At 54.5% G+C, this 57,671-nt stretch carries 50 protein-coding genes (2 of these 50 cut by a window edge); 26 read left to right on the forward strand and 24 right to left on the reverse strand.

Annotated elements, in window-relative coordinates:
• From feoB to greB, 4 genes are all read right to left on the reverse strand, one after another.
• Nucleotides 1-1,422, reverse strand: partial view of a Fe(2+) transporter permease subunit FeoB gene (gene feoB, locus J4617_RS16860; protein WP_000736983.1) — the 5' portion only. It extends 897 nt beyond the left edge of the window; the window shows 1,422 of its 2,319 coding nt (coding positions 1-1,422); its start codon is at nt 1,420-1,422; its stop codon lies beyond the left edge, outside the window.
• A gap of 18 nt (nt 1,423-1,440) precedes the next feature.
• Nucleotides 1,441-1,668, reverse strand: a complete 228-nt coding sequence (feoA, locus tag J4617_RS16865) for a ferrous iron transporter A (protein WP_001160955.1) — start codon at nt 1,666-1,668, stop codon at nt 1,441-1,443.
• Between the two features lie 436 nt (nt 1,669-2,104).
• Nucleotides 2,105-4,435, reverse strand: coding sequence for a Tex family protein (locus tag J4617_RS16870; protein ID WP_000980662.1), 2,331 nt, complete (start codon nt 4,433-4,435; stop codon nt 2,105-2,107).
• Between the two features lie 98 nt (nt 4,436-4,533).
• Nucleotides 4,534-5,007 carry a transcription elongation factor GreB gene (gene greB / locus J4617_RS16875; protein WP_000856695.1) on the reverse strand — a complete coding sequence of 158 codons (474 nt, stop codon included), beginning with the start codon at nt 5,005-5,007 and terminating at the stop codon, nt 4,534-4,536.
• Between the two features lie 225 nt (nt 5,008-5,232).
• Here greB and ompR point away from each other — a divergent pair, with 225 nt between their 5' ends.
• Together ompR and envZ are read left to right on the forward strand one after the other, a co-directional pair.
• Nucleotides 5,233-5,952, forward strand: a complete 720-nt coding sequence (gene ompR / locus J4617_RS16880; RefSeq protein WP_001157751.1) for a two-component system response regulator OmpR — start codon at nt 5,233-5,235, stop codon at nt 5,950-5,952.
• On the forward strand, nt 5,949-7,301 hold the full coding sequence (envZ, locus tag J4617_RS16885) for a two-component system sensor histidine kinase EnvZ (RefSeq protein ID WP_001253818.1): 1,353 nt from the start codon (nt 5,949-5,951) through the stop codon (nt 7,299-7,301). Before ompR ends, envZ begins: the two co-directional genes overlap by 4 nt.
• Nucleotides 7,302-7,375: 74 nt before the next feature.
• Here the strand turns inward: envZ and pckA are convergent, their stop codons facing one another.
• On the reverse strand, nt 7,376-8,995 hold the full coding sequence (gene pckA / locus J4617_RS16890) for a phosphoenolpyruvate carboxykinase (ATP) (protein WP_017465345.1): 1,620 nt from the start codon (nt 8,993-8,995) through the stop codon (nt 7,376-7,378).
• 379 nt (nt 8,996-9,374) lie between these two features.
• On the opposite strand from pckA, the gene J4617_RS16895 reads away from it, so the two are divergent.
• A complete protein-coding gene (locus J4617_RS16895; protein ID WP_017465346.1) occupies nt 9,375-11,084 on the forward strand; it encodes a DUF4153 domain-containing protein in 1,710 nt (569 codons plus the stop codon).
• Nucleotides 11,085-11,194: 110 nt separating this feature from the next.
• Here the strand turns inward: J4617_RS16895 and hslO are convergent, their stop codons facing one another.
• The 4 genes from hslO to igaA all read right to left on the reverse strand — a co-directional run bounded on the left by hslO (nt 11,195) and on the right by igaA (nt 15,375).
• Nucleotides 11,195-12,073, reverse strand: a complete 879-nt coding sequence (hslO, locus tag J4617_RS16900; protein WP_001673738.1) for an Hsp33 family molecular chaperone HslO — start codon at nt 12,071-12,073, stop codon at nt 11,195-11,197.
• A 24-nt stretch (nt 12,074-12,097) separates the two neighbouring features.
• Nucleotides 12,098-12,499: a ribosome-associated heat shock protein Hsp15 gene (gene hslR, locus J4617_RS16905; protein ID WP_000660721.1), complete on the reverse strand. Its 402-nt coding sequence runs from the start codon at nt 12,497-12,499 to the stop codon at nt 12,098-12,100.
• Nucleotides 12,500-12,509: 10 nt separating this feature from the next.
• The gene (gene yrfG, locus J4617_RS16910; protein ID WP_001520508.1) at nt 12,510-13,178 is read right to left on the reverse strand and encodes a GMP/IMP nucleotidase; all 669 of its coding nucleotides are present in this window, start codon (nt 13,176-13,178) and stop codon (nt 12,510-12,512) included.
• A 64-nt stretch (nt 13,179-13,242) separates the two neighbouring features.
• Nucleotides 13,243-15,375: an intracellular growth attenuator protein IgaA gene (gene igaA / locus J4617_RS16915; RefSeq protein ID WP_000104092.1), complete on the reverse strand. Its 2,133-nt coding sequence runs from the start codon at nt 15,373-15,375 to the stop codon at nt 13,243-13,245.
• Nucleotides 15,376-15,697: 322 nt separating this feature from the next.
• On the opposite strand from igaA, the gene nudE reads away from it, so the two are divergent.
• Entirely contained in the window at nt 15,698-16,261 is a 564-nt protein-coding gene (gene nudE, locus J4617_RS16920; protein ID WP_000045725.1) for an ADP compounds hydrolase NudE, read from the forward strand.
• A 95-nt stretch (nt 16,262-16,356) separates the two neighbouring features.
• Here nudE and mrcA read toward each other — a convergent pair whose 3' ends face one another.
• Nucleotides 16,357-18,909: a peptidoglycan glycosyltransferase/peptidoglycan DD-transpeptidase MrcA gene (mrcA, locus tag J4617_RS16925; protein WP_000673808.1), complete on the reverse strand. Its 2,553-nt coding sequence runs from the start codon at nt 18,907-18,909 to the stop codon at nt 16,357-16,359.
• 120 nt (nt 18,910-19,029) lie between these two features.
• Between mrcA and J4617_RS16930 the strand changes: the two genes are divergently transcribed.
• The 12 genes from J4617_RS16930 (at nt 19,030) to trpS (ending at nt 29,315) form a co-directional block, all read left to right on the forward strand.
• Nucleotides 19,030-19,809, forward strand: a complete 780-nt coding sequence (locus tag J4617_RS16930) for a hypothetical protein (protein WP_017465347.1) — start codon at nt 19,030-19,032, stop codon at nt 19,807-19,809.
• Nucleotides 19,809-20,348, forward strand: a complete 540-nt coding sequence (locus J4617_RS16935) for a PilN domain-containing protein (protein WP_000951390.1) — start codon at nt 19,809-19,811, stop codon at nt 20,346-20,348. Before J4617_RS16930 ends, J4617_RS16935 begins: the two co-directional genes overlap by 1 nt.
• Nucleotides 20,332-20,805 (forward strand): hypothetical protein, encoded by a 474-nt coding sequence (locus J4617_RS16940; RefSeq protein ID WP_001748864.1) that lies wholly within the window; start codon nt 20,332-20,334, stop codon nt 20,803-20,805. The genes J4617_RS16935 and J4617_RS16940 overlap by 17 nt, the downstream gene beginning before the upstream one ends.
• The gene (locus J4617_RS16945; protein WP_001748863.1) at nt 20,795-21,196 is read left to right on the forward strand and encodes a HofP DNA utilization family protein; all 402 of its coding nucleotides are present in this window, start codon (nt 20,795-20,797) and stop codon (nt 21,194-21,196) included. The genes J4617_RS16940 and J4617_RS16945 overlap by 11 nt, the downstream gene beginning before the upstream one ends.
• The gene (gene hofQ, locus J4617_RS16950) at nt 21,111-22,349 is read left to right on the forward strand and encodes a DNA uptake porin HofQ (RefSeq protein WP_001748862.1); all 1,239 of its coding nucleotides are present in this window, start codon (nt 21,111-21,113) and stop codon (nt 22,347-22,349) included. Before J4617_RS16945 ends, hofQ begins: the two co-directional genes overlap by 86 nt.
• A gap of 464 nt (nt 22,350-22,813) precedes the next feature.
• The gene (gene aroK / locus J4617_RS16955; protein ID WP_000818621.1) at nt 22,814-23,335 is read left to right on the forward strand and encodes a shikimate kinase AroK; all 522 of its coding nucleotides are present in this window, start codon (nt 22,814-22,816) and stop codon (nt 23,333-23,335) included.
• A 56-nt stretch (nt 23,336-23,391) separates the two neighbouring features.
• Nucleotides 23,392-24,480, forward strand: coding sequence for a 3-dehydroquinate synthase (gene aroB / locus J4617_RS16960; RefSeq protein ID WP_000439820.1), 1,089 nt, complete (start codon nt 23,392-23,394; stop codon nt 24,478-24,480).
• 97 nt (nt 24,481-24,577) lie between these two features.
• Nucleotides 24,578-25,855: a cell division protein DamX gene (gene damX / locus J4617_RS16965; RefSeq protein ID WP_017465348.1), complete on the forward strand. Its 1,278-nt coding sequence runs from the start codon at nt 24,578-24,580 to the stop codon at nt 25,853-25,855.
• Between the two features lie 180 nt (nt 25,856-26,035).
• Nucleotides 26,036-26,872 (forward strand): adenine-specific DNA-methyltransferase, encoded by an 837-nt coding sequence (gene dam, locus J4617_RS16970; RefSeq protein WP_000742132.1) that lies wholly within the window; start codon nt 26,036-26,038, stop codon nt 26,870-26,872.
• 17 nt (nt 26,873-26,889) lie between these two features.
• Nucleotides 26,890-27,567 (forward strand): ribulose-phosphate 3-epimerase, encoded by a 678-nt coding sequence (rpe, locus tag J4617_RS16975; RefSeq protein WP_000816285.1) that lies wholly within the window; start codon nt 26,890-26,892, stop codon nt 27,565-27,567.
• Nucleotides 27,560-28,318 carry a phosphoglycolate phosphatase gene (gene gph / locus J4617_RS16980; protein ID WP_017465349.1) on the forward strand — a complete coding sequence of 253 codons (759 nt, stop codon included), beginning with the start codon at nt 27,560-27,562 and terminating at the stop codon, nt 28,316-28,318. The genes rpe and gph overlap by 8 nt, the downstream gene beginning before the upstream one ends.
• Nucleotides 28,311-29,315, forward strand: coding sequence for a tryptophan--tRNA ligase (trpS, locus tag J4617_RS16985; protein ID WP_000165562.1), 1,005 nt, complete (start codon nt 28,311-28,313; stop codon nt 29,313-29,315). Before gph ends, trpS begins: the two co-directional genes overlap by 8 nt.
• A gap of 144 nt (nt 29,316-29,459) precedes the next feature.
• Here trpS and J4617_RS16990 read toward each other — a convergent pair whose 3' ends face one another.
• The 7 genes from J4617_RS16990 to tsgA all read right to left on the reverse strand — a co-directional run bounded on the left by J4617_RS16990 (nt 29,460) and on the right by tsgA (nt 42,657).
• Nucleotides 29,460-29,630 (reverse strand): YhfL family protein, encoded by a 171-nt coding sequence (locus J4617_RS16990; protein WP_000472323.1) that lies wholly within the window; start codon nt 29,628-29,630, stop codon nt 29,460-29,462.
• 192 nt (nt 29,631-29,822) lie between these two features.
• Entirely contained in the window at nt 29,823-35,549 is a 5,727-nt protein-coding gene (gene bigA / locus J4617_RS16995; RefSeq protein WP_208290704.1) for an autotransporter adhesin BigA, read from the reverse strand.
• Nucleotides 35,550-35,886: 337 nt separating this feature from the next.
• Nucleotides 35,887-37,260: a siroheme synthase CysG gene (gene cysG / locus J4617_RS17000; RefSeq protein ID WP_000349896.1), complete on the reverse strand. Its 1,374-nt coding sequence runs from the start codon at nt 37,258-37,260 to the stop codon at nt 35,887-35,889.
• 11 nt (nt 37,261-37,271) lie between these two features.
• Nucleotides 37,272-38,081, reverse strand: coding sequence for a nitrite transporter NirC (gene nirC, locus J4617_RS17005; RefSeq protein WP_000493569.1), 810 nt, complete (start codon nt 38,079-38,081; stop codon nt 37,272-37,274).
• A gap of 265 nt (nt 38,082-38,346) precedes the next feature.
• Nucleotides 38,347-38,673 (reverse strand): nitrite reductase small subunit NirD, encoded by a 327-nt coding sequence (gene nirD, locus J4617_RS17010; RefSeq protein ID WP_000084814.1) that lies wholly within the window; start codon nt 38,671-38,673, stop codon nt 38,347-38,349.
• Nucleotides 38,670-41,213 (reverse strand): NADPH-nitrite reductase large subunit, encoded by a 2,544-nt coding sequence (nirB, locus tag J4617_RS17015; protein WP_017465350.1) that lies wholly within the window; start codon nt 41,211-41,213, stop codon nt 38,670-38,672. The genes nirD and nirB overlap by 4 nt, the downstream gene beginning before the upstream one ends.
• 262 nt (nt 41,214-41,475) lie before the next feature.
• Nucleotides 41,476-42,657, reverse strand: a complete 1,182-nt coding sequence (gene tsgA / locus J4617_RS17020; protein ID WP_000185212.1) for an MFS transporter TsgA — start codon at nt 42,655-42,657, stop codon at nt 41,476-41,478.
• 276 nt (nt 42,658-42,933) lie between these two features.
• Between tsgA and ppiA the strand changes: the two genes are divergently transcribed.
• The 5 genes from ppiA (at nt 42,934) to J4617_RS17045 (ending at nt 46,272) form a co-directional block, all read left to right on the forward strand.
• Nucleotides 42,934-43,506 (forward strand): peptidylprolyl isomerase A, encoded by a 573-nt coding sequence (gene ppiA / locus J4617_RS17025; RefSeq protein WP_000920482.1) that lies wholly within the window; start codon nt 42,934-42,936, stop codon nt 43,504-43,506.
• A 108-nt stretch (nt 43,507-43,614) separates the two neighbouring features.
• Nucleotides 43,615-43,782, forward strand: a complete 168-nt coding sequence (locus J4617_RS17030) for a YhfG family protein (protein WP_001521109.1) — start codon at nt 43,615-43,617, stop codon at nt 43,780-43,782.
• Nucleotides 43,772-44,374 (forward strand): putative adenosine monophosphate-protein transferase Fic, encoded by a 603-nt coding sequence (locus J4617_RS17035; protein WP_001280675.1) that lies wholly within the window; start codon nt 43,772-43,774, stop codon nt 44,372-44,374. The genes J4617_RS17030 and J4617_RS17035 overlap by 11 nt, the downstream gene beginning before the upstream one ends.
• A 31-nt stretch (nt 44,375-44,405) precedes the next feature.
• Nucleotides 44,406-44,969 carry an aminodeoxychorismate synthase component 2 gene (gene pabA, locus J4617_RS17040; RefSeq protein WP_017465351.1) on the forward strand — a complete coding sequence of 188 codons (564 nt, stop codon included), beginning with the start codon at nt 44,406-44,408 and terminating at the stop codon, nt 44,967-44,969.
• An 85-nt stretch (nt 44,970-45,054) separates the two neighbouring features.
• Nucleotides 45,055-46,272 carry an aspartate aminotransferase family protein gene (locus tag J4617_RS17045; RefSeq protein ID WP_000190024.1) on the forward strand — a complete coding sequence of 406 codons (1,218 nt, stop codon included), beginning with the start codon at nt 45,055-45,057 and terminating at the stop codon, nt 46,270-46,272.
• Nucleotides 46,273-46,314: 42 nt separating this feature from the next.
• Here J4617_RS17045 and J4617_RS17050 read toward each other — a convergent pair whose 3' ends face one another.
• Entirely contained in the window at nt 46,315-48,402 is a 2,088-nt protein-coding gene (locus J4617_RS17050) for a YccS/YhfK family putative transporter (protein WP_000269312.1), read from the reverse strand.
• Nucleotides 48,403-48,450: 48 nt separating this feature from the next.
• Nucleotides 48,451-49,083: a cAMP-activated global transcriptional regulator CRP gene (crp, locus tag J4617_RS17055; protein ID WP_000242758.1), complete on the reverse strand. Its 633-nt coding sequence runs from the start codon at nt 49,081-49,083 to the stop codon at nt 48,451-48,453.
• Between the two features lie 307 nt (nt 49,084-49,390).
• Between crp and J4617_RS17060 the strand changes: the two genes are divergently transcribed.
• Nucleotides 49,391-49,795, forward strand: a complete 405-nt coding sequence (locus tag J4617_RS17060; protein ID WP_001148919.1) for an OsmC family protein — start codon at nt 49,391-49,393, stop codon at nt 49,793-49,795.
• Nucleotides 49,796-49,890: 95 nt separating this feature from the next.
• On the opposite strand, the gene J4617_RS17065 is transcribed toward J4617_RS17060, so the two are convergent.
• From J4617_RS17065 to J4617_RS17075, 3 genes are read right to left on the reverse strand one after another with little or no spacing between them, the layout of a single operon-like run.
• The gene (locus tag J4617_RS17065; protein WP_001274690.1) at nt 49,891-50,760 is read right to left on the reverse strand and encodes a phosphoribulokinase; all 870 of its coding nucleotides are present in this window, start codon (nt 50,758-50,760) and stop codon (nt 49,891-49,893) included.
• Between the two features lie 51 nt (nt 50,761-50,811).
• Nucleotides 50,812-51,030: a YheU family protein gene (locus tag J4617_RS17070; protein WP_000586568.1), complete on the reverse strand. Its 219-nt coding sequence runs from the start codon at nt 51,028-51,030 to the stop codon at nt 50,812-50,814.
• Nucleotides 51,027-52,094 (reverse strand): hydrolase, encoded by a 1,068-nt coding sequence (locus J4617_RS17075; protein ID WP_001214109.1) that lies wholly within the window; start codon nt 52,092-52,094, stop codon nt 51,027-51,029. Before J4617_RS17075 ends, J4617_RS17070 begins: the two co-directional genes overlap by 4 nt.
• Nucleotides 52,095-52,291: 197 nt before the next feature.
• Here J4617_RS17075 and J4617_RS17080 point away from each other — a divergent pair, with 197 nt between their 5' ends.
• A complete protein-coding gene (locus J4617_RS17080; RefSeq protein ID WP_000047690.1) occupies nt 52,292-52,603 on the forward strand; it encodes a monooxygenase in 312 nt (103 codons plus the stop codon).
• Nucleotide 52,604: 1 nt separating this feature from the next.
• Here the strand turns inward: J4617_RS17080 and J4617_RS17085 are convergent, their stop codons facing one another.
• Nucleotides 52,605-52,826 (reverse strand): LysR family transcriptional regulator, encoded by a 222-nt coding sequence (locus J4617_RS17085; RefSeq protein WP_001054032.1) that lies wholly within the window; start codon nt 52,824-52,826, stop codon nt 52,605-52,607.
• A 162-nt stretch (nt 52,827-52,988) separates the two neighbouring features.
• Entirely contained in the window at nt 52,989-54,896 is a 1,908-nt protein-coding gene (locus J4617_RS17090; RefSeq protein WP_000634767.1) for an ABC transporter ATP-binding protein, read from the reverse strand.
• A gap of 265 nt (nt 54,897-55,161) precedes the next feature.
• On the opposite strand from J4617_RS17090, the gene kefG reads away from it, so the two are divergent.
• The 3 genes in view from kefG to J4617_RS17105 are tightly spaced (at most 9 nt apart) and all read left to right on the forward strand, a layout consistent with a single transcriptional unit that may run on beyond the window.
• A complete protein-coding gene (gene kefG / locus J4617_RS17095) occupies nt 55,162-55,713 on the forward strand; it encodes a glutathione-regulated potassium-efflux system ancillary protein KefG (RefSeq protein ID WP_000081820.1) in 552 nt (183 codons plus the stop codon).
• On the forward strand, nt 55,713-57,518 hold the full coding sequence (gene kefB, locus J4617_RS17100; RefSeq protein WP_017465352.1) for a glutathione-regulated potassium-efflux system protein KefB: 1,806 nt from the start codon (nt 55,713-55,715) through the stop codon (nt 57,516-57,518). Before kefG ends, kefB begins: the two co-directional genes overlap by 1 nt.
• A 9-nt stretch (nt 57,519-57,527) precedes the next feature.
• Nucleotides 57,528-57,671, forward strand: partial view of a YheV family putative zinc ribbon protein gene (locus tag J4617_RS17105; RefSeq protein WP_001007735.1) — the 5' portion only. It continues 57 nt past the right edge of the window; only the first 144 of its 201 coding nucleotides appear in the window; its start codon is at nt 57,528-57,530; the stop codon falls past the right edge of the window.

A 57,671-nucleotide genomic window follows, 5' to 3' on the forward strand; every position in this document is an offset into this window, starting at 1 on the left:
CTTCAGCATCAGGCCGGTTAATACCGCCATGACAATACCCAGCACGTACAGCGAGAAGACCGCCAGCGCGCCGTTTTGCCCGAAGAAGGCGGCGGCAAAGACGGCGAAAATCGCCAGGCGCGCGCCACAGGACATAAACGGCGCCATCATGATGGTCATCAGGCGTTCGCGCGGAGCGTCAAGCGTGCGGGCGCCCATCACGGAAGGTACGTTACAGCCGAAGCCGACAATCAGCGGCACGAAGGATTTACCCGGTAGTCCCAGCGCCTGCATCAGGCGATCCATGACGAAGGCCGCGCGCGCCATATAACCGGAGTCTTCAAGGAAGGAGAGGAACAGGTACATCATCCCGATTTGCGGCACCAGCGGCAGGACGGTATTGATCCCGCCGCCAAGACCTTGCGCCAGGAAGATGGTTAACCAATCCGGGAAGTGCAGCGTGTAGCCAATCCATTGAATGCCATGAATAAAGATGGCGACGGAACCGGCATCAAACAGGGGTTGCAACGCGCCGCCGATGTTAATGGCGAGCAGGAACATCAGGTACATCACGAACAAAAAAATCGGTAAGCCGAGGAAGCGGTTCAGGATAATTTTATCGACCGCCCTGGTGAAGCGGCTGGGTTCGGCTGTCAGGGTATTGCTGACCACGTCGCAAATAGCGGCGATACACTGGTAACGGGCGTCGGCGATATGCAGCGCCGGGTCGTCCATTTCGTCCTTCAGACGGGCCAGGGAGGTGTCCAGGTTTTGCGCCGCCTCGCCTGCGTAAGCCCGGCTGTAGATATCGCCCTCCAGCATTTGCAGACCCAGCCAGCGGCGCTGTTGTAAAGGCATCTCCTGGGCCATCGCGTCGGCCAGGAAACCTGCTTCGCGCAGCAGCGGCTGGGCATAATGCACCAGTTCGACGTTGTCGTTAGCGTTGTGACGGTCAATGGCCAGTTTCAGCGCCTCGATACCGCGACCGCGAGTCGATACCAGCGGTACGACAGGGCAACCCAGACGCGTGGACAGAGCGTCGACATCAATACGAACCTGCTGTTTTTCGGCGATATCCAGCATGTTGAGCGCGACAATACAGGGAATACCCAGCTCCAGCAGTTGCAGCGTCAAATAGAGGTTGCGCTCCAGATTGGAGGCGTCCACAACGTTTATCAACAGGTCGGCGTCGCCGCTCAGGATGTAGTGGCAGGCGATCTGTTCGTCGAGAGAGGTTTGTGACGAGATGGTCGTCAGAGAATAGGTGCCGGGTAAATCTACCAGCGTGACCTGGTGGTCAGTTGTCGCGAACTGGCCCTCTTTACGCTCGACGGTGACGCCCGCCCAGTTCCCCACGCGCTGACGCGCGCCGGTGAGTTGGTTAAATAAGGTGGTCTTGCCGGAATTAGGATTACCAATTAAACCAATGGTTAATTTTTTCATTTTTATAGACTCACTGTATTAACAGGAAACCGCTTCCACTTCTATTAACGCCAAATCCTTTTTACGTAAAACCAGACTCACGCGTCGTGTTTCGATATGGATCGGATCGCCTAAGGGCGCGACGCGGACAACATTAAATGAAGAGCCGGGCAACATGCCGAGCGAAAGCAGTTTTTGACGATACGCCGGGCTGATTTCACGCGCAAAGCCGGTGATTTTCCACGCAGTGTCAGGAGTGAATTGCATACGACCTACTTGTTTCTTACTAACTGGATGTATACCTCATGCGGCGCTCAGGGGGGCGGCAGGAGACCCGATGTTTAGCCAACGAAGGAAAGAGTAAATAATCAACAACACAATGATAATGAGAATGGTTTCTATCTTCAACGATTAAAATGTGACGGAATGTACAAATAAGCGATAATTTGCGCCGATGTTGATATGGCTCAACATTTATTTGTCTTTTTGCAAATACCCCTAATGTGCAAATATCCACCGTTTTTAATGTTTAATTAAGGTTTCATCTGTTAATAAAGTGATAATTAATAGTGCAGATAGCAGAAGAAAATTAATTAACAGATTCTAATGGGTAAGATTTAATTGTTAATTAAAAAAGAAAGGGTTGGACGTATTGCAAAATCGCAGGCCGGATAAGAAGTAACCCGGCCTGCGTATTACCCGATTAGCGTTTTTTTCCCATTGCGGCTGCCAGCGCGTCCATCATGGCGCTGTTACCGGCTGGCTGGGCGTCACGACCGCGCGGTTTCGCCGCTTTTGATGCCGGGCGGTTGCCCTGAGCGCGATCGGCGCCGCCGCCGCGGCGAGCGGCGGTTTCGCCGGGCTGTTCGTCCAGACGCATCGTCAGCGCAATACGCTTACGTTGCAGATCCACTTCCAGCACTTTCACCTTCACGATGTCGCCCGCTTTTACCACGGTGTGTGGATCGTCGACGAACTTAGTCGACAGGGAAGAGATGTGGACCAGGCCATCCTGATGAACGCCGATATCGACAAACGCGCCGAAGTTAGTGACGTTAGTGACCGCCCCTTCCAGAATCATCCCCGGCAGCAGGTCGTTCATGGTTTCGACGCCATCGGCGAATTGCGCGGTTTTAAATTCAGGACGCGGGTCGCGGCCCGGTTTTTCCAGCTCTTTGATGATATCGCTCACGGTCGGCACGCCGAATTTATCGTCGGTAAAATCAGCGGCCTTGAGGTGACGCAATTCGTTGCTGTTGCCCATCAGATCTTTTAGCGCTTGCTGCGTCGCCGCCAGAATGCGTTCGACAACCGGATAGGCTTCCGGGTGGACGGTGGAGGCATCCAGCGGGTTATCGCCGTGGTTAATACGCAGGAAGCCCGCGCACTGCTCAAACGCTTTCGGCCCCAGACGGCTCACCTTCAACAGTTGCTGGCGGTTCTGGAACTGACCGTTCTCATCGCGCCAGGCGACGATGTTTTGCGCCATCATGCGCGTTAAGCCCGCGACGCGGGTCAGCAGCGGCACGGAGGCGGTATTCAAATCGACGCCGACGGCGTTTACGCAGTCTTCGACCACCGCATCCAGTTTACGGGCCAACTGGGTCTGGCTGACATCGTGTTGATATTGGCCGACGCCGATCGATTTCGGATCGATTTTCACCAGTTCCGCCAGCGGATCCTGTAGACGACGCGCGATAGAGACCGCGCCGCGCAGGGAGACGTCGAGATCCGGAAACTCCTGCGCCGCCAGCTCAGAAGCGGAATACACGGACGCCCCCGCTTCGCTGACGATCACTTTCTGCGCCGTCACGTTTGGGAACTGTTTTTGTACGTCGAGATAGAAGCGTTCGGTTTCACGCGAGGCCGTACCGTTGCCAATCGCGACCAGTTCGACGTGGTATTTTTCGCACAGCGCGGCGATCACTGTAGCCGCTTTGGCCGCCTGACCGGTATGCGGATAAATGGTATCCGTCGCCACCAGCTTGCCGGTGCCGTCAACGACAGCGACTTTTACGCCGGTACGCAGGCCAGGATCAAGGCCCATCGTGGCGCGCAGGCCTGCGGGGGCTGCCATCAGCAGGTCGTGCAGGTTACGCGCAAACACGTTAATCGCTTCGTCTTCCGCACGTTCGCGCACGGTACCCATCAGTTCGGTTTCGAGGTGCATTAAGACTTTGATACGCCACGTCCAGCTCACTACGCCTTTGCGCCAGCTATCCGCCGGGGCGTTATTTAGCCGCAGGCCGAGATGGTCCATGATGATTTGCTCGCAGTAGCTTTCTTTTGGCGGCTCATCAAACTGTGGGTCGGCATTGAGCGAAAGTTGCAGAATGCCTTCGTTACGACCACGGAACATGGCCAGCGCACGGTGAGACGGGACGTTAGCAATGGGCTCATGATGGTCGAAATAGTCGCGGAATTTTGCCCCTTCTTCCTCTTTGCCGCTCACGACGGTGGCGACCAGATGGGCGTTCTTCCACAGGTAATCACGCACTTTCGCCAGCAATGCGGCGTCTTCGGCAAAGCGCTCCATCAGAATGTAGCGTGCGCCGTCGAGCGCGGCTTTCGTGTCCGCCACGCCTTTGTCGCCATCAATGTACTTTGCCGCTTCCACGTCAGGATCGTGGGACGGCTCGTTCCAGAGCAGATCGGCCAGCGGCTCAAGGCCGGCTTCAATGGCGATTTGTCCACGGGTGCGGCGTTTAGGTTTATAGGGCAGGTAGAGGTCTTCGAGCTCGGTCTTACTTAACGTAGCGTTGATGGCGCCAGCCAGCTCATCGGTCAGTTTGCCTTGTTCGGAAATGGACTTGAGGATGGCCTGACGCCTGTCTTCCAGCTCACGCAGATAGCCCAGACGCGTTTCCAGGTTACGCAACTGCGTGTCATCCAGACCGCCGGTGATTTCTTTACGATAACGTGCGATAAACGGCACGGTGTTCCCTTCGTCAAGCAGGCGAACGGCAGCTTCAACCTGCCCGGCATTTGCCTGGATTTCACCCGCAATAATGCGGCAGAAAGAATCATTCATCATGGGTTAGCTTCGTCTTCAGGATAAAAATCAGGGGATAGTTATACGGATTGGCTGGCAAAAATGCCAGCCATCAGCGGGGGCTTAGGATTCTTCTTGTCTTATTTGACGTATTCGATCGCATTGACGTACCAGTTTGCTTCGCCGACAGGGGTGTTGACCACCGCCAGATCGCCCACTTCTTTTTTCAGTAGCGCCCGCGCCATCGGCGAGTCGATAGAGATGTAATCCTTACGTCCGAAAATTTCATCGTAGCCGACAATGCGGAACTTCAGCGTATCGCCGTCATCATTTTCGATTTCCACCCAGGCGCCGAAGAAGACTTTGCCCTCCTGCTGCGGGGAATAATCCACGATTTTGAGATTTTCCATGCATTTGGTCAGATATCTGACGCGTCTGTCGATCTCACGCAGGCGCTTTTTATTATACTGATAGTCGGCATTCTCGCTGCGGTCGCCCAGACTCGCAGCCCAGGTCACTTTTTTGGTGACCTCCGGGCGCTCTTCACGCCAGAGATAATTGAGCTCTTGTTTGAGTGTTTCGTACCCTTCGCGGGTGATCAGGGGCGTTTTCATCTCGTTGATTTACCTTTGCTGTCGATATTGCGCACACGGGGTATAACGTGATCGTCCCGACAGAATAAATAATGGGGTTGCCGATTAATTGTATATTTAAGCTGCTGTTAAATATGCTTTGTAACAATTTAGCCTGAAATTCATACCAGAATTTGCTGGTGACTCACGTGAGCTTTTTTAAGAATACACACTTACATTTGTTGCGAACCTTTGGGAGTACAGACAATGCAAGAGAATTATAAGATTCTGGTGGTTGATGACGATATGCGTCTGCGGGCGCTACTGGAACGTTATCTGACCGAGCAGGGCTTCCAGGTTCGAAGCGTCGCTAACGCTGAGCAGATGGATCGTCTGCTGACCCGTGAATCTTTCCATCTCATGGTACTGGATTTAATGCTGCCAGGTGAAGATGGTCTGTCGATTTGTCGTCGCCTGCGTAGTCAAAGTAATCCAATGCCGATCATTATGGTCACGGCGAAGGGTGAAGAAGTTGACCGTATCGTCGGGCTGGAAATCGGCGCCGATGACTACATTCCTAAACCGTTTAACCCGCGCGAGCTGTTGGCGCGTATTCGCGCCGTGCTACGTCGTCAGGCAAACGAACTGCCCGGCGCGCCGTCGCAGGAAGAGGCCGTTATCGCGTTCGGTAAGTTTAAACTGAACCTCGGTACGCGCGAGATGTTCCGTGAAGATGAACCGATGCCGCTGACCAGCGGGGAGTTTGCGGTACTGAAAGCGTTAGTCAGCCATCCGCGCGAGCCGCTCTCTCGTGACAAGCTGATGAATCTGGCCCGTGGCCGCGAGTATTCCGCGATGGAACGCTCCATCGACGTCCAGATCTCCCGCCTGCGCCGTATGGTGGAAGAAGATCCGGCGCATCCGCGTTATATTCAGACCGTCTGGGGCCTGGGCTACGTCTTCGTACCGGACGGTTCTAAAGCATGAGGCGAATGCGCTTCTCGCCGCGAAGTTCATTTGCCCGCACGCTGTTGCTCATCGTCACCTTGCTGTTCGTCAGCCTGGTGACGACCTACCTGGTGGTGCTGAACTTCGCGATTTTGCCGAGCCTCCAGCAGTTTAATAAGGTTCTGGCTTACGAAGTCCGTATGCTGATGACCGATAAGCTGCAACTGGAGGACGGCACGCAGTTAGTCGTGCCGCCTGCGTTTCGTCGGGAAATCTATCGCGAGCTGGGGATCTCTCTCTACACCAACGAAGCCGCCGAAGAGGCCGGGCTGCGTTGGGCGCAACACTACGAATTCTTAAGCCACCAGATGGCGCAGCAGTTAGGCGGCCCGACGGAAGTGCGCGTTGAGGTCAACAAAAGCTCGCCCGTCGTGTGGCTCAAAACCTGGCTGTCGCCCAATATCTGGGTGCGCGTGCCGCTGACCGAGATTCATCAGGGCGATTTTTCTCCGCTTTTCCGTTACACGCTGGCGATCATGCTCCTGGCGATAGGCGGCGCGTGGCTGTTTATTCGTATACAGAACCGACCGTTAGTGGATCTTGAACATGCCGCCTTGCAGGTAGGGAAGGGAATTATTCCGCCGCCGCTGCGTGAATATGGCGCCTCTGAGGTGCGCTCTGTGACCCGGGCGTTTAACCATATGGCAGCTGGCGTGAAGCAATTGGCCGATGACCGTACGCTATTGATGGCGGGCGTCAGCCACGACTTGCGCACGCCGCTGACCCGTATTCGTCTGGCGACGGAGATGATGGGCGAGGAAGACGGTTATCTCGCGGAGTCGATCAATAAAGACATCGAAGAGTGTAACGCCATTATCGAACAGTTTATTGACTATCTGCGTACCGGTCAGGAAATGCCAATGGAGATGGCGGATCTCAATTCCGTGCTGGGCGAGGTGATTGCGGCGGAAAGCGGCTATGAGCGTGAGATTAACACTGCGCTTCAGGCAGGCAGCATCCAGGTGAAAATGCACCCGCTCTCGATTAAGCGCGCGGTGGCGAATATGGTGGTCAATGCTGCCCGCTATGGCAACGGCTGGATTAAGGTCAGCAGCGGCACCGAGTCGCATCGCGCCTGGTTCCAGGTAGAAGATGACGGGCCGGGCATTAAGCCGGAGCAGCGTAAACATCTGTTCCAGCCTTTTGTGCGCGGCGACAGCGCCCGTAGCACCAGCGGCACAGGGCTGGGGCTGGCGATTGTGCAGCGCATTATTGATAACCATAACGGGATGCTGGAGATTGGCACCAGCGAGCGTGGCGGATTGTCGATTCGCGCCTGGCTGCCGGTTCCTGTGGCTCGCGTCCAGGGGACGACAAAAGAGGCATAAGAAAGGGAGGTATTACCCTCCCTTTCTTCTCAACGCCGGATGACGCCGTTCAAAGCCGCCATCCGGCCTGTTCCTTACAGCTTCGGACCTGCGCTTACCAGCGCTGCTCCCGCCGGGGTATCGGTATATTTCTCGAAGTTCTCAATGAACAGTTTCGCCAGCGCGGTGGCTTTTTCCTGCCATTGTTCCGGCGACGCGTAGGTGTTACGTGGGTCGAGAATGTGGGTATCCACGCCTGGCAGTTCAGTCGGGATCGCCAGATCGAACAGCGGCAGACGGAAGGTTTCCGCGTTATCAAGAGAACCGTTCAGAATGGCGTCGATAATCGCGCGCGTATCTTTGATGGAGATACGTTTACCGGTGCCATTCCAGCCGGTGTTAACCAGATAAGCCTGCGCGCCTGCTGCCTGCATACGTTTCACCAGCACCTCAGCATACTGCGTCGGGTGCAGCGTCAGGAACGCGGCGCCGAAGCAGGCGGAGAAGGTGGGGGTCGGTTCGGTGACGCCGCGTTCGGTGCCGGCCAGTTTAGCGGTGAAACCTGACAGGAAGTGGTACTGCGTCTGGTTAGCGGTTAAACGGGAAACCGGTGGCAACACGCCGAAGGCGTCCGCCGTCAGGAAGATAACCTTGGTGGCGTGACCTGCTTTGGACACAGGCTTAACGATGTTATCGATATGATAGATCGGGTAAGAGACGCGGGTGTTTTCGGTTTTGGAACCATCGTCGAAATCAACGGTGCCGTCTTCGCGTACGGTGACGTTTTCCAGCAACGCATCACGGCGAATCGCATGATAAATTTCTGGCTCCGCTTCTTTCGACAGTTTGATGGTTTTGGCGTAGCAGCCGCCTTCAAAATTGAACACGCCGTCGTCATCCCAACCGTGCTCATCATCGCCAATCAGACGACGTTTCGGGTCGGTGGAGAGAGTGGTTTTTCCGGTACCGGAAAGGCCGAAGAAGACCGCGACATCGCCTTTTTCACCCACGTTGGCGGAACAGTGCATTGAGGCGATACCTTTGAGCGGCAGCAGGTAGTTCATTACCGAGAACATCCCTTTTTTCATTTCGCCGCCGTACCAGGTGCCGCCAATAAGCTGAATACGTTCAGTCAGGTTGAACGCCACGAAGTTTTCCGAGTTCAGCCCTTGCTCTTTCCACTGCGGGTTGGTGCACTTCGCGCCGTTCATGACAATAAAGTCAGGTTTGAAGCCTACCAGCTCTTCGTCCGTTGGGCGAATGAACATATTTTTAACGAAGTGGGCCTGCCAGGCGACTTCCGTAATAAAGCGCACGGAAAGACGCGTATCGGCATTTGCGCCGCAGAACGCATCAACAATGAATAAGCGTTTACCGGAAAGCTGATGCGTCACCAGACCTTTCAGGTGTTGCCAGGTTTCCTGGGAAAGCGGCTTATTATCGTTTTTACCTTTACCCTTATCGGACCACCACAGCGTATCACGCGTGGTGTCGTCGCGAACAATATACTTATCCTTAGGCGAACGACCGGTAAAAATACCGGTATCAACGGCAACAGCGCCCAGGTTAGTTAACACGCCACGCTCATAGCCTTCCAGACCAGGATTAAGTTCTTCCTGATAAAGGGTGTCGTAGCTGGGATTGTAAACGATATCCTGGACGTCGTTGATACCATAAGCCTTGAGATCTTGCGGGGTTAAATTGTTAACGCGCATATCACTGCTCCTTAGCCAATATATATTACCGAAAATAGTAAGGTTTTTTGAGGTTGGTTAACCGCGACAAGGCTCATAGATTTACGTATCTGGACAAAATCACGATTGACGAAAAACACTGTGACTCCTGTCACGCAGCGGCGGTTATTATGGCAGGAAACCTACTTTTGTTGTGGAAAATGTTCTGAAAACGTTAAAAGGAAGTGTTTTTGACCGACATAATGTGACTGTAATCGCATTCATGTAAGAAAGTTACGTAACACCAACATTAACAATATCGATTCACCTCTCTGCGTTTTTTTCTGAATTATGCATGACGACGCCTGGCGGTGAACAGATGATGCAATAATGCGGCTTTCTCATCATTCTGGATAACGACATGGAAAGTGTAGCGCTTTCACGTACTACTCGCTGGGGTATGTTGCTCACCGGTTTGCTGCAGGGCGTCTTGTGCTACCTGCTGATGGCCTGGCTGGTACCACAAAATAGCGACTGGCTGTTCTATGGTATGCCTGCGACGATAGCGTTGTCGTCAATGCTATTGCTTACCGTGGTCTCTTTTAAACAGCGCGCGCTGTGGGGCTGGCTGGGGCTGATCTTTGTGGTCGTGCTGGCAATGAGCGGCTGGCTGAAATGGCAGGTTGAGGCGGTGGAGAAATGGCGCCTGGCCGAGCTCCTCTGGCTGTATGGTCTCCGGCTTGTGTTGATGGCGATGCTGGTATTACCCTGGATGCAATATCAGTTACATTCGCAAACCGGTTCGGCGCGTTATCCCCAGTTTTATCTGCGGTTATGGCATAACGTACTGACATTGTTTATCGTCCTGGTCGCCAACGGACTGTTCTGGCTGGTGCTTCTGCTCTGGAGCGCGCTATTCAGGCTGGTGGGCATCCGCTTTTTCAGCACCCTTTTCTTTGAAACTGAAGCCTTTATTTATGTGACCATCGGCCTGATTACGGCGCTGGCGGTCATTCTCGCCCGCACGCAGTCGCGCCTTGTGGCGGCGGTGCAAAAGCTGCTGACGCTGATCGCGACGGGTTTACTGCCGGTGGTGTCGCTGCTGGCATTGCTGTTTATTGTGACGTTACCCTTTACCGGACTGGAGGCGATTTCTGCGCGTGTTTCCGCTGCGGGGCTGCTATCCACGCTGACGCTGATGCTGCTGCTCCTCGTGGCGATTGTCAACGAACCGCAAAAGCGCGTATTACCCTATCCGCGCGTACTACGCGGCATGATTAGCGCCTCGCTGTGCGTTGCCCCGATATATATGCTGCTGGCGGGCTGGGCGTTATGGGTACGTATTCAGCAATACGGCTGGACGCCGGATCGTCTGTATGGCGCGCTGACGGTGTCTGTCTTGCTGGTATGGTCCTTCGGTTATCTGATCGGTCTGTTACGCCGCGGACGCGACCCTGGTGAGTGGCAAGGCAAGGTGATACTGAGCGTCTCTTTGTTGACGCTGGTGATATTGCTGTTGCTGGCCTCGCCTGTACTTGATGTCTGGCGTATTAGCGTCAACAGCCATATGGCGCGTTACCATAGTGGTAAAATTACTGCGGATCAGATCAGCCTGTATATGCTGGATCACAGCGGCAAACCTGGCCAGGAAGCGCTGAAATCGTTGCGGGATGACGAGGCGTTTACGCAGAACAGAAAGCGCAATCGTGAACTGATGACGTTTTTGCAGAGAAATAAGGTCTCTCCGACGGCGGACGATTTAGCGCGGGTGGTGATGATTGCGCCCGGTAGCCAGAAGCCGGATGCCGCATTTTGGGCGTTTGTCAAAGAGCAGAGTTATTCGGACGATTCCTGTCTTGAACCGGATGCCTGCGTGCTGGTGAGTCAGGATCTTAACGGTGACGGTCAGCCTGAGCAGGTGCTGTATAACTTTATTGTTGCCGAGAGCCAGGTCTACGGCTTAAAAGAGGGGAAATGGACGCAGAAAGCGTTCGCCCGATTGCCGGACGGGTTTTCTAAGACGCAACTGTTGCACGCGATTGCCGGGCATCAGTTAGACTCAGCCCCCAAAGCCTGGCGCGATATCATTGTTAATGGTAAGCGGTTGGATGTGGATTACTACAACGAGTAAGCTTTTTGCCGGATGGCGGCATAAATGCCTTATCCGGCCTACGGAGCGGGATGCTGTAGGCCAGATAAGCGCAGCGCCATCAGGCAATGACGTTGCCGACTACGAGGCGATTAATGAACCTGTGGATCGGCAGGAGAGGCATTGTTACGGATCTCCGCGATATCCATCGCATTGAACAGATAATGATTGCCGCAGTAATCGCAGTGCATATCGATTTCGCCTTCTTCCGCCAGAATGCTGTCCACTTCTTCATCCGGCAATGTTTTCAGCGCGCCCGCGCAACGTTCGCGTGAACAGGTGCATTTGAATTCAACATTTTGCGGATCGTAGAGCGTGACTTCTTCTTCGTGATACAAACGCCACAGCACGTCATTTGCCGGTAACGTCAGCAGCTCTTCGCTTTTAATGGTTTCCGTCAACATAGCCAGATGGTCGAAATCCTCCGCCTGCGCGTTCTGTGCCGGCATCACCTGAAGCAACATTCCACCTGCCGCCGGTTTACCGTCGACATCGCCGGTACGGATAAACAGGCGCGTCGGCAACTGCTCGGAGCGCAGGAAGTAATCTTCCAGGCACGCCGCCAGAGTATCGCCTTCCAGACCCACCACGCCCTGATAGCGTTCACCCTCTTCCGGCGTAATGGTGATCACCAGATAGCCGTTGCCAACCAGCGTTTTGAGATCCGCATTGTCAGGGATATCGCCCTGAACGCGAGCCACGCCACGCATCTGCTGCTGATTATTGCCATTGATCACCGCCAGGCTTAACGGCCCGTCGCCCTGGAGCTGTACCGTAATGTCACCGGCAAACTTCAGCGTTGCGGTCAGCAGGCTAGTGGCGACCAGCAGTTCGGCCAGTACGGTTTTCACCGGCTGCGGGTAGGTATGATTGTCGAGGATCTGTTGCAAGGTTTCCGAAACGGTCACCAGCTCGCCGCGAACGGCAAAGTTTTCAAACAGATAACGATGTAATTGGTCATGTTGCGGCATAATCATCTCTCTTGCGGGTGACAGTTATTCGCTGTCGCCGTGTTTAAATCGTAACAGGTCGCGGCGCTCTTTCTTGTCCGGTCGCCTGTCCGGATGCGGCATGGTCAGGGCGTTAAGCTTGCGCGCCTGCGCCATTTTTTCGCGTTTTTCCACGCTTTCCGCCGTCTCTTCATACAGAGCGACGGCTTCGCTGGCCGGACGGCGCTGTTCGGTGATGGCTTTAACGATCACCGTCCGTTCGTCATTTCCCTGACGCAGGGTAAGGGTTGCGTTCAGCTCGACGATTTTGCTCGGCTTACTGCGCTGGCCGTTGTAATGCACCTTACCGCCTTCAATCATCTCGCGGGCCAGCGCGCGGGTTTTATAAAAACGCGCGGCCCACAGCCATTTATCCAGTCTGACCTCAACGGAGGACTTTTCTTTCATGGCGTCTCCTTCACATCAGCGAGGGGATCAGACGGCGGTAGTCGTTCAGGGACGGATGGCGCGTATAGTGCTTTTCCGCCAGGCCGGAATCGGGATTCGTCACGCCAAGACAGTAGCGAATACCAAACCGGGCGGCGGCGTCGAGAATCGGTTCGCTGTCATCGATAAACAGCGTTTTCTCTGCGCTTATTCCCGTTTCCTCAGTGACAGCGCGCCATAACCGCTGATCCTCTTTGGGATAACCAAATGTGTGGGTGGAAAGTAATAAATCAAGGTGTGAGGCCAGACCGGTATGCTCCAGCTTCACCGCCAGGTTATGTGGATGCGCATTGGTGAGCAGAATCCGACGTTTTCCGCTGGCTTTTAACGCATTCAGAAACGGTACGGTATCGTCGCGCAAAACGGCGCGCGGCCCTTGCGCCGTCGTCATGGCGCAAATATCCAGACCCAGACGCTCGCTCCAGTAATCCAGACAGTACCAGTTTAGCGTATGCTGTACGGCATGATACTGCTGGCGAATATATTCCTGCGCGTCCTGCGGCGAAATACCCTGCTGCGCGCCGTAGGTTTCCGGTACCAGCTTTTGCCAGAAATAGTTATCGAACGCGAGATCGAGCAGCGTGCCGTCCATATCCAGCAAAACGGTATCCACGTTTTGCCAGTCAATATCAATATGCATGGGGAACTCCAGGGTAACGCAATTTGCGCGACAGGGTAGCATACCCTGTCGCACGGCGGCGCTATCAGATGAGATTTTCCGGAGAGACGGTTAACCTGGGATTGAGGCAGCTTTCATAGTATTCCTGGATGTCCGCCATACGGGTACGGTGGCGTTGATAACGTCTGAACGCCTGAATGCCGTTGTAGACCGCGCTCACTATCATTGCCAACATCAGCAGCGTGGTACCGAGGTAACGCCACCAGCCGGATTTATCGGGGATACGATGCAGGCTGATATGCTGCGTACCGTTGGCATCGGTATACACGCTGGTGACAATGCCCTCGGCGCTAAATGGCGTCTGCATGAGCGTTTGCGCCAGACGCTGGAAGGCGCTCCACTGTTCCTGCGCGGGATAGTCATACAGCGGCGTTGACGGCCAGGCCTGATCAACCAGTTCGCTGCCTTCATCGCTGGCGATCAGGAATCCGCCGGGAGCGGGGCTATTCAGCGACTGGGCGGCACGCGCGGTCTCGCGAGAAATAAACGGCGCCGTTGAGGTCGTGACCAGATTTTCCAGCGACTCTGCGCTTACGGGGCGTAGCAGCACGTTGACGCCGTCCAGTTTGCCGGCGTTCGCGCGTTTCACCAGCGCGTTCCAGTCCTTACTGTTACCGAGATTAACCAGCGCATTTTTCAGGCGCACGCACTCGTCTTCCGCCGCGCACAAATCAGCGGTTTTCAGAACAATATCGCCAAAGTCATCTAATAATACCATGCCCGATTTTTGGATCGCGGAGCGTAAAGATGCGCTTACACGCGAGTCGTCTTCGGGTTTTGGATGGAGCTGACGATTTACCGCCTGGCTTAGCGCCATCGCTTTATTCACCAGGTCTGATTCCGGCAGCGGTAGCGCAGGCGCGTCATTCCAGATGATTTGCGAGCAATCGAACGGCATAAACGGTGAGTTAGACTGGCCGCTCCAGGTCGCGCCGGAATGAATATTACACATTCCTTTACCGCTCAGGTGCAGCGTATCGCCCACCCGCACGCCAGCTTTTTCAAGCTGTTTTACCGTTGTCGCTTCAATGGTTTGCGCGCCTTTCATCCACGATAGCGTGAACTTGATTGGCATATCCAGCGGGATCCAGAACAGCAGCATAAACAACACCAGCAGCGAACCGATAGCAATAACAGTGCTGCGTAACCAGTGCTGCAACGGGAAGTTTTTCACTTCATCATGCAGGGATAAAAACCGGCCCTGGCGCGCGACATGGCGATCAAGGTAAATATCAATATCCGTTTGTTGCCCAAGATCCTGCGTAATGTAGGGTTGCCAGTGGGCAGGGTAAATAAGGTCGATGATGCCCAGCGAAATATTGTTAATCTGCTCCTGATTATTCTCCCCAAACAGTCCCCAGCGGCGGGGCGTTCCCCGCAGACAGTGAATTTCCCGCAGCGCGCTTTTCGACGGCGGCGCAAAAAGCCCCCAAAGTCCGGCTGCCAGCAGCAGGATCGCGCCGCCTATCATCCACGGTACAAAAACGTCTGGCGTTATCAGGCAGAAAAAGAATAACAAAAAGGAGGCGACGATTAACAACGCTTCGCGCAAGCCAGCCGGGCGGCTGAGCGCATATTCTTCGTGGGTCTCCTGACGGATATTCAACAGCTCAATCTGCTCGCTCTCTTCGCCGCGAATCGACGCCTGCGTAGAGGCGGTATTCTGTAGCGCGTAGCCACGCGACTCCTGCATATACTCTTGCAGCGTATGGCCGTTTAAAGAGATCACCAGCGGCAGCGTATCCGTGAGGATTAGCTCAACGTTGTTTTCATCATTGATGTACTGTTCCCAGAAAGGCGGCAGATGGACTTCGACGGAGTCGAGGTAGTAGCGCCATTTATTAGGATCGTCAGTGGTAATGCCGTAGCGGGTGATGGAGTGGGTCAGTATCACGACACTGTTGCTTTCCGCGTTCAGCGTCAGCGAGATGGGCGCAGCACTGGCGCCTGTCGGCCCCGGAACTTGCTGGATCTGGCTAAGGTTATCGAGATAGTTTTCTACCGCGCTGCGCTCTTCGGGCAACAGTTTACGCGTTTGCGCGTCCTGAAAGGCGCTGATCCACGGTAAGCTCCCTCGTCTGGACTTTACCCGGAACCGCCATATTGCCAGTAGAGAGCAGGCCAGCAAAGCAGCTATAAAAATCAGAATGGTGCTCATGCTTTCCCCATCTTACTAAGTCTGTCAGGCGTGGTCAGTCGCACCCTGTCCAATAAACATTTTTCTGTGGTTGGCTATCGGCAAGCGTGGAGTTGAACTTGAGCATTGTAAAGCGCATCCCAGTGAAGGCAAATCATAGCAATACCACCAAAAACGGAATATCAGCAAATTCCTGGAGTTATTTCAACCTATTGACTTTTAATTTGAAATAAGAATTAATTTTTATTACGTTACATAAATGTAAATAAACGGCAATTCGCATTGCCGAAACCGTGCGGTATGTCGCACAATGACCACAGATTACACTGCAAAGATTCTCACAATGAGCAAATCATTACAAAAACCCACCATTCTGAAAGTGGAAACCGTCGCACAATCCCGACTGTTTAACGTAGAAAGCGTGGATCTGGAGTTCAGCAACGGCGTGCGTCGCGTGTATGAACGTATGCGACCATCAACCCGTGAGGCGGTAATGATTGTGCCGATCGTTGATGAGCATCTGATTCTTATTCGTGAGTATGCGGTGGGAACCGAATCCTATGAGCTGGGCTTCTCGAAAGGATTGATCGACCCGGGTGAGACCGTTTTTGAAGCGGCGAACCGGGAGCTCAAAGAAGAGGTCGGGTTTGGCGCGCATAACCTGACCTTCTTAAAAAAACTCAGCATGGCGCCCTCTTATTTTTCCAGCAAAATGAATATCGTGGTGGCGGAAGATCTCTATCCGGAGTCGCTGGAAGGCGACGAGCCTGAGCCATTGCCGCAGGTACGCTGGCCGCTGGCGCATTTAATGGATCTGCTGGAAGACCCCGATTTTAACGAGGCCCGCAACGTCAGCGCGCTGTTTCTGGTACGCGAGTGGTTGAAAGCGCAGGGCCGAATTGCCTGATGGCGCGGCGTTGATCAAGCCAACGGAAAGTTTGTCTCCCCGTTCGCCGTCATCCGCTAAACACAATAAAAAAGGCGCCGGAGCGCCTTTTTTGATCAGAACAGTTCGTGTGTTTCACCATTATCAATAATGGTAGTTCCCACCTCGTGTACCGCCTGTTGTGTCGGCTGCGTGCCTTCGATGAAATACTCTTCACGGCTGTTACCGCCGCTCGCCAGTTGTCCGGTACTGCGGTCGATATTCACCGTGACGATGCCCGGCGGCGGCGTTAGCGGCTGTTCCGGCACGCCTTCCAGCACGGCTTTCATATAGGCGTCCCATGCAGGTTGCGCGCTCTTCGCGCCGCCCTCATAGCCGGAGATTTGATCTTTGATCGCGCCGGAAGCGGTGGTGCGGCCTAAATCACGGCGGTGATCGTCAAAGCCGATCCATACGGAAGTGACGACGCCAGGGCCATAGCCGGAGAACCATGCGTCTTTCGAGCTGTTGGTTGTACCGGTTTTGCCGCCGATATCGCGACGTTTAAGGTCACGCGCCGCACGCCAGCCGGTACCCATCCAGCCGGGTTCGCCGAAGATATTGGTGTTCAGCGCGCTTTTGATCAGAAACGCCAGCGGTGTATTGATCACATGCGGCGCGTACTCCTGCGTGCCGTTTTGCGCGACCAGCGCCTGGTTTGCCTGTTCCAGCTCAGGCATCGGTACGGCGCTGTTTTGCTGCTCTTGCGAAACCGCGACCTCTTCCACATTGGTGTTTTCCAGCACGTCGGATTTCTGCGTATTGCCGTAAATGACCGGGATATCGCACTCCGGGCAGGCGATTTTCGGTTTCGCTTCGAAGATCACGCCGCCCTGATCGTTCTCAATCTTGCTGATGAAATACGGGTCGATCAGGAAACCGCCGTTCGCCATCACCGCATAACCGCGCGCAACCTGCATCGGCGTGAAGGAGGCGGAGCCCAGCGCCAGCGATTCGGTATGCACGATATTCTGCGCCGGGAAGCCGAAGCGTTGCAGATACTCCGCCGCATAGTCGACGCCCATGGCGCGCATGGCGCGTACCATCACCACGTTTTTCGACTGCCCCAGCCCCTGGCGTAAACGAATCGGTCCGGCGTACTGCGGCGGGGAGTTTTTCGGACGCCAGTCTGAACCTGCCCCGGCGTCCCAGCGGGAAATCGGCACATCGTTGAGCATACTGGCGAGCGTCAGCCCTTTATCCATTGCGGCGGTGTAGAGGAACGGTTTGATGTTCGACCCCACCTGACGCAAAGCTTGCGTCGCGCGGTTAAATTTACTCTGATTAAAATCGAAACCGCCGACCAGCGCCAGTACCGCGCCTGTTTGCGGGTTAAGCGAAACCAGCGCGGAGTTCACTTCCGGTACCTGCGCCAGCCACCAGTCGTTATCCACCTGACGAACCCAGATTTGCTGACCTGTCTGGACGACATCGGTAACTTTACGCGGCGTCGGCCCCTGCTGTGTATCCGAGCGGTAAGGCCGCGCCCAACGCATTCCTTCCATATGTAGCGAAACGGACGTACCGTCGGCAAGCGCAGCGGTCGCCTCTTGCGGATTAGCGCTGGTGACCACGGCGGGAAGCAGCGGTCCGTAGGTTGGCAACGCTTTCAACGTATCGGTAATTTTTTTACTGTCCCATGCCGTTTCGCCCACTTTCCATAGCACATTCGCCGGGCCGCGATAACCGTGGCGCATGTCATAGTCCAGCACGTTATTACGCACCGCCTGTTGCGCGGCCTGCTGCACTTTGCGGGTGATGGTCGTGTAAATACGATAACCATCTTCGTAGGCGCTTTCGCCATAACGGTTATACATTTCCTGGCGCACCATTTCCGACAGATAAGGCGCGGAGAAGGCGATTTCCGGCGCGTGATAATTTGCGTCGATAGGTTCGCTACGGGCCTGATCGTACTGCGCCTGAGTGATATATCCCTCGCTTAACATTCGCGAAAGCACTACGTTACGGCGCGCTATCGCCCGATCCATCGAGTAGAGCGGGTTAAAGGTAGAAGGCGCTTTAGGTAGTCCGGCGATAACCGCCATTTCGCTTAGACTAAGCTGGTCAACCGTCTTACCAAAGTAGACCTGTGCCGCCGCGCCAACGCCATAGGCGCGGTAGCCGAGATAGATCTTGTTCAGATAGAGTTCGAGGATCTCATTTTTATTCAGCAACTGCTCAATACGAATCGCCAGAAACGCTTCCTTGATCTTGCGCATCAGCGTGCGTTCGGGGCTAAGGAAGAAGTTTCGCGCCAGTTGCTGGGTAATGGTACTTGCTCCCTGCGATGCGTGACCGGAGAAGAGCGCGACGCTGGCCGCACGGAAAATACCTACCGGGTCAATGCCGTGATGCTCATAAAAGCGGCTATCTTCGGTGGCGATAAAGGCGTTGATCATTTCCGGCGGAATTTGATCGAGCGTAACGGGAATACGACGTTTTTCGCCATATTGCGCGATAAGTTCGCCATCCGCGCTGTAAACCTGCATCGGAATTTGCAAACGCACATCTTTCAATGTCGCGACGTCAGGTAGCTGTGGCTCAATATAGCGATAAAGGCCATAAATCGAGCCTGCTCCCAGCAGGATGCAACATACTGCAAGGATCAATAAATACTTTACGAACTTCACTGGAGATTTCCCATTTAGTGTCATTTGGGCAGTTTATAAACAAACGCGCGGTAGTATAAAGGCAAGCCAGACGCATTGATATACCCGTTAACGCGACGGGTGATAAGGAGATCGACCGTTATGGCTTTTAAAACCTGGCAAATAGGATTGCATATTCAGCAGCATGAAGCGCTGGCCATCGCCGTTATTCGCGGCGCATCGGGCTGGTCCCTGCAACGTTGGTGGCGACTGCCGCTGGTGAACGCCTCCACGGCAGAGGGTACGATTCCTGACCCGCAATCGCTGGCTCACGTACTGCGACCCTGGAGCCGTGAGCTGCCGCTACGTCACCGTATTTATCTCTCTTTTCCCGCAAATCGGACATTGCAACGCGCTTTTCCACATCCGCCGATGCGTCTGCGGGAACGTGAGCAAGTCGCATGGCTTTCACAAACGATGGCGCGTGAGCTGGATATGGATCCGGACTTATTGCGTTTCGACTTTCAGGACGATGCGCTGAGCCCCGCGTTCAACGTTACCGCCGTGCAAAGCAAAGAAATTTCAGCGCTGTTAACGCTGGCGCAAACGCTCAATGTGCGCATCGCTGCTGTAACGCCCGATGCCTGCGCGTTACAGCGCTTGCTGCCGTTTATACCTTCGGGGCGGCAATGTCTGGTCTGGCGCGATGAGAGCCAGTGGCTGTGGGCGACGCGCTATGCGTGGGGGCGTAAATCGGCGCGAGAGGCGACGACGCTGCATGACCTTGCCGCAACATTATCCGTCGTGCCGGAACATATTTCATTATGCGCCGAGGGCGAATTCGACCCCTGGCGTGCCGTAACCGTCCGCCAACCGCCGGTTCCGCCGGACGGTTATCGCTTTGCGATTGCGCTGGGTTTAGCCATAGGGGAGATACGCTGATGGCGCATTCTGTCAATTTGCTCCCCTGGCGGCGCCAACATTACGTAGCGCGTCTGCGGCTGTGGTGCGTGGTATGGGGCGCGTCCCTGCTGCTGATAGCAAGCCTCGCGACGATCGCCCGGTTGGTTTTTTGGCAGGAGGGGAGGATTAATGAACTGCTACTGACGGCGGAAAACGGACGCACGACGGCGCTTGCGGCGAACATACCGCAGTTGCAGCAGCGTCAGCGACAGCAACAGGCGCGATTACAACGTCAGGCGCAGCGTGAACTGACGCAAGCATGGCAATCTATCTTGACTGACCTTGCCAACCTGTTGCCAGAACAGGCATGGCTGACAAGCCTCAATTATCAGCAAGAGACGCTAGAGCTGGAAGGGCTGGCGAGAACGTTTGACGCCCTGCTCACGCTTGAGACATCGCTTCGTCACTATGTCAGTTTTCCGCTAAACCGCACGGGCGCCACGCGGCAGGATGCGCAAGGGCGCTGGCAGTTCCATTATCAGTTAACGAGGAGCGCCGCCCGTGAACGCGCTCTTTGATCTCTGGTACGGGATGTCGCGCCGTGGTCGGGTTTTTTGTTGGTGTGCAGGCGTGCTGTGCCTGACGCTGACGGTTGCGTTATCTGTGGGCTATCCCGGCTGGAAAACGCTGGATACGCAACAAACGCGGTTAAGCCAGCAGCGCGAGGCCGCCCGGCAACAGTGGCGTCATCTGCGCCGCCTGAGCGTCGCGGCTGAACCGCTTTTCGGGGGCACCGTTGAAAATCCGCGTCCTTTTTCGCCGTTAGATTTCCAGGCGCCTCCCCTGCGTTTGCTGCACTGGCAGCCATCGGCGCAGGGGGGAGAAATGGCGCTGAAAACGTCCTGGGATGCGGTGCCGTCGCTGTTTGTCCGGTTGGCCGAAAGCGAGATGATCGTAAGTCGGTTTTCATTGCGTAAAGAGGGGGCGGAATTATTGATGACGTTGCAACTGGAGCGCCTGGCGAATGAAGGTTAGCTGCGGTGTATTGCTCTGTTTTTGTTTGCTGACGTTGACGGGAATGCGCGATCCCTTCCGCCCGCCGGAAGATCGCTGCCGGATAGCCGAACTCTCGCAGTGGCGGTATCAGGGCGCGGTGCGTAAAGGCGAGCGATGGACAGGCATTCTTAAAGACAGCCAGCAAAAATGGCGGCGAGTGGAAGAAGGGCAGACGCTGGAAAACGGTTGGACGATTGTCCACCTGACGGCGGAAGCCTTAACGTTAACGACCGGTAAAAATTGTGCGCCGCCGCAGTGGCGGTGGCTACGTCAGGGAGCGGACAATGAAGCGATGGATAGCCATAATACTGATAGCCTTGATGCCCGCCGCGCAGGCGGGAAAAGCGGCGAAAGTGACGCTGGTGGTTGATGACGTCCCTGTGGTGCAGGTTTTGCAGACTTTAGCCGAGCAGGAGCGGCAGAATCTGGTGGTGTCGCCGGACGTCAGCGGGACATTATCGCTACATCTGACGGATGTGCCGTGGAAACAGGCGCTACAGACGGTGGTCAATAGCGCGGGGCTGGTGCTACGTCAGGAGGGGAATATTCTCCATGTTCATTCACAGGCCTGGCAGAAAGAACACAGTGCGCGGCAGGATGCCGAGCGGTTAAGGCTTCAGGCTAATTTACCGCTGGAAAACCGCAGCATTAACCTGCAATACGCCGATGCCGGCGAACTGGCGAAAGCGGGCGAGAAACTCCTGAGCGCGAAGGGAACCATCATGGTAGATAAGCGCACCAACCGCCTGCTGTTGCGCGATAACCGCGCGGCCCTTGCGGAGCTGGAAAAATGGGTATCGCAAATGGATCTGCCGGTGGCGCAGGTGGAGCTGGCGGCGCATATCGTTACCATTAACGAAAAGAGTCTACGGGAACTGGGCGTAAAGTGGACGCTGGCTGACGCGACGCAAGCGGGCGCGGTGGGTGACGTGACGACGCTTTCCAGTGATTTATCCGTCGCCGCCGCCACCTCACGCGTCGGGTTTAACATCGGGCGCATTAACGGACGCTTGCTGGATCTGGAGCTGTCAGCGCTGGAGCAAAAGCAGCAGTTGGATATTATCGCCAGCCCCCGGCTGCTGGCTTCGCATCTACAGCCAGCCAGTATCAAGCAAGGCAGCGAAATTCCTTATCAGGTTTCCAGCGGCGAAAGCGGCGCGACCTCCGTGGAATTTAAAGAAGCGGTGCTGGGAATGGAGGTGACGCCCACCGTTTTGCAAAAAGGGCGCATCCGCCTGAAGTTACATATCAGCCAGAATGTCCCCGGTCAGGTACTACAACAGGCTGACGGCGAAGTGCTGGCGATAGATAAACAGGAAATTGAAACGCAGGTAGAGGTAAAAAGCGGCGAGACGCTGGCGCTGGGCGGTATTTTTTCGCGAAAAAATAAATCGGGTAGCGATAGCGTGCCGCTGTTGGGGGATATTCCCTGGCTTGGTCAGCTCTTCCGCCATGACGGTAAAGAGGACGAGCGACGCGAATTAGTGGTGTTTATCACCCCCAGACTGGTGGCGACAGAATAATTTATGCATAAAAAAGCGCTGTTTTTGCACTGAACGCATCTGCGGGATTTGACGTGCGGATGTATTTAGCATACAAGGAGTACCGATTTGAGAGTCGTGCTTTTCGTTGCTTACGCATTGATTAATGCGCTTTGCCTTGCCGAAGGTGTGCATAAGACCGATGATAAACGGCTGAATGTCCGCTGATGCAGACGTATTGGTTCTGCGGATTGCGCACAATTGTTTGAAAGTAGAGCAATTTGTAGGCCGGATATGTTGTTCTGGTCGCCATTCGGCAACGCTAACTCGGGTTTTGCAACAATCAGGCTTGGTGATTTATTCAGTTGCCAAACCCGCTTGAGTATTGAGATAATTTTCAGTCTGACTCTCGCAATATCTTATGAGGTTTCAGTTCATGTCCTGCTGCGCTGGGTGTCTGTGAAGCGGGTTTACCATTAACGAATAGTCTTAGTAGTACCGAAAAAATGGCAGAGAAACGCAATATCTTTCTGGTTGGGCCTATGGGTGCCGGAAAAAGCACTATTGGGCGCCAGTTAGCTCAACAACTCAATATGGAATTTTACGATTCTGATCAAGAGATTGAGAAACGAACCGGAGCTGATGTGGGCTGGGTCTTCGATGTTGAAGGTGAAGACGGCTTCCGTAATCGTGAAGAAAAAGTTATCAACGAATTGACGGAAAAACAGGGTATTGTGCTGGCAACCGGCGGTGGCTCTGTAAAATCGCGTGAAACGCGTAACCGTCTCTCCGCGCGTGGCGTCGTGGTCTACCTTGAAACGACCATCGAAAAACAACTGGCGCGCACGCAGCGTGATAAAAAACGCCCGCTGTTGCAGGTTGAAGCACCGCCTCGCGAAGTTCTGGAAGCGCTGGCTAACGAACGCAATCCGCTGTACGAAGAGATTGCCGACGTCACCATTCGCACCGACGATCAAAGCGCTAAGGTTGTGGCAAACCAGATTATTCATATGCTGGAAAGCAACTAATTCAAGCAGAATACGCTGGGTAAGCGGGCACAAGTAACTAAGGTGGATGTCGCGTCATGGAGAGGATTACAGTCACTCTCGGGGAACGTAGTTACCCGATCACCATCGCGGCTGGTTTGTTTAACGAACCAGCTTCATTCTTGCCGCTGAAATCAGGCGATCAGGTCATGTTAGTGACCAACGAAACCCTGGCGCCGCTTTATCTGGACAAGGTTCGCGGCGTACTCGAACGGGCGGGCGTTAACGTAGACAGCGTGATTCTTCCTGACGGCGAGCAGTATAAGAGCCTGACGGTGCTGGATACGGTGTTTACGGCGTTACTGAAAAAACCGCATGGTCGTGATACCACGCTGGTCGCGCTTGGCGGCGGCGTGATTGGCGATCTCACCGGTTTTGCGGCGGCCAGCTACCAGCGAGGCGTTCGTTTCATCCAGGTGCCAACTACCTTACTGTCGCAGGTTGATTCTTCCGTGGGCGGGAAAACCGCCGTCAACCATCCCCTTGGCAAAAACATGATTGGCGCGTTTTACCAACCCGCTTCTGTGGTTGTCGATCTTGATTGCCTGAAAACGCTTCCCGCACGCGAACTGGCATCGGGACTGGCAGAGGTGATCAAATACGGCATTATACTCGACGCGGACTTCTTCACCTGGCTTGAGGATAATCTGGATGCGCTATTGCGTCTGGACGGCCCGGCGATGGCGTACTGTATTCGTCGTTGTTGCGAGCTGAAAGCCGAAGTTGTTGCCGCCGACGAGCGTGAAGCGGGCTTACGTGCTTTACTGAATCTTGGGCATACCTTTGGCCACGCCATTGAAGCGGAAATGGGATATGGCAATTGGTTACATGGTGAAGCCGTTGCCGCAGGTATAGTGATGGCTGCGCGCGCATCCGAGCGTTTGGGGCAGTTCAGTTCTGCTGATACGCAGCGCATCATCGCGCTACTCGAACGGGCCGGGTTGCCAGTCAATGGCCCTTGCGAGATGTCCGCGCAGGACTATTTGCCGCACATGCTGCGAGATAAAAAAGTGTTAGCGGGGGAGCTGCGTTTAGTGCTTCCGCTGGCCATAGGGAAAAGTGAAGTGCGCGGCGGAGTGTCGCACGAAGTCGTTCTTAGCGCGATTGCTGACTGTCAGCAGGCGTAACAACAAGAAAGGTCAGACTGATATTGCGTAGCTGTCAGTCTTTTAGCTTCAGGTTATGTGCAATGTCGTAAGCATTAACCTTTGAGTGGGGTGTTAAATGGATGAATTCAAACCAGAAGACGAGCTGAAACCCGATCCCAGCGATCGTCGTACTGGTCGTTCTCGTCAATCTTCAGAACGCGATAGTGAACCGCAGATCAACTTTGATGACGTTGATCTGGATGCCGACGATCGCCGTCCGACGCGTACGCGTAAAGCGCGTAGTGAAGAACCTGAAGTTGAAGAAGAGTACGAATCCGATGAAGACGATACGGTGGACGAAGAGCGTGTTGAACGCCGCCCACGTAAGCGTAAAAAAGCGGCCCATAAGCCAGCCTCTCGTCAGTACATGATGATGGGCGTTGGCGTACTGGTGCTGCTGCTGTTGATTATCGGTATCGGCTCCGCGCTGAAAGCCCCCTCAACGTCTTCCAGCGAGCCGTCGGCCTCTGGCGAAAAGAGTATCGATCTTTCCGGTAACGCCGCCGACCAGGCGAATGCGACCCAGCCTGCGCCGGGCGCCACCTCCGCAGAACAAACCGCGGGCAATACGTCGCAGGATATTTCGTTGCCGCCGATTTCTTCAACGCCGACGCAGGGACAGTCGCCTGTGGTCGCTGACGGTCAGCAGCTCGTGGAAGTGCAGGGCGATCTGAATAATGCGCTGACGCAGAATCCAGAGCAGATGAACAATGTTGCGGTGAACTCTACGTTGCCGACAGAGCCTGCAACCGTCGCGCCAGTTCGCAATGGCAGCACGACGCGTCAGGCGGCGGTTAGCGAACCTGCCGAGCGTCATACCACGCGTCCGGAACGTAAACAGGCCGTCATTGAACCTAAGAAACCGCAGACCACGGCGAAAACCACCACTGCGGAACCGAAGAAACCGGTCGCGCCAGTGAAACGCACGGAACCGGCAGCGCCAGCCGCGACGCCGAAAGCGACCACCACGACGGCTGCGCCGACAGCGACGGCAAGCGCTGCGCCGGTACAAACCGCGAAGCCAGCGCAAGCCTCGACGACGCCTGTCGCAGGCGGCGGGAAAAGCGCCGGCAACGTTGGCGCATTAAAGAGCGCGCCATCCAGCCACTACACATTGCAGCTCAGTAGTTCTTCAAATTACGACAACCTGAACGGTTGGGCGAAGAAAGAGAACCTGAAAAATTATGTGGTATACGAGACGACGCGTAATGGACAACCGTGGTATGTGCTGGTAACGGGGATGTATGCTTCGAAAGAAGATGCTAAACGTGCGGTGTCCACCTTACCTGCCGATGTGCAGGCGAAAAACCCGTGGGCAAAACCGTTGCATCAGGTTCAGGCCGATCTGAAATAATCCAGGCTGTGTCCTGCAATTGCCTGTGAGTGTCGCTGACAGCTATTTTTGTTCAGGACAGGCGCGAGGGGCGCATTTGCTACCGTCAAATGCGCCGTAAAGCAACGCGGCACAGCCTAAAGCGCAGGATGCTGTCGGAGCTTTCTCCACAGCCGGAGAAGGTGTAATTAGTTAGTCAGCATGAAAAAAAATCGCGCTTTTTTGAAGTGGGCAGGGGGAAAATACCCTCTGCTTGATGATATCAAACGACATTTGCCAAAAGGCGAGTGCCTTGTCGAACCTTTTGTGGGTGCCGGATCGGTGTTTCTTAACACCGACTTTTCTCGTTATATCCTCGCCGATATCAACAGCGACCTTATTAGCCTCTATAACATCGTGAAGTTACGTACTGACGAGTATGTACAGGCTTCGCGCGAGCTGTTTATGCCTGAAACTAACCAGGCTGAGGTCTATTACCAACTCCGTGAGGAGTTCAACACCTGCCAGGACCCCTTTCGTCGGGCGGTACTGTTTTTATATCTGAACCGCTACGGTTATAACGGACTCTGTCGCTATAACTTACGCGGGGAATTTAATGTACCGTTTGGTCGTTATAAAAGACCTTACTTCCCGGAAGCGGAGTTGTACCACTTTGCAGAAAAAGCGCAGAATGCGTTCTTTTACTGTGAGTCATACGCAGACAGTATGGCGCGTGCGGACAAGTCGTCGGTGGTCTATTGCGATCCGCCTTATGCGCCGTTGTCCGCCACGGCTAACTTCACAGCGTATCACACCAATAGTTTTAGCCTGACGCAACAAGCGCATCTGGCGGAAATCGCTGAGAATCTGGTCAGTAACCGGATACCGGTGCTCATTTCCAACCATGATACGGCGCTCACACGCGAGTGGTATCAACTCGCAAAATTGCATGTCGTCAAAGTTAGACGCAGTATAAGCAGCAACGGCGGCACACGTAAAAAGGTGGACGAACTGCTGGCTCTGTACCAACCAGGAGTCGCAACGCCTGCAAGAAAATAATTCTCAAGGAGAAGCGGATGAAACAGTATTTGATTGCCCCCTCAATTCTGTCGGCTGATTTTGCTCGCCTGGGTGAAGACACCGCCAAAGCGCTGGCTGCCGGTGCTGATGTTGTACACTTTGACGTCATGGATAATCACTATGTGCCGAACCTGACTATCGGCCCGATGGTGCTGAAATCCCTGCGTCAGTACGGTATTACCGCGCCTATTGATGTCCACCTGATGGTCAAGCCAGTCGACCGTATCGTGCCCGACTTTGCCGCCGCTGGCGCGAGCATCATTACCTTTCACCCGGAAGCCTCCGAACATGTTGACCGCACGCTACAGCTGATTAAAGAACACGGCTGTAAAGCGGGGCTGGTATTCAACCCGGCAACGTCGCTCAGTTATCTCGATTACGTCATGGACAAACTGGATGTGATCCTGCTGATGTCCGTGAACCCAGGCTTCGGCGGCCAGTCTTTTATTCCGCAGACGCTGGATAAACTGCGCGAAGTGCGTCGCCGCATTGATGCGTCCGGTTACGACATTCGCCTGGAAGTGGACGGCGGCGTGAAGGTGAACAATATCGGCGAGATCGCAGCAGCAGGTGCGGACATGTTTGTTGCGGGGTCGGCAATTTTCGATAAACCCGACTACAAAAAAGTGATTGATGAAATGCGCAGTGAGCTGGCAAAGGTAAGTCATGAATAAGTTGCAGAATATTCGGGGCGTCGCCTTTGATCTTGACGGCACGCTGGTGGATAGCGCGCCGGGTCTTGCCGCGGCGGTGGATATGGCGCTGTATGCGCTGGAACTGCCGGTCGCGGGCGAGGAGCGCGTAATTACCTGGATTGGTAACGGCGCAGACGTATTGATGGAACGCGCGCTGACCTGGGCTCGCCAAGAGCGCGCCACGCTGCGTAAGACGATGGGGAAATCGCCCGTTGATGAAGATATTCCTGCCGAGGAACAGGTACGTATTCTGCGTAAACTGTTCGACAGGTATTATGGCGAAGTGGCGGAAGAAGGCACTTTTTTATTTCCGCATGTCGCCGACACGCTGGGCGCGCTGCACGCCAGCGGATTGTCATTAGGTCTGGTGACGAATAAGCCGACGCCGTTCGTCGCGCCGTTGCTGGAATCGCTTGATATCGCCAAATACTTTGGTGTGGTTATCGGCGGCGATGATGTGCAAAATAAGAAGCCGCATCCGGAGCCGCTGTTGCTGGTGGCAAGCCGGCTGGGCATGATGCCGGAGCAGATGCTTTTTGTCGGCGATTCGCGTAATGATATTCAGGCTGCAAAAGCGGCAGGCTGCCCTTCGGTTGGCCTGACATACGGCTACAATTATGGCGAAGCGATCGCCCTTAGCGAGCCGGACGTCATTTATGACAGTTTTAACGACCTTTTGCCCGCACTTGGGCTTCCGCATAGCGATAACCAGGAAATAAAAAATGACTAAGCCCATCGTTTTTAGTGGCGCACAGCCCTCAGGTGAATTGACCATTGGCAACTATATGGGGGCATTGCGTCAGTGGGTAAACATGCAGGATGACTATCATTGCATCTACTGCATCGTAGACCAACATGCTATTACCGTGCGTCAGGACGCGCAGCAGCTACGTAAAGCGACGCTGGATACGCTGGCGCTGTACCTGGCATGTGGTATTGATCCTGAAAAGAGCACTATTTTCGTTCAGTCCCATGTGCCGGAACATGCGCAGCTTGGCTGGGCGCTAAACTGCTATACCTATTTCGGCGAGCTGAGCCGTATGACGCAGTTTAAAGATAAATCTGCGCGCTATGCGGAAAACATTAACGCCGGCCTGTTTGATTACCCGGTGTTGATGGCGGCAGACATCCTGTTGTACCAAACCAATCTGGTGCCGGTAGGCGAAGATCAGAAGCAGCATCTGGAACTGAGCCGCGATATCGCCCAGCGTTTCAACGGGCTGTATGGCGATATTTTCAAAGTACCGGAACCGTTTATTCCAAAATCCGGCGCGCGCGTGATGTCGCTGCTGGAGCCGACAAAGAAAATGTCCAAATCGGACGATAACCGTAATAACGTGATCGGCCTGCTGGAAGATCCGAAATCGGTAGTGAAGAAAATCAAACGTGCGGTCACTGACTCCGACGAGCCGCCGGTAGTGCGTTATGATGTGAAAGAGAAAGCGGGTGTCTCTAACCTGCTGGATATTCTTTCCGCCGTGACCGGTCAGAGCATTCCTGAACTGGAAAAACAGTTTGAAGGTAAAATGTATGGCCATTTGAAAGGCGAAGTGGCGGAGGCGGTTTCCGGAATGCTGTCTGAGTTGCAGGAGCGCTATCATCGTTTCCGCAACGACGAAGCGTTCTTGCAGAAGGTGATGAAAGACGGGGCGGAAAAAGCCAGCGCACGTGCGGCCGAAACGCTGAAAGCCGTTTACGAAGCCATTGGCTTTGTGGCGAAACCGTAACGGTAATTGCTTGCCCGATGGCGCTAGCTTATCGGGCCTACCAACGAGCGTAAGTTGGACAAGGCATCTGCGCCGTACCGTTTATCAGACCTGTAAAAAAACCGGGAAAATCCCGGTTTTTTTGTATCTGCGCAGTCGTTTCTATTATTGATCGGCAGCCGGGCCGCAACCGCCAATAATTTTAGAAATAGAAATTGCAGGGTGCAGCAAATAATCGTAGCTGCAGTTATTTTTTTTGTTTTCGATATGACCAGTACAAGCAGTGAGCGTCGCCAGAACCCCTGCCACAACGGCAATTTTTACAAATTTAAACATTTCAAAATCCTTGTTGATAAAACGAGCACTACTGGTGGAATAAATATAAGATCTATTTAGCGTATAGTACGATAGCAATTATTAAACTATACAGGTAGTCCAAATAAGGACTTTATCTTTACCAGGGGATATGATTTAAAAAGGCCGCTTAATAATAAGCGGCCTGTATTAGTGTTATATAATGTCGTTTATTTAACGAAATGTTTTCTTAACGTTAAGCATAAAGCCTTTATCGCTGATACTGTCTTCCTTCCACTGGTATGCATCCAGATGTAGCGCGGTATCATTGCTGCTATATTTCACGCCGATGGTTGCCAGGCCATTAATGCCGCCGCCTTTTTGACCGTCATCCACGCCGAACGATTGACCCGCCGCACCCTGTAATGACGCTGTACGCTGGCTCTTGCTGTAGCTCAGGTTCGGGCCGCCTTCCAGGGTAGCGGTGGCGCTCCAGCCGTCTTTCCCGGCGTAATCCAGCTTCAGGCCGACAATAGAGTCTACCGCCGTTTCGTTGCCAGAGTTCATGGACAGGTTAAAATCTCCGGCGCTGCGCTCTTTGTAGCCTCCTTCCATGGTGTGACGGAATTTCACCCCGGCATACGGCGTGACTTTCAGCGTATCACTCATCATGGTGAAAGTTTTCGCCCCTTCACTGCGAAACTCAAGGTACTGCTGACGCATGTCGGAATCGGCAATTTTGTTGACATCGCCATAAGCGACAGAACGGCTGCTGTCGAGGTTGTGCACGTCATAACGCAGGCTGTTGTTCCACGCCAGACCTTCATCAAACGCCATGCTGTGCTTCAGGCCAAAGAACTGGCTGTAGCCGCCTGTCAGGCCGTTATCGCCCGCAGTTTTCGAACCGTCGCCATCCAGACGCGCAATACCGTACTCCAGCGTCAGATTCTGGCTGGCGGTGAGATCCAACGTCTGGCGTAATGCCAGCATGTCGTACTGGGTGTCGTTGCCCAGCTCCGCACGTGGGTCGCCTTTCGCCACCACGTTGAACGCCAGACCATCTTTAATTTGCGGCGCGGCGTCGGCCAGCATGGTAAAGCGGTTGCTGAGTACACGCGCTTCACGGAATACCGTGGTGGCTTGAGCACCGCTCACCTGCTTGAGTGCGCTGTTCAGCTCGGCGGTAGTCCCCACATTAAGGCTGGTGTACAGCTCGTTGTTGGTGTAACCGGCGTCCAGCGCCTGCGCCACGTCGCTTACCGAGCTGTCGGTCGCCACATCGGCATAGGCGTTTTTGGTCATGGTGACGTCAACGTTGCCGTCGGCATCCTGGCTACCCTGGGCGTTCCACACCACGCTGGTGGAAGTGATGTTGTCCGCGCCCTGGATATTGCTGCCGGTGAAGGCGTTATCCACCACCACGGTGGTATCCGCCGTACCGCTGGTAAAGCCGGTATCCACCTTCACGTTGTCGCCAATCACCAGGTTATTGGCTTTCAGCGTACCGGAGCTACCGTCGGCGTTGGTGCCAACAATATAGTTGGAGAGCTGCTGCGGCGCGTTGGGATCCTCTGGCGGCGTCGGGATGCTGCCCTCGGTCGGGGCGGTAGTCGCATCCGGGATGACGATGTCCGCTGTCCCGTTATGGTCGTTCTGCGTGCCCGTAGTACCCGGCGCGTAGATGTCGCAGCCGCTGTCGCACAGCAGGTTGATTTCGCCGTTGTTGATGATGGCTTTGGTCTTGCCGCCAAACGCATACGAGTCATCCGCGTAAACGTTAATCACGCCGTCTGCGGTGTTGTTTATGGTGGTGGCATTACCGTTGCCTTTGATGCCGATAAGCCCGGTGCCGTTAGTGCCGTCCTCCTTGCCCTGCTCGGTACCGACGTTGATGGTGCCGCTATTGACCAGGTTAATGACATAACTGCTGGTGCCGCCGCTAATCGCCACGGCGTTATCGCCCTGCACGTTGATAGTGCCCTGGTTGCCGAAGTTATAGCCGCGGCCCAAATTGATTAGCGGCGCATCCGGGTTAATACCGTTAATCACGCCGGTTGCGGTGTTCCAGATCCATTTGGGGTCATTGCTGCCGTTGACCGTGGTGATGGCGCTGTAACCGTTAGTGGCGGTGATGGTGCCGCTGTTCACCTGGGTCAGCGAATCGTTGGCGCGCGTCAGATTGATGATGGTGTTCTCACCGCCTTCCACCGCGCTGCCGCTGTTGGTAAGCGTTGCGTCCTCTTCGTTATAGAAATAGAAGCTGCCGCTGACCAGCGATTTGCCATCTTCCGCCACCGTCATATCGCCAGTATTGACGATTTCCTGCTGGTAGCTGGTGCCCGCTATGGAGCCGGTGAAATCGCCGTTATTGTAAAAAGTGACGTCGCCATTAAGGGTTAACAGATCGGTGGTGATGCTGCCGTCCGCTTCATTAAAGAGGCTGTGCCAGGTGGAAATAGCGTCCGCGTCCAGCGTCCCGTAGTTAGCCAGCGCGTTAGCCCCGCCGTTAATCGTCACGGTGCCGTTGACGGTGAGCGAGGCGCCCGCTTCGTTGTACAGCCAGCCCCCGTTAACGTCCACATCGCCGTTCAGGGTTTCAGTACCGTAGTTGGCCAGCGTACCGGCGGTGAAGAAACCTGTGTCGGAGGTCCTGGTGTCGCTGTCGCCGCTGCCGGGCAGAGACTGAATCCAGATTTTGTCCGTTGGCGTGCCGCCCATGTGTGAATCAGTATCATCCATCGGGCTGCCGTTAAGGTTGATAGAGCCGTTATTGATGATGTAGCTGGAACTGTCGCTCAGAAACGCCTGGCCGTAATCGGCGTCGATGTTAATCACGCCGCTGGTGTCGTTGATGACGACGCCGCCGTTGAGCGCCGCCATCCCGACCAGCTCGTCTGCCTGACCGGTCACGCCGTCATCGGCGGTCAGGGTGATCACGCCCTGGTTAATGGCGGTGCCGCCATTAAGCGCCATCATGCCGAACCCGGCGTTGTTGACGGTAATGTTGCCGGTGTTGATGGCGGTGGCGTCGCCATCGGCATCGGTGGAACCCGCCACCATTCCTGAGCTGGTGAGATAGAGCGATGATGGCTGCCAGTAGCTGGTGCTGGTGATGTTATTTTCATCGTCCAGCGTCGGGACAAGGCCATCCAGATAGATATCGCCTTCGTTTAGTGCTTTACCTCGGCTGGCGGTAACGCCATATACACCTGCCCCCTGCAAATGGATCGTGGCGCCCTCATCGTTAACGACATCGCCATAATCCGAAGCCATCATGGCGTAAAAGGTGTGGGTGTACCATTTCAATGGGTATACTTCAATACCGCCACTGCCCTGCGGCGTCTGATCAGAAATGAGGGTGATATCGCCGCCGGCTTTGTTATGAACAGCCGATCCCTCGCCACTAGCCCTTGTGATGGCTGCACGATCCTCACTACTGTTGCTACTGGTCGCGTAGACCAGAATATCTCCGCTGTTGCTGACTTCCGAGCCGTTATCTGCGCGAATGACGGAATACACGCCATGGCTTGTAATATCGCCTTTATTTTCAATTGATGTGCCTTCGCCATCAGCCATCAGCAACGCGTTGTAGGTGTAATAGCCTGTGGGTATATAACTGACATTAACGTCAACAACTGAGTCATCACCCAGAATCAGGGAGCCGCCGTTGTTGACCCGCGCCAGTACAACGTGCCCCCCCACTACCGTGTTGGTATCAATGGTAGAATGACCGTTTAGCGTAACGGTACTGTTACCGCTGACGCTGATGCCGGTAATGTCTGCAGAGGTTCCATCAAGTGGATCCTCGCTGTGGGTGATATTAATACCGCCGTCAATCTCAACGTCGTTATCATCACCTGTTACGCTCAGGCCAACAACGTCCAGGTATTGTCCGCCGGTGGCGGACAGATCGTTGTCATCAATATTCAGCGCGCCATTAAGGGTAACGGTATTGCCGTTACCGCCGACGACAACGCCGGTTAACGGGGGAGCCCCGGCAGCCAGATCATCCTGCCCGTAGTCGGCGCTGATATTTACGTTGCCGGTGATATCAACGGCGTTGCTGTCGCCGCTCACGCTCACCCCTGTCGCTGAGCTAAACACGCCTTCGCTGTCCTGGACTGAGACAACGTTAATATCGCCATCCAGCGTAACCTGCGACATATCGCCGCTCACCAGCGCGCCGGTGCCGTTAAGGCTGACGTCAATATCCCCTTTGTTTTTGAAGGTGTTTTTTTCGCCTGCAACCACAAAACCCACCGAGTCCGCATCACGTACGGTGGCGTTGCCGGTATTTTTTGCTTCATTTCCGGTGCCATAGGTGATGATGCCCATCGCGCCGTCGGTGACCAGCAGATCGCCCGCCTGGGTCAGGCTGCCGTTGTCGCCGTTGATAATCACGGCGGCAGAGCCCGCGCCATCCACCGCGATATCACCGGTATTGGTGGTATGGGCGTCGTCGCCGTCAATGCGCGTACCGACGGCGCCGCCGGAGATAGTCTGATTACCTTCGTTGATAACGAGCGCGTTGTCGCCTTCGATATACAGCGCCGTGGCGTCTGCGCCGCTGACGGTGGTGCTCCCGGCGTTATCGATAACCACGTTGTCGCCGGTAATGTGGCCGCCGGTGCCGCCGTCGGTGATGGTCATATCACCGTCATTGTTGACGCGGGCGTTATTGCCGTCAATGACGGTGCCGGTGGAGCCTGCGCCGCTGATGTTAGAGGTACCGGTATTCTTAATCGTGGCGTTGTCGCCGTCGATGATGATGGCGGTACCGCCGCCGCTCACGGCAATGTCACCGGCGAAATTGGTGGTGGTGCCGTTGCCGGAAATCAGCGCGCCGGTGGCGTTGTCCACCGTTGAGTGGCCCGAAATGGTGTTGGTAGTGCCGTCACCGGAGATAACCATGCCAGTGGCGCCGTCGGTCACACTGGAGTCCCCGGTGAGCGTGTTGACGGTTCTATCGCCGGAAATAATCACGCCGGTGCGATCCTGGCCGCTGATATCCATGCCGCGATCGGAGTTATGCGCCTGGTCATCGCCGCTGATAACGGTGGTTTTATCGTCAGCAATAATCAGATGGCCACGGCTGTCGTACTTCCAGTAGAGACCGTTTTCCTGGGTACCTTCAATCACGGCGGCATTGGCGTCGGTCACGTCCCAGCCGGTGACGTTCAGCGTTTTGCCGTCTGCGGTGGTGAGCTGCCACTGGTTGTCCTGTTCTGAATAATTCCACACGGCACCCTCAAGAACGCTGCCGTTATCCAGTTTGAAGCTATCGAAGGCCAGGGTGTCTTTGCCTTTATCGATGGTGGCGCCGTTGCTGAAGGTTATAACAGAGTCATCCGGGGGCGTGTCGTCGTCGTCGCCGCTATCGTCGGGCGGGGTCACATCGTCATCGCCGCTATCGTCAGGCGGGGTTACATCGTCATCGCCGCTATCATCGGGCGGGGTTACATCGTCATCGCCGCTATCGTCGGGCGGGGTCACATCGTCATCGCCGCTATCATCGGGCGGGGTTACATCGTCATCGCCGCTATCGTCGGGCGGGGTTACATCGTCATCGCCGCTATCATCGGGCGGGGTCACATCGTCATCGCCGCCATCGTCGGGCGGGGTGACGTTGCCGCCATCGTCGGGCGGGGTGACGTCGCCGCCATTATCGGGCTTAGGGGGGGTATAAGAATGATTAGAATCTCCGCCACCGTTATTTTCAACGCCAATAGCCACACCTGCGACCAGTGCAGCAACGCCGCCAGCAACCCAGCCCCAGTGATTATCATTTTCAGGTGTAGCAAGGCAGGTCGGTGAGAGTTTTGCGCGTTTTTCTTTAGGCAGGGAGGAGATATTACTGGGACATTCTTTTTCATCATCGTTATTTTCTGCGGCGATGGCCGGAATGTAATAACTTTGTAGCGTTAAAGCGATAGCGATAGAAATAAGTTTTTTCTTTTGCATAGGGTTCATCCTTAATTAATATTTTCCTTGCGTACTAAACATATGCAGAGAGCGATACAGGCAATGATGAAATGGCCAGAAGAAAAATTATGCTTTAGTGTTTATTTTATCACCCGATAACCAGGTCAGGTCAAATTGAGTGCTTAACGGTGTTATTTATTGTATGAATGAATAAGGGGTGAATTTGACGAGTAAAAGGGTTTTTAGGCAGAATTATTACTATTTAAATTTTTCTGGTGTATTTAAAGTTGATTTCTTAATTCACTTTTAAGTAAAAATAATTTGAGATTACGAGTGGTTGTAAAATAAAGCCCTGTTATTCAGGGCGTTATTTTAATTAATGATTAGAGAACCAATTTAATTTATCGCGTAAGCCAACGACCCGGCCAACGATAATCAGCGCCGGGCTTTCAACCTGTTGCGCTAATTCACCGAGCTGCGTCAGCACACCGTGGACGACGCGTTGCTTCACGGAGGTACCGTTTTCTACCAGCGCAACCGGCATATCGGCCTGCATACCGAATGCGATCAGTTTTTCCTGGATAGTCGCTGCCTGATTCAGCCCCATGTAGAACACCAGCGTCTGTTTTTCTGCCGCCAGGTTTTCCCAGTCCAGCTCGCCGCCGGTTTTCAGGTGACCGGTGACCAGACGTACGCTCTGTGCGTAATCGCGATGGGTTAGCGGAATACCGGAGTAGGCGGAGCAACCGGAAGCCGCGGTAATCCCCGGCACTACCGAGAAAGGAATACCGGCATGACACAGCGTTTCCAGCTCTTCACCGCCGCGACCAAAGATAAAGGGATCGCCGCCTTTCAGGCGTACCACGCGTTTACCTTTTTGCGCTTCACGCAGCAGGATCTGGTTGATTTCTTCCTGTGGGACGCAGTGGTAACCTGCGCGTTTCCCCACAAAGACCCGATCGGCATCGCGGCGTACCAGGTTCATAATGTCGTCGGAGACGAGGCGATCGTAAACCACGATATCCGCCTGTTGGATTTGTTGTAACCCTTTCAGCGTCAGCAGTCCGGCATCGCCCGGCCCGGCGCCGACCAGCACGACTTCGCCACGGTGATCCAGCGGTTCGCTAAACAGGCGTTCGGTTGTCGCGTTAACCGCTTTCTCATCGGCATTCGCCAGCGACTGCGCCAGCCGGTCATTGACGAAAAATTTTTCCCAGAAGCGACGACGCTCGCCCATCGTGGCAAACTGCTTTTTCACTCGGGCGCGGAGTTGCCCGGCATAGCGCGCGACCTGCCCCAGATGCTGCGGCAGCAGCGATTCCAGTTTCTCGCGCAGCAGACGCGCCAGCACCGGGGAGGTGCCGCCCGAGGAGACGGCGACCATCAGCGGCGAGCGGTCAATAATGGAGGGCATGATAAAGCTGGCGGCTTTCGGCGCATCCACCACGTTGCAAAAGATACGGCGTGACTCCGCCGCGTCGCTGACGCGCTGGTTGACGGTATCGTCGTCAGTGGCCGCGATCGCCAGCCAACACGAGTCGAGAAGCGTTTCGTCGAACGGTCCCTCAACCAGAGTCAACATGCCTTCATTTGCCCATACGGTGAACTGTGGAATAAAGGTTAGCGCATTGACCGTTAAACGTGCGCCTGCTTCCAGCAGTAACCGTGCTTTGCGTTCTGCGACATCGCCACCGCCGACGATCAGACAGTCGCGGTCGCGTAATTGACAAAATATAGGCAAATGGTCCACGACATTACCCCTTAATTATTGGCAGCAGCCTCTGGCTGATTGATTTTTGCCGGAGCCGGACGCTCCGATTTTGGCGTAGCATACCAATAACCCAATCCCATGAATACGACACCGGACAAAGTATTACCGAGTGTCACCCACAACAGGTTATGACCAATTCCGGCCAGGGTATAGGCGTCGCTGTGATGACCAAACCAGGAGAGGGCGAACAGCGTCATATTCGCGACGGAGTGCTCGTAGCCGGAAGCGATAAACGCCAGCAGACACCACCAGATAGCAAGAAATTTTGCCGTGCCTTCGGTGCGGATTGCCATCCAGATTGCCAGACAAACCAGCCAGTTACACAGCGCGCCTTTGAAGAACAGTACCGTGGCGGGCGCGGTGGTTTTCGCCAGCGCGACTGAGTGAACGATGCTGGTATCGACCGGCAACAAACTGCCGCCGCCCCAGCTGTAAAGCAGGGCGACAAACACGGAACCGACCAGGTTGCCGAGCCAGGTTTGCGGCAGGATAGCCCACATTTGACCGTGGCTGATAGTGCCTGCTTTGACGCCCAGCGTCAGGAACATGGTGTGGCCGGTAAACAGTTCGGAACCGGCGATGATGACCAGCGTTAAGGCGATACCGAAGGTGGCTCCCATCACCAGAGGACGTACGGACGGGTCGAGCAGATTGCCGAGGGTGAAAATAAGAATGATGCCGAGACCGACATAAGCCCCGGCCATTGCCGAACTGACCCAGAAGCCGAGCGGATTATTCGCCGACAGGCGTGCGATGCGCGCAGCGTTAGCCGCACACTTATTGATAGTGTCTGTAAACATTTGATTATCCTTTTCTCACTTCATCCTTTGCACTGCCTCTTTGTTGGCTGCCCTCGCTCACCCCAGTCACATAGTGAACTATGTTCCTGGGGATTAATGAGGGACATCCTTGTCCCTCACCGAAGGCAGCCAGCGGCTGTTCAAATTCGTTCCTGACGAATTTGTTGCTCAGTTGCCGCCGCGATGCAGTACAAATGATTTTGTGATAACAATTAAAATGAAAAAAAATACAAAAAAGGGGAGGCGTTGCGCCTCCCAAAAATAATTAACCGCGCAACTGCACCACGCCGTCTTTCACCCGCGCGTCGTAATGTTTCACAGAAAACTGCTCATCTTCCATGCATAAACCATCGCTCAGGCGGAAGCGCTGCTTTTTCAACGGGCTGGCGACCCACAGTTCGCCCTGGTGTTCCGCAATCAGCCCACGAGACAGCACGCTGGCCTCAAAGAACGGGTCGATGTTGCTGATCGCGAACACCTGATCGCTATGGTAAGGACGGAAAATTGCCACCTGCTCGCCGCCTGACAGCGCGCAGACGCCGGTTCCCGGCAGGATGTCATCGATTTTGCAGATGTTTTGCCACTGGCTCATGCGTTTTCCTCCACCAGAGTGACCGGGATACGTTCATACGGCGTGGCCGGACGATGCTGTTCGCGTTCAGGCACAACCTGGACATTTGGGTCGCGTTTGTCGCTGTTGATGAAGTGTTTGAAACGAACCTGCGCCGCTGGCGTGTTGACGGTCTCCGTCCACTCGCAGACCACCGCTTCACGCAGACGGGCCATCTCTTCTTCCAGATGTTCGTTCAGGCCCAGCTTGTCGTCGATGATGACCGATTTCAGATACTCGATGCCGCCTTCCAGGTTATCCAGCCATGGCGCGGTACGGGTCAGCTTATCGGCGGTACGGATGTAGAACATCATAAAGCGGTCGAGGTACTTGAGCAGCGTGTCGCGATCGAGATCGGCTGCCAGCAGATCCGCATGACGCGGTTTCATCCCGCCGTTACCGCAGACGTACAGGTTCCAGCCTTTCTCAGTGGCGATAATGCCGACATCTTTACCCTGCGCTTCCGCACATTCACGGGTACAGCCGGAGACGCCGAACTTCATTTTGTGCGGGGTGCGAATGCCTTTGTAGCGGTTTTCCAGCTCCACGCCGAAACCGACGCTGTCGCCCACGCCGTAGCGGCACCAGGTGCTGCCGACGCAGGTTTTCGCCATCCGCAGCGCTTTGGCGTACGCGTGACCGGTTGCGAAACCGGCTTCAATCAGTTGACGCCAGATTTCCGGCAGATCGTCTTTTTGCGCGCCAAACAGACCGATACGCTGAGAACCGGTGATTTTGGTATAGAGGTTAAACTCGCGGGCGATACGCCCCACGGCCACCAGACCTTCCGGGGTGATTTCACCGCCCGCCGAGCGCGGGATCACCGAGTAGGTGCCGTCTTTCTGAATATTCGCCAGGAAGTTATCGTTAGTATCCTGTAGCGGCGTGTGCTGCGGTTTGAGGATGTATTCGTTCCAGCACGACGCCAGCAGCGAACCGACGGTCGGCTTACACACTTCGCAGCCGTAGCCTTTACCGTGTTTCGCCAGCAGTTCTTCAAAGGTTTTGATACCTTCCACGCGGATTAAGTGGAACAGTTCCTGACGAGAATAAGCAAAGTGCTCGCACAGGTTGTTGTTGACTTCAATACCCTGTTTCGCCAGTTCGGCGTTCAGTACCTGCGTCACCAGCGGGATGCAGCCGCCGCAGCCGGTTCCGGCTTTGGTTTCCGCTTTCAGCGCCGCCACGGTATGGCAGCCTTTATTGATAGCGGCGATCAGATCGCCTTTAGTCACATCGAAGCAGGAGCAGATCTGCGCGCTGTCCGGCAGTTTATCCACGCCGATAGCGGGTTTACCACTGCCCGCGTGCGACGGCAGGATCAGCGAATCCGGGTTTTCCGGCAGTTCGATGGCGTTCAGTACCAGTTGCAGCAAATTGCCGTAATCGCTGGTGTCGCCGACCAGTACTGCGCCGAGCAGAGTTTTGTTATCTTCGCTGACAATAAGACGTTTGTAGACTTCTTTGCTTTCATCGAGGTAAACGTAGCTACGCGCGCCCGGCGTGCGGCCATGCGCGTCGCCGATGCCGCCGACGTCCACGCCCAGCAGCTTCAGTTTGGCGCTGAGATCCGCGCCTTCAAAGGCGTTTGCACTGCCGAGGATATGGTCAACGGCAACCTGGGCCATTTTATAGCCTGGTGCGACCAGACCGTAAACGCGGTTGTTCCAACTGGCGCACTCGCCGATAGCGTAGATATCCGGGTCAGACGTCTGGCAGGTGTCGTTAATCACGATCCCGCCGCGCTGCGCGACGGCCAGACCGCACTGGGTAGCCAGCTTGTCGCGGGGGCGAATACCGGTAGAGAAGACGATAAAATCGACTTCCAGCTCGCTGCCGTCGGCAAAACGCATAGTCTTACGCGCTTCGTTACCCTGCTGAACAATCTCTTGCGTGTTTTTACTGGTGTGTACACGCACGCCCATGCTTTCGATCTTGCGACGTAGCTGCTCGCCGCCCATCTGATCGAGCTGTTCTGCCATCAGCATTGGCGCAAATTCAATGACGTGCGTTTCCACGCCGAGGTTTTTCAGCGCGCCAGCGGCTTCCAGCCCCAGCAGACCGCCGCCGACCACCGCCCCGCGCTTGCTGCGACGGGCGCAGGCTTCGATAGCGTTGAGGTCTTCAATGGTACGGTAAACGAAGCAATCCTGGGTTTCGGAGCCTTTAATCGGCGGAATCCACGGATATGAACCGGTCGCCATGATCAGCTTGTCATAATAAACGGTACGACCCGCGCTGGAGTGAATCACTTTCTCCTGACGGTTAATGGTAATTGCGCGTTCGCCAACCAGTACCTTTACGCCGTGCTTCTCGTAAAATCCTTCACGCACCAGAGAGAGCTCTTCCGCGGTGTGGTGAGAGAAGTAGGATGACAGGTGGACACGGTCATAGGCTTTACGGGGTTCTTCACAGAACACGGTAATGTCGAACAGGCTAGCGTCGGATTTATCAAGGAGATCCTCAATAAAGCGGTGGCCGACCATACCATTACCGATAATAGCGAGTCTGACTTTGCTCATTTTTGCCTCGATTTCTTTTTTATTACCGCCTACCTTAACGATTCAGCAACCCCGCTTATTGATGTAAATCAAATTCACCTTTATATACCTCTTAATGGGTATATGGCTGATTTGTCAGGATTTTTATAAGTGGCGGAATTGTCAGGCTTTTCAGGTTTGTACAAATAACATACAAAATGAGGGGTTTTTAGGCCAACAGGCCTACCCCGTCAGGAGGGGGGATAGAGTGCCGGAGGGCGACGTCGCCATCCGGCAAGGATTATCAATGCGTAGCCGGCGCGCTATGCTGACGATGACGGGAGACAAAGCCGAGCGCAAAGCACATCACAAAGACCACCGCATACAGACCATTCGCGGTGAGTAACGCCGCCTGTGGGCCGCTGTGCGCTACAATCGGGCCGGTGACGACGAAGGTCAGCATCGTTCCGATAGTGCCGCAGGTCAGAATAAAGTTAACCAGCTTAGGCGAGGCCACTTTCGTTTGCTGCGATCCCAGCGTAATGATGGAGGTATAAATGGCGCTGGAGAAGAAGCCCAGCGTCAGAATAAACCACGGCATATGCGCCTGCGTGCCGGTAATAAACAGATACATCAGTACCGCCGCCATACCCGCCAGTACGGTCAGAATGCGTTGCAGATCGAAAAAGCGCAGGATAAAGCTGAACGCCCACATGCCAAACATATAGGACATCCAGAAATCACTCACCAGCGCCCCGGCGTCATTCAGGCTCATGCCGAGGCCTTTGGCGTATTCCGGCACCCAGGAGATAAAGCCTAATTGACCGAGGATATAGCACAGCGCGGCGACGGCCAGAAACAGTACGCCAATGCCCCATTTTTCTTTGACGACAGGCGCCTGAGAGTGCTGCGCATGTTTACCCAGCGCCGGAAATTCACAGCCGAAGGTCAGGATGAAAATCGCCAGGTAGACCAGGCCGATGCAGGCGTAGACCCAGTACCACTCAATACTACGCGCCAGCAGGAAGGCGGCGACCATAGGAAAAATCATCCCCGCCATGCTGAAGAAGGAGTCGGTAAACAGCAGTCGGGAACCGCGCTGACGCCCTTCATACAGTTGCGTAATCAGGAAGGTGCCAATCGACATGGTGATCCCGCTGACCAGCCCCAGCACAAACATCGCCGCTGAGAACAACGCCAGGCTATGGCTGAACATCAGCCCGGCCACCGCCAGCACCATCAGGATAAAACCAAAGCGTAGCTGTGTTTTCAGCGGGATGATTTCCATCAGCCACGCATTGAGGAAGATCGAGATCAAAATCCCGGCGTTCAGGAAAGTAAAGGTGTTACTCATGCTGGAAACGGGCAGATGAAAATAGTCTGCGATATTTCCCATCACCATCCCGGTGACAATCACCAGCGCCCCGGTCAGGGCGTAGGAAAGAAAGCTGATCCATGTGAGCTTGATGCGGTTGCTGTTAGTCATGTCTGGCCTTGAAGAGAAGTGAAGCGCGTGGAGGGCGCGTTAAGCGGGCAGATTTTAGGCGTTTTTGTGATGTATTTAAATAATTATTAGTGATAGTAATGTTCATTACATTTTTTAATGTGATGTTTGTCACATCATATTGCAAGGGCAAGGCGTTGCGTCGTAACGTTACATTTGTTTCATGTACGTAAAATTAGGTAAAGGGCTGGCCTGGCCCAGGAAGGCTCTTTAGAATCATTCCACTTGCTTTATTTCTGCTCTCTTTAAGGAAATCTCATGCTCAAATCGACTCTGGCGGCTGTCGCAGCTGTTTTCGCTCTTTCTGCTCTTTCTCCCGTAGCGTTGGCAGCAAAAGGTGATCCTCATGTGCTGTTAACCACCTCCGCCGGGAATATTGAGCTGGAGCTGAACAGCCAGAAAGCGCCGGTTTCTGTGAAAAACTTTGTCGATTACGTCAACAGTGGTTTCTATAACAACACTACGTTTCACCGCGTTATTCCTGGCTTTATGATTCAGGGTGGTGGTTTTAACGAGCAGATGCAGCAGAAGAAACCGAATCCGCCGATTAAGAATGAAGCCGACAACGGTCTGCGTAATACTCGCGGCACGATCGCGATGGCGCGCACCGCAGATAAAGACAGCGCCACCAGCCAGTTCTTTATTAACGTCGCGGATAACGCTTTTCTCGACCACGGCCAGCGCGACTTTGGCTATGCGGTATTTGGTAAAGTGGTAAAAGGTATGGATGTCGCCGATAAAATCTCACAGGTACCGACGCACGATGTCGGACCTTATCAGAATGTGCCGACAAAACCAGTCGTTATCCTTTCCGCGAAAGTCCTGCCATAAAACATGCCTGCGCGGGTGCGAGCCGCCCGCGTTTTCTCCCTGTCTCAGCGTAACCTGAAATTGCTGCTTATACTTGTGGTCAAGCACAGACATATTCAGGGAGGCCCGGTGAAGAAACTTACCGATAAACAAAAGTCACGCTTTTGGGAACAGCGGCGCAACGTTAACTTCCAGCAAAGCCGCCGTCTCGAAGGTATTGAGATCCCCTTAGTAACCCTGACTGCCGACGAAGCGCTGGTACGTCTTGACGAGCTTCGGAGGCACTATGAGCGATAAATTTGGCGAAGGACGCGATCCGTACCTCTATCCGGGGCTGAATGTGATGCGTAATCGGCTTGGGATTCATCAGGCCCAGCGACTGGCGCAAGCGGCATACGAAATGACCGCGCTCCGCGCCGCTACGATTGAACTGGGGCCGCTGGTACGCGGCTTGCCTCATCTGTGCGCGATTCATCGCCAGCTCTATCAGGATATTTTCGACTGGGCAGGGCAACTGCGGGAGGTCGATATTTACCAGGGTGATACCCGTTTCTGCCACTTTGCCTATATCGAAAAAGAGGGCAACGCTCTGATGCAGGATCTGGAAGAAGAGGGCTATCTGGTCGGTCTGGCGCACGAGAAGTTTGTCGAGCGGCTGGCGCATTACTACTGTGAAATTAACGTGCTTCATCCGTTTCGTTTGGGGAGCGGGCTGGCGCAGCGCATCTTCTTTGAACAGCTGGCGTTACATGCAGGCTATGCGCTGAGTTGGCAAGGTATTGCGGTTGAAACATGGAAGCAGGCGAACCAGAGCGGCGCGATGGGCGATCTCTCCGCTTTGCAGGCGATTTTTCAGAAAGCGATAAGCGAAGCTCGCGAAACTGAGTAAAATAGGGCGGTTCTACTCACCCGGAGCCGCCATGATCCTGCTTATCGATAACTATGATTCCTTTACCTGGAACCTCTACCAGTATTTTTGTGAACTGGGCGCGGAAGTGCAGGTTCGGCGCAATGATGCGCTGACGCTGGCGCACATTGACGCTTTGAACCCGCAAAAAATCGTTATCTCTCCTGGCCCCTGTACGCCAGATGACGCTGGCATTTCACTGGCGGTCATCCGCCATTATGCCGGACGTATTCCGATGCTGGGCGTTTGCCTTGGGCACCAGGCGATGGCGCAGGCCTTTGGCGCGTCGGTGGTGCGGGCAGCGAAAGTGATGCACGGTAAAACGTCATCTGTTACGCATAATGGACAGGGCGTGTTTCGGGGATTGCCCAGCCCGTTAACCGTGACACGTTACCACTCGCTGATTGTCGACCCTGCCACGTTGCCAGAGTGTTTTGAGATCACCGCCTGGAGCGAAACGCAGGAGATTATGGGCATTCGCCACCGCGAGTGGGATCTGGAAGGCGTGCAGTTCCACCCGGAAAGTATTCTTAGCGAACAGGGACACGCGCTACTGGAAAATTTTCTTCAACGTTGATTAATGGTTGTCATTGAGTGATTTTTTATTCATATTTTGTGAGTATAACTTCACTGAATTTTCTGCTTAACCGGGTGGTAATGATATGGCAACTGAACAAACGGCTATTACGCGCGCAACTTTTGATGAGGTGATTCTGCCTGTTTATGCACCGGCGGACTTTATTCCGGTCAAAGGTAAAGGCAGCCGCGTATGGGATCAGCAGGGCAAAGAGTATATCGATTTCGCCGGCGGGATTGCAGTGACTGCGCTGGGCCATTGCCATCCGGCACTGGTCGAGGCGCTGAAATCCCAGGGGGAAACCTTGTGGCATACCAGTAACGTTTTTACCAATGAACCGGCGTTGCGTCTGGGACGTAAACTGATCGACGCCACGTTTGCCGAGCGCGTGCTGTTTATGAATTCCGGCACCGAAGCGAACGAAACCGCTTTTAAACTGGCGCGTCATTATGCCTGCGTGCGCCATAGCCCGTTCAAAACGAAAATCATTGCCTTCCATAACGCCTTTCATGGCCGTTCCTTGTTTACTGTCTCTGTCGGCGGGCAGCCAAAATATTCCGACGGCTTTGGGCCGAAACCCGCCGATATTATTCACGTTCCCTTCAACGATCTTCATGCGGTAAAAGCGGTAATGGATGACCACACCTGCGCGGTGGTGGTCGAGCCGATTCAGGGTGAAGGCGGCGTGCAGGCGGCTACACCGGAATTCCTCAAAGGGTTACGCGACCTGTGTGACGAGCATCAGGCGTTGCTGGTGTTTGATGAAGTGCAGTGCGGGATGGGGCGCACCGGAGACCTGTTTGCCTATATGCACTACGGCGTCACGCCGGATATCCTCACCAGCGCCAAAGCGTTAGGCGGCGGTTTTCCGGTGAGCGCCATGCTGACCACGCAGGAAATCGCCTCGGCCTTTCATGTCGGTTCGCATGGTTCAACCTATGGCGGTAATCCGCTGGCCTGTGCGGTGGCTGGCGCGGCATTCGATATTATTAATACGCCAGAGGTACTACAAGGCATTCACACTAAGCGGCAACAGTTTGTGCAACATTTGCAGGCGATTGACGAGCAATTTGACATTTTCAGCGATATTCGCGGCATGGGGCTGCTGATTGGCGCGGAACTGAAGCCGAAGTACAAAGGTCGGGCGCGCGATTTTCTGTACGCAGGCGCGGAGGCCGGCGTGATGGTGCTCAATGCCGGAGCCGACGTGATGCGTTTTGCCCCGTCGCTGGTGGTGGAAGAGGCGGATATCAATGAAGGAATGCAGCGCTTTGCGCAGGCGGTAGGGAAGGTGGTTGCCTGATGGCGGATTGCCGGATAAGCGTAGCGCATCCGGCAGTCGGTCTTAACTTTTTGTATCCCGTAGCCGCTTACTCAGCCAGATACCGTGATGCGGACGCTGACGCCAGGCCATCGACGAAATGGTGTGCATGGTGTTCAGATGGCCAATGATGCGCTGTAAATGTTGTTCCAGAGTGCTCAATAAGCCATGTGACGGCATGTCCGGCGACTCCAGAATATTGACATCGCCGGAGCCGCCTGGCCTGTCGTACTCCAGGCGCTGCTGGCAGCGCTGAATCGCAATCTCGCAAGATTCCAGATAGCGCTGCGCCAGATCCGGCGTCAGCATGGTGTGTTCCCGCGCCAGCGTCGTCATAGCGTTGATATGCTCGACAATAAACTGGCTGTGCGTGACCCATAGTTTCATATCCGACAGATAGTGGGTATTGAATCCGGGTTCCTGCATTGCCTGATTTAACGAGTTGAATAACGTGTTATGCGCCTGGTTGACCCGCATTCTTTGATAAGCGAGCGGGGTGGCCTGCGGATCGTTACTGAGGATCAGTCGGATAGCTTCTTGATCGGCTTCCAGCGCATCATGGGCGTTTTTACGTAATAGCCCGCTTTGCCATTGCGGCCACAGCCAGACCATGCCGCCAAAGGCAATTAAACAGCCAATCAGCGTATCGATCAGCCTCGGCACAATAAACTGCTCTCCGTTTAACGTCAGTAACTGGATGGTGTATACCGCCGTCACCGTAAAGCCGACCGTCGCCCAGCCGTAGTTTTTACGAATAATCAGATAACTTGCCAGCGTTAGTACCAGCATGACCGCCAGCGTAATGCTTTCGGGAATATGTAAGTGCAGCGTGACGCCGGCAATCACCAGGCCGACCAGCGTTCCGACCGAACGGTGCAGAATACGTACGCGCGTCGCGCCATAGCCGTTTTGGGTGACAAACAGCACCGTCATGAGTATCCAGTACGGTTTAGGCAGGTGCAACGCGCTGCCCATCAGACTGGCGATGCTCATCATCACGCTGATGCGTCCGGCGTTGCGTAGCGCCGGCGATTTAAGAGACATATAATTTTTCAGCGCCGGAAGTAGCGGCAAACGACGCTGTTTATCGGCCATCAGGTCGCGGGCGTACAGCGGTCGCTGAGTACGCAGCACACGGGCGATTCGACTGAAGTGCCAATAGCAGAACTGGCCTACCGGATTTTCAGGATGCTGATTGGCGATCTTCTCCAGAGCGCCAATCTGTTTTTCCATGGAGAAGCGCGTCGGCAGACGATGATACAGAATGTCATCCGCCAGCACGCGCAGACGGGCGGCGACCGTTTGCGCATTCCAGCGAATCACCTCTTCCGCATGGCTGCGTTCTACCAGTTTCTGTACCTCTTCCGGCTGATGCAAGCTGACGGAGATGTGCTCCTGCAAATCCATCGCTTCCTGAAAAGCCCGCAACAGGCGCTTGTAATCATTATTGTTGTGCGCCGAAAGCATATGCATCTGTTGGTAACACTGGGTAATGAGATCGACCGCTTTTTGCTGGCGTATCAGCAGGGGAGGCAGCGCTTTTTCCGGATCGATATGTTGGGTGAGCAGGCTGTATTTCGCTTCACAATAATCGGCCAGTTCACGGTATAACAAACTCAATGACTCGCGCAGCGGCTGTTCGCGCCATAGCCAGAACCAAAACCAGTTAAACACGCCGTACCATAGCGTGCCCAGCGCATAAATGAGCAGCGGCTCCCAGACGGGCATGTATCCCGCAAGGCTCAGGGTAAAGATGGCGGCAATCAGCGACGCTGGCAGTAGCCGCGCGTGAAGCGGGCTAATTTCCGCCGTCACGCCAAGCACCAGCGTCAGCCCGGTCAGGATCAACGGCAGGGGGATGGATTCCGCCAGCAGAAGTTGCGTTACCAGACTGCATCCGGCGAACAGCGACGCGCCGATGATCAGGCGTTTAAAAAAACGTTTGTGCGGGGTATCCAGACCTGCAATGTTGCAGCAGGCGGGAACGAGAGAGAAAAGCAAGCCCAGGTGTAGCTGGCCTATCAATAAACCAACAGCCACAGGCAGGCACAGCACCAGCGTTTGCCGTAGTGCGTAATTAATCTCTGGGTGATAAATCAGTCTTCGCCACATCGATGCAAACAAAAATGGCGCATGATAAAACGCGCCATTCTGACGGGATTAACGGGTGCCGTAGACGACGATGGTCTTGCCATGCGCGGAGATCAGGTTTTGATCTTCCAGCATTTTCAAAATACGACCAACGGTTTCGCGGGAGCAGCCGACGATCTGGCCGATTTCCTGACGGGTGATTTTGATCTGCATCCCATCCGGGTGCGTCATGGCATCGGGCTGTTTCGCCAGATTCAGCAGCGTCTGAGCGATACGCCCGGTGACGTCAAGGAAGGCGAGGTTACCTACTTTTTCAGAGGTGACTTGTAAGCGACGAGCCATCTGGGAAGAGAGGCGCATCAGAATATCCGGGTTGACCTGGATTAATTGGCGAAATTTTTTGTAGGAAATTTCAGCGACCTCACATGCGGTTTTCGCACGTACCCAGGCGCTGCGTTCCTGGCCTTCTTCAAACAGGCCCAGTTCACCAATAAAATCACCCTGATTCAGATAAGAAAGGATCATTTCTTTCCCTTCTTCATCTTTGATCAGCACTGCCACGGAGCCTTTAACGATGTAGTACAGCGTTTCTGCTTTTTCACCCTGGTGAATCAGCGTGCTCTTTGACGGGTACTTATGAATGTGGCAATGAGACAAGAACCATTCAAGAGTCGGGTCTGTTTGCGGTTTGCCAAGCACCATGCGCGGTTATCCTCTGTTATAAGCTGTCTCCAGAGCCAGAAAACGGCACTGTCTCTGGGGTTGCAAAAATATACTTCCCGCTACCTGGGAAGGGGGCTACGAAAATAGATTGTAGCCTGTAATGTGATGTCCTCTGCATACATGCAGTACGTCAATGTATTACTGTAGCATCTTGTCTGTTTTAGCATAGCTTTCGCCGTGTGTCTCCTGGTGTCTCGCTTCAGCATGACCCAGGTCGCCTTCCATTGCGACTTTTGTTGTATGCGCGTAATCTTTCAGGAAAATTGAAACATTGGAGTTACGAAATATGCAAGCGCGTGTAAAGTGGGTTGAAGGGCTCACGTTCCTCGGAGAGTCCTCCTCCGGCCACCAGATTTTAATGGATGGCAACTCCGGTGACAAAGCGCCGAGTCCGATGGAGATGGTATTAATGGCGGCTGGCGGATGTAGCGCTATTGATGTGGTATCAATCCTGCAAAAGGGCCGTCAGAATGTCACCAACTGCGAAGTGAAGCTGACATCCGAGCGCCGGGAAGACGCGCCGCGCCTGTTTACGCACATTAATCTGCATTTTATCGTTACCGGCAGCGATCTGAAAGAGGCTGCCGTCGCGCGCGCTGTCGATCTCTCCGCGGAAAAATATTGCTCGGTAGCGCTAATGCTGGAAAAAGCGGTCAATATTACCCATTCGTATGAAGTGATTGCGGCGTAACATGTGATGCCGGATGGCGGCGTGGCTTTATCCGGCCTACCCGTTTTTATCTCGTAGGCCCGATAAGCGTAGCGCCATCGGGCATTTCACCGCGGTTATTCGATTTTTTTGCCTTCCATTAATCGCTGCACCAGCGGCAACATAATCAGCTCCATCGCCAGCCCCATTTTGCCGCCCGGCACCACTAATGTATTAATGTGAGAAATGAACGAGCCCTGGAGCATCGCCAGGAGCCAGGGAAAATCGATCCCTTCCAGGTTGCGGAAATGGATCACCACAAAACTCTCATCCAGCGAGGGAATACCCTTTGCGGCGAACGGATTGGACGTGTCGACGGTCGGTACGCGCTGGAAGTTGATATGGGTACGCGAGAACTGCGGCGTAATGTAATTGATGTAGTCGTCCATGGAACGCACCACGGAATCCATCACCGCTTCACGGGAGTGTCCGCGCTCGCTGGTGTCGCGGATTAGTTTCTGAATCCACTCGAGGTTGACGATAGGCACCACGCCAACCAACAGATCAACATGACGCGCGACATCATGTTGCGGGGTGACGACGCCGCCGTGCAGTCCTTCATAAAACAGCACATCGGTCGGTTCGGGTAGCGGCTGCCAGGGCGTAAACGTGCCGGGAACCTGATTCCACGGTACGGCTTCATCATAGGTATGCAGATATTTACGCGACTGGCCTTTACCCGTCTGCCCGTACTCAATAAAGGTATGTTCCAGTAGGCTGAAGTCATTGGCTTCAGGCCCGAAATAGCTGATATGCCGCCCGGCGTCACGCGCTTTGCGGATCGCCATATCCATTTCCGGGCGGGTGTAACGATGAAAACTGTCGCCTTCCACCTCGGCGGCGTGCAGATTTAACTGCGCGAAAATTTTACGAAACGCGAGGCTGGTGGTGGTGGTCCCCGCGCCGCTTGACCCTGTTACTGCTATCACCGGATGTTTGGCTGACATGGCAACTCCATGATTGAGCTTTAGTAATAATGTATTGTCGGCAAAGGCGTTTTATTCGCGAAACTGCTTTTTCGGCATAATATTGACCGTTTCATGTAATTCAGACCATACCAGCACGGCCTCGCCGGATTGCAGTTGGCGTTTTACGTCAGCGACTTTTTGTTCAAGCGAACGTTCATGTTCACCATAATCGGTGCCTTCGCGCAACACAAAGCTTTCGATCAGGTTGTCCAGCGTGTCGGGGGCGAGCCCCTGCCAGGGAATGATCATGATGACGCCTCCAGGTACGTTGTCAGCCAGTCAGGAATTCGGCGTTCCAGCCACATTTCAGGGCGCAGTGGCGTACCGCCGATAAATCCTACGTGTCCGCCATGCTCAGTCAGCTGATACTCCACCTGCGGGGGCAGATCTTCCGCTTTAGGGATTACGTGATGATCCATAAACGGATCGTCTTTAGCGTGAATAATCAGCGTCGGTTTAGCAATCTGGTTAAGCAACGGCATGGCGCTACACTGACGATAGTAGTCGATGGCGTCGGCAAAGCCGTGAATTTTCGCGGTGATCAGGTCGTCAAACTCGCGAATTCGGCGCATTGATTTCAGTTGCGCCAGATTCACCGGCAGCGACCCGGGGTACGCCGCCAGCTTGCGTGACGCATTCGCTTTTAACAGATTAAGCAAATAACGCTGATAGACGCGGGAAAACCCTTTGTCCATGTGGTAGCTACAGGCTTCGAGAACGAAAGGTGCAGAAACAATTACCGCCGCCTCGATGGGAATATCGCGGCCTTCTTTCGCCAGCAGGCACGCCAGCATATTACCGCCGAGCGAATAGCCCACGGCGGCTGTCGGAACGGCGCCGAACTCCCGCTGTAGCCAGCGTAAAAACCAGGCTCCATCCTCCGTTTCACCGGAGTGGTAAATACGATTCAGACGGTTGGGCTCGCCGCTACAGCCGCGAAAGTGCATCACCACGCCCAGCCAGCCGCGCTTTTGCGCCGCCTCAATCAGCCCGTGGGCATAGGGGCTGTTCAGGCTGCCTTCCAGACCGTGAAAGACCACCAGCCGCGGTTTATGCTTTGCCTGTTGCGGATCTTCGCTCCATGCCAGATCGACAAAATCGCCGTCCGGTAGCTCCAGCCGCTGCCAGTGGGCGTTGAACTTCACTTTGCGGCGGATTAAACGCGGCAGCATAGTTTGTAAATGGCGATTACGAATGCCACGCATGGGAATAAATTCATGCGAGTCATTGACAGGCGGGGTCATTTCTGTGGACGTGATCTCAACCATAGCACCAGAACAATTGATAATTGGAAACAATACTATACCGCGCATAAGGTTCACAGATTAGTCAATATGTGATTTTACGTTCAATTGGTCGTCTGGCGAAATAAAATTGCGCCTCATTTCACCAGAGGGGGCGGTATGCAAGGCGCGCGCAATACCCCACAGAAATCGCGTGAACCCCTGCATCAGCCGAATTAATCGTGGTAGTGTGGCAACACGATAGTTATGTGACTCAAGGAGAAGGCATGTCGAAGACACTTTTACAGATCCATTTTAACTTTAGCGGCCCTTTTGGCGAGGAGATGACTCAGCAACTGGTCGGGCTGGCGGAGTCTATCAATGAGGAGCCGGGCTTCATCTGGAAAATCTGGACAGAAAGCGAGAAAAACCAGCAAGCTGGCGGCATTTACTTGTTTGAATCCGAAGAAACGGCGCAGGCTTATATTAAAAAACACACTGCGCGTCTGAAAAATCTTGGCGTTGATGAGGTGACGTTTACATTATTTGGCGTGAACGACGCGCTGACGAAAATAAATCACGGCAACCTTTGCCGCTAAATCACATAACGCAGGCTTCTGTTCCGGTGCTGCCGACCGCAACGGTAACCTTTATATCGGGACGAGTACCGAAGAGGCCTTTATGGACGAACAGCGGACCACGAACGTTCTCTTCCAGCGTGTGCAGCGCCTCGGCGGTGCGGGCGATGTTACCCTTCTCCACAAGCATCATGAAGATGGTGAGCTTGCGGAAGGTAATGTCATCGGTGATTGACAGGTTCATCGTCCGCTCCGTGCGTTAGAGCCTATCCCAGTAGGCGTAATTGTTGAAGCCAGTTTGGGGCCGGACAGCGCGCAGAAACCGGAGCGTACACATAGTACGTGAGGATTTCGAGCACTGCCCGGCCCTAAAATGGCGAATAAAATAGCCTAATGGGATAGGCTCTTAGTCGTTCTGCATCATCTGCTCAAGCTGCTCCTGCGCCTCAAGCCATGCCATTTCACATTCTTCCAGCCCGGATTTGGCGCTGGCCTGCAGTTGCAGACACTCGGTCATCTCCGCTTTACGGCTTGGGTCATACAGGCTGCTGTCGCCAAGCTTCTCTTCCGCCTGCGCCAGTTGGGCGTTGAGCTTTTCCATCTCTTTTTCCAGACGGGTAATCTCTTTACGCAGCGGTTGCGTCAGAGTGCGTAGCTCGGCTTCGCGACGCTTCTGATCTTTGCGTGACTGAGCGCTGTTGGCGTTGTTTTCCTTCGGCGCGTTGTCGGCCTGGTTTTCCTGTTTCTGCACGTCGCTCAGCCATTGCTGATAATCCTCCAGGTCGCCGTCGAACGGTTCGACCTTTTTGTCGTGAACCAGATAGAGGTCGTCAGTGGTGGAGCGAATCAGGTGGCGGTCGTGCGACACGACGACCAATGCGCCTTCGAAATCAATCAGCGCTTCGGTGAGCGCCTGACGCATGTCGAGATCCAGGTGGTTGGTCGGTTCATCGAGCAACAGCAGATTTGGACGCTGCCAGACGATCAGCGCCAGTACCAGGCGCGCTTTCTCGCCGCCGGAGAAACGTTGCGTCTCTTCCGTTACTTTGTCGCCCTGGAAACCGAAGCCGCCGAGATAGTCGCGCAGCTTCTGCTCCAGTTCCTGCGGCGCCAGACGCGCCATATGTTGCAGCGGGGATTCATCGGCGCGCAGGAACTCCAGTTGGTGCTGGGCGAAGTAGCCGAGCTTAATGCCTTTGGCGAGGCCGATTTCACCGTGCAACGGTTCCAGTTCGCCCGCCAGCAGCTTGATCAGCGTCGATTTCCCCGCGCCGTTGCGACCCAGCAGGCCGATACGCGAGCCGGGCACCAGGTTCAGCTTGATGGATTCCAGAATGATGCGATCGCCATAACCTGCGCTGACTTTTTCCATCTTCAGCAGCGGGTTCGGCAGGCTTTCCGGCGCGCGGAAGCTGAAATGGAACGGGTTGTCGACATGAGCCGGCGCAATCAGCTCCATACGCTCCAGCATCTTGATACGGCTTTGCGCCTGCTTGGCCTTGGTCGCTTTAGCGCGGAAACGGTCGATGTAGCTTTGCAGATGCGCCACACGCTCCTGCTGACTCTCATACATCGCCTGCTGTTGCGCCAGGCGCGTGGCGCGCTGAACTTCAAACGCGCTGTAGTTGCCGGTGTACTCGAACAGAGTCTGCTGTTCGATATGGATAATTTTATCCACTATCGGGTCAAGAAAATCGCGATCGTGGGAGATCAGAATCAGGGTGCCTGGATAGCTCTTCAGCCATTTTTCCAGCCAGATAACGGCATCCAGATCGAGGTGGTTGGTCGGTTCGTCGAGCAGCAGTAAATCGGAACGGCAAATCAGCGCCTGGGCCAGGTTAAGGCGCATCCGCCAGCCGCCGGAAAAGTCGCTGACCGGACGTTCCAGCTGATCGTTAGAGAAGCCGAGGCCGTGTAACAGGCTGGCGGCGCGCGAGCGAACGGTCCATGCGTCGATGGCGTCCAGCTTGCCATGTATGGAGGCGATAGCATGCCCGTCGTTACGTTCGTTAGCGTCGTTAAGCTGCGCCTCCAGCTGCCGGTATTCACGGTCGCCGTCAATGACATACTCAATCGCTGGCTGAGGCAACGCAGGTGTTTCCTGATTCACCCACGCTAATTGCCAGGTTCCGGGCAGGGTAAAACTCCCGGCATCGGCGCTGATTTCATTTTTTAGCAATGCCAGCAGGGTAGATTTACCGCAGCCGTTTTTACCCACCAGGCCGACTTTCTGGCCTGGATTAATGGTAGCCGAGGCATTGTCCAGTAGGACGCGCACGCCGCGACGAATTTGTAACGAGGAGAAAACAATCATAAGGCGCCGTATGTTCAGACTATGTTAATTTATCATTATGATAATGTAATATTCGGGCGTACCGCCGCGCTGGAGCGCAATGGTAGCTCAAAACAACAACGATACACAAAATCATTCAGGCCGCCTTTGGTGAGGGACAAGAATATCTCTCATTAATCCCCAGCGGCGGACATAGAGTACGTTCCTGAGTTGAACAAACGCTGTCAACGTAGAAGCGGCCTGAAGAATGGCATGTATCGACCCAAAACAACCGGGAGGGGGATTGATGTCTCAGCCAGCGAAAGTCTTGCTGTTGTATGCCCATCCGGAATCTCAGGACTCGGTTGCTAACCGGGTACTGCTTAAACCGGCCATACAGCACAATAACGTAACCGTGCACGATCTTTATGCGCGCTATCCTGATTTTTTTATCGACACGCCCTATGAACAAGCCCTGTTACGTGAGCACGACGTCATTGTTTTTCAGCATCCCCTTTACACCTATAGCTGTCCGGCTTTACTGAAAGAATGGCTTGATCGCGTTTTGAGTCGGGGGTTCGCCAGCGGACCAGGGGGAAACCAACTGGTGGGAAAGTACTGGCGTAGCGTGATTACGACCGGCGAGCCGGAGAGCGCTTACCGGTATGACGCGCTAAACCGCTATCCAATGAGCGATGTACTCCGCCCTTTTGAACTGACCGCGGCCATGTGCCGGATGCACTGGATGCCGCCCATTATTGTGTACTGGGCGCGCCGCCAGTCGCCGCAGACGCTGGCCAGTCATGCGAAAGCCTATGGCGAGTGGCTGGCGAATCCTGTGAGCGCGGGAGGCTATTGATGGAAGGTGCTGATTTATTGACCGCGGGAGTGTTGTTCCTCTTCGCGGCGGTAGCGGCGGTGCCGCTGGCCGCGAGGCTGGGCATCGGCGCGGTGCTAGGGTATTTGCTGGCGGGAATCGCCATTGGTCCGTGGGGGCTGGGATTTATCAGCGATGTTGACGAGATCCTGCACTTTTCCGAACTGGGCGTCGTGTTTCTGATGTTTATCATTGGTCTCGAACTCAATCCGTCACGGCTTTGGCAACTGCGGCGCTCTATCTTCGGCGTCGGCGCTGCTCAGGTGCTGTTAAGCGCGGCGGTGCTGGCGGGATTATTGATGCTTGCTGATTTCTTATGGCAGGCGGCGGTCGTCGGCGGGATTGGCCTGGCGATGTCTTCGACGGCGATGGCGCTACAACTGATGCGCGAGAAAGGCATGAACCGTAGCGAGTCCGGGCAGTTAGGGTTTTCCGTCTTACTGTTTCAGGATTTAGCGGTGATCCCCGCGCTGGCGTTGGTGCCTTTGTTGGCGGGATCGGCCGACGAGCATTTCGACTGGTTTAAAGTGGCAATGAAGGTACTGGCTTTCGCGGTAATGCTGATTGGCGGTCGTTACCTGTTGCGCCCGGTATTTCGTTTTATTGCTGCGTCCGGCGTGCGGGAGGTCTTCACTGCCGCGACGCTGTTGCTGGTGTTGAGCGCCGCCTTATTTATGGACGCGCTGGGACTGTCGATGGCCCTGGGAACCTTCATTGCCGGCGTTTTACTGGCAGAGAGTGAATACCGGCATGAGCTGGAAAACGCTATCGATCCCTTTAAAGGTTTACTGCTTGGGCTGTTCTTTATCTCCGTCGGTATGTCGCTAAATCTCGGCGTACTTTATACCCATTTACTGTGGGTGGCGGCGAGCGTTGTTATTCTGGTCGTCATAAAAATGCTGACGCTGTATCTGCTGGCGCGGTTATATGGAATAAGAAGTTCTGAACGGATGCAGTTTGCCAGCGTGCTGAGTCAGGGGGGCGAGTTCGCTTTTGTGCTCTTTTCTACCGCCTCTTCTCAGCGCCTGTTTCAGGGCGATCAGATGGCGTTATTATTGGTGACTGTCACATTATCAATGATGACCACGCCGCTACTGATGAAAGGGATTGATAAGTGGTTATCGCGCCGTCTTAATGGCCCGGAAGAGAATGATGAAAAGCCGTGGGTTGAGGATGATAAGCCCCAGGTGATTGTCGTCGGCTTTGGCCGTTTTGGTCAGGTGATCGCCCGCTTATTGATGGCGAATAAGATGCGTATCACCGTGCTGGAACGCGATATCAGCGCCGTTAATCTGATGCGCAAATATGGTTATAAAGTGTATTACGGCGACGCTACACAAGTCGAGCTGTTGCGTTCTGCGGGCGCGGAAGCGGCGGAGTCGATAGTCATCACGTGTAATGAACCGGAAGACACGATGAAGTTGGTGGAGTTGTGTCAGCAGCATTTTCCTCATCTGCATATTCTTGCGCGAGCGCGTGGACGTGTGGAGGCCCATGAGTTATTACAGGCTGGCGTCACGCAGTTTTCCCGTGAAACGTTTTCCAGCGCGCTGGAATTGGGACGTAAAACTCTGGTGTCGTTAGGTATGCATCCGCATCAGGCGCAACGCGCGCAGTTGCATTTTCGTCGGCTGGATATGCGAATGTTGCGGGAACTGATCCCGGAGCATAGCGACATGGTACAGATTTCGCGCGCCAGAGAGGCCCGACGCGAGCTGGAGGAGATTTTTCAGCGCGAAATGCAACAGGAACGGCGCCAGTTGGATGGCTGGGATGAATTTGAGTAGGGGTAAACAATGGCAATCCGTAAACGTTTTATTGCAGGCGCGAAATGTCCGGCCTGTCAGGCGCAGGATACAATGGCGATGTGGCGTGAAAATAATGTCGATATTGTTGAATGCGTTAAGTGCGGGCATCAAATGCGGGAGGCGGATAAAGAC

The organism is Salmonella sp. 32010601201800023SM, from assembly GCF_017572235.1.
In the GTDB taxonomy this organism is placed as follows: Bacteria; Pseudomonadota; Gammaproteobacteria; order Enterobacterales; family Enterobacteriaceae; genus Salmonella; species Salmonella enterica.

What these genes read in the sequence shown, in the direction of transcription:
- feoA (WP_001160955.1), bottom strand. Translation starts at nt 1,668, where the DNA reads ATGCAATTCACTCCTGACACTGCGTGGAAAATCACCGGCTTTGCGCGT.
- J4617_RS16870 (WP_000980662.1), bottom strand. Translation starts at nt 4,435, where the DNA reads ATGATGAATGATTCTTTCTGCCGCATTATTGCGGGTGAAATCCAGGCA.
- greB (WP_000856695.1), bottom strand. Translation starts at nt 5,007, where the DNA reads ATGAAAACGCCCCTGATCACCCGCGAAGGGTACGAAACACTCAAACAA.
- ompR (WP_001157751.1), top strand. Translation starts at nt 5,233, where the DNA reads ATGCAAGAGAATTATAAGATTCTGGTGGTTGATGACGATATGCGTCTG.
- envZ (WP_001253818.1), top strand. Translation starts at nt 5,949, where the DNA reads ATGAGGCGAATGCGCTTCTCGCCGCGAAGTTCATTTGCCCGCACGCTG.
- pckA (WP_017465345.1), bottom strand. Translation starts at nt 8,995, where the DNA reads ATGCGCGTTAACAATTTAACCCCGCAAGATCTCAAGGCTTATGGTATC.
- J4617_RS16895 (WP_017465346.1), top strand. Translation starts at nt 9,375, where the DNA reads ATGGAAAGTGTAGCGCTTTCACGTACTACTCGCTGGGGTATGTTGCTC.
- hslO (WP_001673738.1), bottom strand. Translation starts at nt 12,073, where the DNA reads ATGCCGCAACATGACCAATTACATCGTTATCTGTTTGAAAACTTTGCC.
- hslR (WP_000660721.1), bottom strand. Translation starts at nt 12,499, where the DNA reads ATGAAAGAAAAGTCCTCCGTTGAGGTCAGACTGGATAAATGGCTGTGG.
- yrfG (WP_001520508.1), bottom strand. Translation starts at nt 13,178, where the DNA reads ATGCATATTGATATTGACTGGCAAAACGTGGATACCGTTTTGCTGGAT.
- igaA (WP_000104092.1), bottom strand. Translation starts at nt 15,375, where the DNA reads ATGAGCACCATTCTGATTTTTATAGCTGCTTTGCTGGCCTGCTCTCTA.
- nudE (WP_000045725.1), top strand. Translation starts at nt 15,698, where the DNA reads ATGAGCAAATCATTACAAAAACCCACCATTCTGAAAGTGGAAACCGTC.
- J4617_RS16930 (WP_017465347.1), top strand. Translation starts at nt 19,030, where the DNA reads ATGGCTTTTAAAACCTGGCAAATAGGATTGCATATTCAGCAGCATGAA.
- J4617_RS16935 (WP_000951390.1), top strand. Translation starts at nt 19,809, where the DNA reads ATGGCGCATTCTGTCAATTTGCTCCCCTGGCGGCGCCAACATTACGTA.
- J4617_RS16945 (WP_001748863.1), top strand. Translation starts at nt 20,795, where the DNA reads ATGAAGGTTAGCTGCGGTGTATTGCTCTGTTTTTGTTTGCTGACGTTG.
- hofQ (WP_001748862.1), top strand. Translation starts at nt 21,111, where the DNA reads ATGAAGCGATGGATAGCCATAATACTGATAGCCTTGATGCCCGCCGCG.
- aroK (WP_000818621.1), top strand. Translation starts at nt 22,814, where the DNA reads ATGGCAGAGAAACGCAATATCTTTCTGGTTGGGCCTATGGGTGCCGGA.
- aroB (WP_000439820.1), top strand. Translation starts at nt 23,392, where the DNA reads ATGGAGAGGATTACAGTCACTCTCGGGGAACGTAGTTACCCGATCACC.
- damX (WP_017465348.1), top strand. Translation starts at nt 24,578, where the DNA reads ATGGATGAATTCAAACCAGAAGACGAGCTGAAACCCGATCCCAGCGAT.
- dam (WP_000742132.1), top strand. Translation starts at nt 26,036, where the DNA reads ATGAAAAAAAATCGCGCTTTTTTGAAGTGGGCAGGGGGAAAATACCCT.
- rpe (WP_000816285.1), top strand. Translation starts at nt 26,890, where the DNA reads ATGAAACAGTATTTGATTGCCCCCTCAATTCTGTCGGCTGATTTTGCT.
- gph (WP_017465349.1), top strand. Translation starts at nt 27,560, where the DNA reads ATGAATAAGTTGCAGAATATTCGGGGCGTCGCCTTTGATCTTGACGGC.
- trpS (WP_000165562.1), top strand. Translation starts at nt 28,311, where the DNA reads ATGACTAAGCCCATCGTTTTTAGTGGCGCACAGCCCTCAGGTGAATTG.
- J4617_RS16990 (WP_000472323.1), bottom strand. Translation starts at nt 29,630, where the DNA reads ATGTTTAAATTTGTAAAAATTGCCGTTGTGGCAGGGGTTCTGGCGACG.
- bigA (WP_208290704.1), bottom strand. Translation starts at nt 35,549, where the DNA reads ATGCAAAAGAAAAAACTTATTTCTATCGCTATCGCTTTAACGCTACAA.
- nirC (WP_000493569.1), bottom strand. Translation starts at nt 38,081, where the DNA reads ATGTTTACAGACACTATCAATAAGTGTGCGGCTAACGCTGCGCGCATC.
- nirD (WP_000084814.1), bottom strand. Translation starts at nt 38,673, where the DNA reads ATGAGCCAGTGGCAAAACATCTGCAAAATCGATGACATCCTGCCGGGA.
- nirB (WP_017465350.1), bottom strand. Translation starts at nt 41,213, where the DNA reads ATGAGCAAAGTCAGACTCGCTATTATCGGTAATGGTATGGTCGGCCAC.
- tsgA (WP_000185212.1), bottom strand. Translation starts at nt 42,657, where the DNA reads ATGACTAACAGCAACCGCATCAAGCTCACATGGATCAGCTTTCTTTCC.
- ppiA (WP_000920482.1), top strand. Translation starts at nt 42,934, where the DNA reads ATGCTCAAATCGACTCTGGCGGCTGTCGCAGCTGTTTTCGCTCTTTCT.
- J4617_RS17035 (WP_001280675.1), top strand. Translation starts at nt 43,772, where the DNA reads ATGAGCGATAAATTTGGCGAAGGACGCGATCCGTACCTCTATCCGGGG.
- pabA (WP_017465351.1), top strand. Translation starts at nt 44,406, where the DNA reads ATGATCCTGCTTATCGATAACTATGATTCCTTTACCTGGAACCTCTAC.
- J4617_RS17045 (WP_000190024.1), top strand. Translation starts at nt 45,055, where the DNA reads ATGGCAACTGAACAAACGGCTATTACGCGCGCAACTTTTGATGAGGTG.
- J4617_RS17050 (WP_000269312.1), bottom strand. Translation starts at nt 48,402, where the DNA reads ATGTGGCGAAGACTGATTTATCACCCAGAGATTAATTACGCACTACGG.
- crp (WP_000242758.1), bottom strand. Translation starts at nt 49,083, where the DNA reads ATGGTGCTTGGCAAACCGCAAACAGACCCGACTCTTGAATGGTTCTTG.
- J4617_RS17060 (WP_001148919.1), top strand. Translation starts at nt 49,391, where the DNA reads ATGCAAGCGCGTGTAAAGTGGGTTGAAGGGCTCACGTTCCTCGGAGAG.
- J4617_RS17065 (WP_001274690.1), bottom strand. Translation starts at nt 50,760, where the DNA reads ATGTCAGCCAAACATCCGGTGATAGCAGTAACAGGGTCAAGCGGCGCG.
- J4617_RS17070 (WP_000586568.1), bottom strand. Translation starts at nt 51,030, where the DNA reads ATGATCATTCCCTGGCAGGGGCTCGCCCCCGACACGCTGGACAACCTG.
- J4617_RS17075 (WP_001214109.1), bottom strand. Translation starts at nt 52,094, where the DNA reads ATGCGCGGTATAGTATTGTTTCCAATTATCAATTGTTCTGGTGCTATG.
- J4617_RS17080 (WP_000047690.1), top strand. Translation starts at nt 52,292, where the DNA reads ATGTCGAAGACACTTTTACAGATCCATTTTAACTTTAGCGGCCCTTTT.
- J4617_RS17085 (WP_001054032.1), bottom strand. Translation starts at nt 52,826, where the DNA reads ATGAACCTGTCAATCACCGATGACATTACCTTCCGCAAGCTCACCATC.
- J4617_RS17090 (WP_000634767.1), bottom strand. Translation starts at nt 54,896, where the DNA reads ATGATTGTTTTCTCCTCGTTACAAATTCGTCGCGGCGTGCGCGTCCTA.
- kefG (WP_000081820.1), top strand. Translation starts at nt 55,162, where the DNA reads ATGTCTCAGCCAGCGAAAGTCTTGCTGTTGTATGCCCATCCGGAATCT.
- kefB (WP_017465352.1), top strand. Translation starts at nt 55,713, where the DNA reads ATGGAAGGTGCTGATTTATTGACCGCGGGAGTGTTGTTCCTCTTCGCG.